This window comes from Reyranella soli, from assembly GCF_007992495.1.
Classification (GTDB): Bacteria; Pseudomonadota; Alphaproteobacteria; order Reyranellales; family Reyranellaceae; genus Reyranella; species Reyranella soli.
The window spans coordinates 1-56,937 of record NZ_BKAJ01000037.1 but is presented as its reverse complement, the minus strand read 5'-3'; the positions used below and the strand labels follow the sequence as shown (position 1 = coordinate 56,937).

At 63.8% G+C, this 56,937-nt stretch carries 54 protein-coding genes and 1 pseudogene (1 of these 55 only partly in view); 15 read left to right on the top strand and 40 right to left on the bottom strand.

Translation table 11 applies throughout. The features are described 5' to 3' along the window. The 3 genes from RSO01_RS12515 to RSO01_RS12505 all read right to left on the bottom strand — a co-directional run. On the bottom strand, positions 1-2,306 hold the 5' portion of the coding sequence (locus tag RSO01_RS12515; protein WP_147149428.1) for an adenylate/guanylate cyclase domain-containing protein. 922 nt of this gene lie to the left of the window's left edge; only the first 2,306 of its 3,228 coding nucleotides appear in the window; the start codon lies at positions 2,304-2,306; its stop codon lies off the left edge, out of view. Between the two features lie 98 nt (positions 2,307-2,404). After that, on the bottom strand, positions 2,405-2,713 hold the full coding sequence (locus RSO01_RS12510) for a hypothetical protein (RefSeq protein WP_147149427.1): 309 nt from the start codon (positions 2,711-2,713) through the stop codon (positions 2,405-2,407). A 74-nt stretch (positions 2,714-2,787) separates the two neighbouring features. Next, entirely contained in the window at positions 2,788-3,570 is a 783-nt protein-coding gene (locus RSO01_RS12505; RefSeq protein ID WP_147149426.1) for a 3-hydroxybutyrate dehydrogenase, read from the bottom strand. 92 nt (positions 3,571-3,662) lie between these two features. Between RSO01_RS12505 and RSO01_RS48960 the strand changes: the two genes are divergently transcribed. Next, positions 3,663-3,875 carry a hypothetical protein gene (locus tag RSO01_RS48960; protein WP_246158348.1) on the top strand — a complete coding sequence of 71 codons (213 nt, stop codon included), beginning with the start codon at positions 3,663-3,665 and terminating at the stop codon, positions 3,873-3,875. A 185-nt stretch (positions 3,876-4,060) separates the two neighbouring features. Here the strand turns inward: RSO01_RS48960 and RSO01_RS12495 are convergent, their stop codons facing one another. Further along, positions 4,061-4,816 carry a haloacid dehalogenase type II gene (locus RSO01_RS12495; RefSeq protein WP_147149425.1) on the bottom strand — a complete coding sequence of 252 codons (756 nt, stop codon included), beginning with the start codon at positions 4,814-4,816 and terminating at the stop codon, positions 4,061-4,063. An 80-nt stretch (positions 4,817-4,896) separates the two neighbouring features. On the opposite strand from RSO01_RS12495, the gene RSO01_RS12490 reads away from it, so the two are divergent. Continuing rightward, positions 4,897-5,805, top strand: coding sequence for a LysR family transcriptional regulator (locus tag RSO01_RS12490; protein WP_147149424.1), 909 nt, complete (start codon positions 4,897-4,899; stop codon positions 5,803-5,805). A 242-nt stretch (positions 5,806-6,047) separates the two neighbouring features. Here RSO01_RS12490 and RSO01_RS12485 read toward each other — a convergent pair whose 3' ends face one another. Continuing rightward, the gene (locus RSO01_RS12485; RefSeq protein WP_170303014.1) at positions 6,048-6,677 is read right to left on the bottom strand and encodes a peroxiredoxin-like family protein; all 630 of its coding nucleotides are present in this window, start codon (positions 6,675-6,677) and stop codon (positions 6,048-6,050) included. Positions 6,678-6,844: 167 nt separating this feature from the next. On the opposite strand from RSO01_RS12485, the gene RSO01_RS12480 reads away from it, so the two are divergent. The 6 genes from RSO01_RS12480 (at position 6,845) to RSO01_RS12455 (ending at position 12,716) form a co-directional block, all read left to right on the top strand. After that, positions 6,845-7,723 carry a LysR family transcriptional regulator gene (locus RSO01_RS12480; protein ID WP_147149422.1) on the top strand — a complete coding sequence of 293 codons (879 nt, stop codon included), beginning with the start codon at positions 6,845-6,847 and terminating at the stop codon, positions 7,721-7,723. A 93-nt stretch (positions 7,724-7,816) separates the two neighbouring features. Then, positions 7,817-8,275, top strand: coding sequence for a cupin domain-containing protein (locus RSO01_RS12475; protein ID WP_147149421.1), 459 nt, complete (start codon positions 7,817-7,819; stop codon positions 8,273-8,275). 29 nt (positions 8,276-8,304) lie between these two features. Beyond that, positions 8,305-9,495 (top strand): MFS transporter, encoded by a 1,191-nt coding sequence (locus RSO01_RS12470; RefSeq protein WP_147149420.1) that lies wholly within the window; start codon positions 8,305-8,307, stop codon positions 9,493-9,495. Positions 9,496-9,525: 30 nt separating this feature from the next. Next, positions 9,526-10,026: a DUF302 domain-containing protein gene (locus RSO01_RS12465; RefSeq protein ID WP_147149419.1), complete on the top strand. Its 501-nt coding sequence runs from the start codon at positions 9,526-9,528 to the stop codon at positions 10,024-10,026. A 52-nt stretch (positions 10,027-10,078) separates the two neighbouring features. Next, entirely contained in the window at positions 10,079-11,236 is a 1,158-nt protein-coding gene (locus RSO01_RS12460; protein WP_246158346.1) for a patatin-like phospholipase family protein, read from the top strand. A 283-nt stretch (positions 11,237-11,519) separates the two neighbouring features. Beyond that, positions 11,520-12,716, top strand: coding sequence for a citrate transporter (locus RSO01_RS12455; protein ID WP_147149418.1), 1,197 nt, complete (start codon positions 11,520-11,522; stop codon positions 12,714-12,716). A 701-nt stretch (positions 12,717-13,417) separates the two neighbouring features. Here the strand turns inward: RSO01_RS12455 and RSO01_RS12450 are convergent. The 12 genes and pseudogenes from RSO01_RS12450 to RSO01_RS12395 form a co-directional block, all read right to left on the bottom strand. Beyond that, on the bottom strand, positions 13,418-14,668 hold the full coding sequence (locus RSO01_RS12450) for an NAD(P)/FAD-dependent oxidoreductase (RefSeq protein ID WP_147149417.1): 1,251 nt from the start codon (positions 14,666-14,668) through the stop codon (positions 13,418-13,420). A gap of 14 nt (positions 14,669-14,682) precedes the next feature. Next, positions 14,683-15,156: a DoxX family protein gene (locus RSO01_RS12445; protein ID WP_218037323.1), complete on the bottom strand. Its 474-nt coding sequence runs from the start codon at positions 15,154-15,156 to the stop codon at positions 14,683-14,685. Between the two features lie 133 nt (positions 15,157-15,289). After that, entirely contained in the window at positions 15,290-15,541 is a 252-nt protein-coding gene (locus RSO01_RS12440) for a BufA1 family periplasmic bufferin-type metallophore (RefSeq protein ID WP_147149416.1), read from the bottom strand. 599 nt (positions 15,542-16,140) lie between these two features. Continuing rightward, positions 16,141-17,583 (bottom strand): annotated as a pseudogene (locus RSO01_RS12435) (adenylate/guanylate cyclase domain-containing protein); the annotation flags it as partial. 140 nt (positions 17,584-17,723) lie between these two features. After that, positions 17,724-17,921 (bottom strand): hypothetical protein, encoded by a 198-nt coding sequence (locus RSO01_RS47210; RefSeq protein WP_170303013.1) that lies wholly within the window; start codon positions 17,919-17,921, stop codon positions 17,724-17,726. Between the two features lie 217 nt (positions 17,922-18,138). Further along, positions 18,139-19,230 carry a tyrosine-type recombinase/integrase gene (locus RSO01_RS12425; protein WP_147149413.1) on the bottom strand — a complete coding sequence of 364 codons (1,092 nt, stop codon included), beginning with the start codon at positions 19,228-19,230 and terminating at the stop codon, positions 18,139-18,141. A 166-nt stretch (positions 19,231-19,396) separates the two neighbouring features. After that, a complete protein-coding gene (locus tag RSO01_RS12420; RefSeq protein WP_170303012.1) occupies positions 19,397-19,540 on the bottom strand; it encodes a hypothetical protein in 144 nt (47 codons plus the stop codon). A 93-nt stretch (positions 19,541-19,633) separates the two neighbouring features. Continuing rightward, the gene (locus tag RSO01_RS12415) at positions 19,634-20,077 is read right to left on the bottom strand and encodes a hypothetical protein (RefSeq protein ID WP_170303011.1); all 444 of its coding nucleotides are present in this window, start codon (positions 20,075-20,077) and stop codon (positions 19,634-19,636) included. Between the two features lie 645 nt (positions 20,078-20,722). After that, positions 20,723-21,796, bottom strand: a complete 1,074-nt coding sequence (locus RSO01_RS12410) for an AraC family transcriptional regulator (protein WP_147149410.1) — start codon at positions 21,794-21,796, stop codon at positions 20,723-20,725. Further along, entirely contained in the window at positions 21,793-22,311 is a 519-nt protein-coding gene (gene msrA / locus RSO01_RS12405; RefSeq protein ID WP_147149409.1) for a peptide-methionine (S)-S-oxide reductase MsrA, read from the bottom strand. The genes RSO01_RS12410 and msrA overlap by 4 nt, the downstream gene beginning before the upstream one ends. Positions 22,312-22,833: 522 nt before the next feature. Continuing rightward, a complete protein-coding gene (locus tag RSO01_RS12400; protein WP_147149408.1) occupies positions 22,834-24,588 on the bottom strand; it encodes an ABC transporter transmembrane domain-containing protein in 1,755 nt (584 codons plus the stop codon). Positions 24,589-25,048: 460 nt separating this feature from the next. Next, positions 25,049-25,450 (bottom strand): c-type cytochrome, encoded by a 402-nt coding sequence (locus RSO01_RS12395; protein WP_147149407.1) that lies wholly within the window; start codon positions 25,448-25,450, stop codon positions 25,049-25,051. Positions 25,451-26,172: 722 nt separating this feature from the next. Between RSO01_RS12395 and RSO01_RS12390 the strand changes: the two genes are divergently transcribed. Next, complete coding sequence (locus RSO01_RS12390; protein ID WP_246158343.1) at positions 26,173-26,646, top strand: cytochrome b; 474 nt, start codon at positions 26,173-26,175, stop codon at positions 26,644-26,646. Between the two features lie 204 nt (positions 26,647-26,850). On the opposite strand, the gene RSO01_RS12385 is transcribed toward RSO01_RS12390, so the two are convergent. After that, entirely contained in the window at positions 26,851-27,252 is a 402-nt protein-coding gene (locus RSO01_RS12385; protein ID WP_147149406.1) for a hypothetical protein, read from the bottom strand. Positions 27,253-27,472: 220 nt separating this feature from the next. Then, on the bottom strand, positions 27,473-27,949 hold the full coding sequence (locus RSO01_RS12380; RefSeq protein WP_147149405.1) for a cupin domain-containing protein: 477 nt from the start codon (positions 27,947-27,949) through the stop codon (positions 27,473-27,475). Between the two features lie 287 nt (positions 27,950-28,236). On the opposite strand from RSO01_RS12380, the gene RSO01_RS12370 reads away from it, so the two are divergent. Beyond that, entirely contained in the window at positions 28,237-29,814 is a 1,578-nt protein-coding gene (locus RSO01_RS12370; protein WP_174825927.1) for a winged helix-turn-helix domain-containing tetratricopeptide repeat protein, read from the top strand. An 851-nt stretch (positions 29,815-30,665) separates the two neighbouring features. On the opposite strand, the gene RSO01_RS12360 is transcribed toward RSO01_RS12370, so the two are convergent. The 5 genes from RSO01_RS12360 to RSO01_RS12340 form a co-directional block, all read right to left on the bottom strand. Further along, a complete protein-coding gene (locus tag RSO01_RS12360; RefSeq protein ID WP_373867898.1) occupies positions 30,666-31,055 on the bottom strand; it encodes a cupin domain-containing protein in 390 nt (129 codons plus the stop codon). Between the two features lie 130 nt (positions 31,056-31,185). Next, the gene (locus RSO01_RS12355) at positions 31,186-31,458 is read right to left on the bottom strand and encodes a hypothetical protein (protein WP_147149404.1); all 273 of its coding nucleotides are present in this window, start codon (positions 31,456-31,458) and stop codon (positions 31,186-31,188) included. Further along, the gene (gene ccoS, locus RSO01_RS12350; RefSeq protein ID WP_147149403.1) at positions 31,455-31,631 is read right to left on the bottom strand and encodes a cbb3-type cytochrome oxidase assembly protein CcoS; all 177 of its coding nucleotides are present in this window, start codon (positions 31,629-31,631) and stop codon (positions 31,455-31,457) included. The genes RSO01_RS12355 and ccoS overlap by 4 nt, the downstream gene beginning before the upstream one ends. After that, positions 31,628-33,850, bottom strand: coding sequence for a cation-translocating P-type ATPase (locus tag RSO01_RS12345; RefSeq protein ID WP_147149402.1), 2,223 nt, complete (start codon positions 33,848-33,850; stop codon positions 31,628-31,630). Before RSO01_RS12345 ends, ccoS begins: the two co-directional genes overlap by 4 nt. Next, complete coding sequence (locus RSO01_RS12340) at positions 33,831-34,613, bottom strand: DUF2189 domain-containing protein (RefSeq protein WP_147149401.1); 783 nt, start codon at positions 34,611-34,613, stop codon at positions 33,831-33,833. The genes RSO01_RS12345 and RSO01_RS12340 overlap by 20 nt, the downstream gene beginning before the upstream one ends. 50 nt (positions 34,614-34,663) lie before the next feature. On the opposite strand from RSO01_RS12340, the gene RSO01_RS47205 reads away from it, so the two are divergent. After that, the gene (locus RSO01_RS47205) at positions 34,664-34,804 is read left to right on the top strand and encodes a hypothetical protein (protein WP_170303010.1); all 141 of its coding nucleotides are present in this window, start codon (positions 34,664-34,666) and stop codon (positions 34,802-34,804) included. Between the two features lie 8 nt (positions 34,805-34,812). Here RSO01_RS47205 and ccoP read toward each other — a convergent pair whose 3' ends face one another. From ccoP to RSO01_RS12310, 5 genes are read right to left on the bottom strand one after another with little or no spacing between them, the layout of a single operon-like run. Beyond that, positions 34,813-35,685, bottom strand: coding sequence for a cytochrome-c oxidase, cbb3-type subunit III (gene ccoP / locus RSO01_RS12330; protein WP_147149399.1), 873 nt, complete (start codon positions 35,683-35,685; stop codon positions 34,813-34,815). Next, the gene (locus RSO01_RS12325) at positions 35,676-35,840 is read right to left on the bottom strand and encodes a cbb3-type cytochrome c oxidase subunit 3 (RefSeq protein WP_147149398.1); all 165 of its coding nucleotides are present in this window, start codon (positions 35,838-35,840) and stop codon (positions 35,676-35,678) included. The genes ccoP and RSO01_RS12325 overlap by 10 nt, the downstream gene beginning before the upstream one ends. Before the next feature lies 1 nt (position 35,841). Further along, a complete protein-coding gene (gene ccoO, locus RSO01_RS12320) occupies positions 35,842-36,573 on the bottom strand; it encodes a cytochrome-c oxidase, cbb3-type subunit II (protein ID WP_147149397.1) in 732 nt (243 codons plus the stop codon). A gap of 3 nt (positions 36,574-36,576) precedes the next feature. Then, the gene (gene ccoN / locus RSO01_RS12315; RefSeq protein WP_174825929.1) at positions 36,577-38,235 is read right to left on the bottom strand and encodes a cytochrome-c oxidase, cbb3-type subunit I; all 1,659 of its coding nucleotides are present in this window, start codon (positions 38,233-38,235) and stop codon (positions 36,577-36,579) included. Between the two features lie 22 nt (positions 38,236-38,257). Then, positions 38,258-38,842, bottom strand: coding sequence for a hypothetical protein (locus RSO01_RS12310; RefSeq protein WP_147149395.1), 585 nt, complete (start codon positions 38,840-38,842; stop codon positions 38,258-38,260). 417 nt (positions 38,843-39,259) lie between these two features. Between RSO01_RS12310 and RSO01_RS49455 the strand changes: the two genes are divergently transcribed. After that, positions 39,260-39,391 carry a hypothetical protein gene (locus tag RSO01_RS49455; RefSeq protein WP_281291450.1) on the top strand — a complete coding sequence of 44 codons (132 nt, stop codon included), beginning with the start codon at positions 39,260-39,262 and terminating at the stop codon, positions 39,389-39,391. Between the two features lie 524 nt (positions 39,392-39,915). Beyond that, positions 39,916-40,695 carry an alpha/beta fold hydrolase gene (locus RSO01_RS12305; RefSeq protein WP_170303009.1) on the top strand — a complete coding sequence of 260 codons (780 nt, stop codon included), beginning with the start codon at positions 39,916-39,918 and terminating at the stop codon, positions 40,693-40,695. Between the two features lie 347 nt (positions 40,696-41,042). Here RSO01_RS12305 and hemC read toward each other — a convergent pair whose 3' ends face one another. From hemC to ccmC, 10 genes are all read right to left on the bottom strand, one after another. Further along, positions 41,043-42,035 (bottom strand): hydroxymethylbilane synthase, encoded by a 993-nt coding sequence (hemC, locus tag RSO01_RS12300; RefSeq protein ID WP_147149393.1) that lies wholly within the window; start codon positions 42,033-42,035, stop codon positions 41,043-41,045. A 955-nt stretch (positions 42,036-42,990) separates the two neighbouring features. Then, complete coding sequence (locus tag RSO01_RS12295) at positions 42,991-43,365, bottom strand: DUF488 domain-containing protein (RefSeq protein ID WP_147149392.1); 375 nt, start codon at positions 43,363-43,365, stop codon at positions 42,991-42,993. Between the two features lie 24 nt (positions 43,366-43,389). Continuing rightward, on the bottom strand, positions 43,390-43,545 hold the full coding sequence (locus tag RSO01_RS47200) for a hypothetical protein (protein WP_170303008.1): 156 nt from the start codon (positions 43,543-43,545) through the stop codon (positions 43,390-43,392). Between the two features lie 48 nt (positions 43,546-43,593). Next, on the bottom strand, positions 43,594-44,940 hold the full coding sequence (gene ccmI, locus RSO01_RS12290) for a c-type cytochrome biogenesis protein CcmI (RefSeq protein ID WP_147149391.1): 1,347 nt from the start codon (positions 44,938-44,940) through the stop codon (positions 43,594-43,596). A gap of 53 nt (positions 44,941-44,993) precedes the next feature. Beyond that, positions 44,994-45,485 (bottom strand): cytochrome c-type biogenesis protein, encoded by a 492-nt coding sequence (locus RSO01_RS12285; RefSeq protein WP_246158338.1) that lies wholly within the window; start codon positions 45,483-45,485, stop codon positions 44,994-44,996. A 110-nt stretch (positions 45,486-45,595) separates the two neighbouring features. Further along, entirely contained in the window at positions 45,596-46,102 is a 507-nt protein-coding gene (locus tag RSO01_RS12280) for a DsbE family thiol:disulfide interchange protein (protein WP_170303007.1), read from the bottom strand. Positions 46,103-46,149: 47 nt separating this feature from the next. Further along, the gene (locus tag RSO01_RS12275) at positions 46,150-48,126 is read right to left on the bottom strand and encodes a heme lyase CcmF/NrfE family subunit (RefSeq protein ID WP_147149388.1); all 1,977 of its coding nucleotides are present in this window, start codon (positions 48,124-48,126) and stop codon (positions 46,150-46,152) included. A gap of 154 nt (positions 48,127-48,280) precedes the next feature. Next, positions 48,281-48,727 (bottom strand): cytochrome c maturation protein CcmE, encoded by a 447-nt coding sequence (ccmE, locus tag RSO01_RS12270; protein WP_147149387.1) that lies wholly within the window; start codon positions 48,725-48,727, stop codon positions 48,281-48,283. After that, the gene (ccmD, locus tag RSO01_RS12265) at positions 48,724-48,864 is read right to left on the bottom strand and encodes a heme exporter protein CcmD (protein WP_147149386.1); all 141 of its coding nucleotides are present in this window, start codon (positions 48,862-48,864) and stop codon (positions 48,724-48,726) included. Before ccmD ends, ccmE begins: the two co-directional genes overlap by 4 nt. Next, on the bottom strand, positions 48,861-49,571 hold the full coding sequence (gene ccmC, locus RSO01_RS12260) for a heme ABC transporter permease CcmC (RefSeq protein WP_147149385.1): 711 nt from the start codon (positions 49,569-49,571) through the stop codon (positions 48,861-48,863). Before ccmC ends, ccmD begins: the two co-directional genes overlap by 4 nt. Positions 49,572-50,368: 797 nt before the next feature. Here ccmC and hemF point away from each other — a divergent pair. Further along, on the top strand, positions 50,369-51,292 hold the full coding sequence (gene hemF / locus RSO01_RS12255; protein ID WP_147149384.1) for an oxygen-dependent coproporphyrinogen oxidase: 924 nt from the start codon (positions 50,369-50,371) through the stop codon (positions 51,290-51,292). A 379-nt stretch (positions 51,293-51,671) separates the two neighbouring features. Here hemF and RSO01_RS49845 read toward each other — a convergent pair whose 3' ends face one another. Next, positions 51,672-51,983, bottom strand: a complete 312-nt coding sequence (locus RSO01_RS49845) for a helix-turn-helix domain-containing protein (RefSeq protein WP_373867896.1) — start codon at positions 51,981-51,983, stop codon at positions 51,672-51,674. A 165-nt stretch (positions 51,984-52,148) separates the two neighbouring features. Here RSO01_RS49845 and RSO01_RS12245 point away from each other — a divergent pair. Next, a partial coding sequence (locus RSO01_RS12245; RefSeq protein WP_147149382.1) for an AAA family ATPase occupies positions 52,149-56,937 on the top strand: 4,789 nt, incomplete at its 3' end.

Genomic DNA, 56,937 nt, shown 5'->3' with positions numbered 1-56,937 from the left:
TCCTCGACGCGGCCCAGCGGGAACAGGAGGTTTCCACGCAGATAATGGCAGCGCGATGCCAGCGCGGACAGATCGGCCGCTTCCGCCGTGGCCTGGGCCCGGTCGAGTGCGGCGCGCGCGCCGACGAGGTCGTCGGTGATGCGCAGGGACTCGGCGATGCCGAGCTCGGCCTCGCCGCGGCCGACATCGTCCGACGCGCGGGCAAGGGCGGTCTCGAAACGTGGCCGCGCCTGGCGCGCTGCGCCGAGATCGAGATGCAGCCGCCCGGCCAGCAGGGCCAGAGCGACGGTGTCGTCGTCGCTGCGGGCAAGTGCCAGGCCACGCTCGGCATTCTCGAGCGCGGCGGCGAGCCGGCTCGCCTCGCGCAGTCGTTCGGCTGCGACCCGGTAGGCCCCGGGGGCCTCGGGATCACCGCCACGGTCGAGATGCTGGGCGCGCAGCTCGGGCTCGCCATCGCCCAGCCAGTCGGCCGCACGACGATGCAGGCGGCGGGCCGTCTCCGACAGCAGCGAGGCGTAGGTCGCTTCCTGGATCAGCGCGTGGGCGAACATCAGGATGGCGCCTTCACGCACCAGCAGTCCGCCGTCGATCAGCGGCCGCGGATCGTACGCGGGCTCGTCGGTCAGGGCCTGCAGCGCCGGCAGCACGAAGCGCTGGCCCAGCACGGACGCCGCCTGCAAAGCGGCGCGGTCTGTTCGACCGAGCCGGTCGAGCCGCGCCTGGACCAGGCCACGAATCGACCCGGGCAGTGCCGGCGCCTCGGTCTGCGCGGCGCTCAGGGCCAGCTGCTCGAGGAACAGCGGATTGCCACCGGACCGTGCCACGAAGCGGTCGACCTGGGCCTCGTCGACCACGCTGGCCGCGGCCTGGGCCAGGCGCCGCATGGCGTCGCCACGAAGCGGCCCCAGCTCGACCACCACCAGCGACGCGCCGCCGAGCTCGCGGCGGAACGCAGCATTCAGCGGATCACCCTCTGGCCGCGACGTCGTCAGCATCACCAGCGGCCGTGAGATGGTCAGCCGCGCCGCCGCGCGCACGAAGGCACGCACGGCATCGTTGGCCCAATGAAGATCCTCGACCCCGATCGCGAGCGGGATGGTTTCGCTGACCTCGGCAGCCAAGGTGGCAACGGCTTCGATGCGCAGCGCAGAGCGTTTTCCGTCCTGCATCGCCGTATACGGCGTGGCCAGGTTCCGCGGCATGGCCAGTTCCAGAACATCGTGCAGGGCGGCGCGCAGGCTGCCCTCCACCGCGGCGTCCTCGATCCAGCCGGGCCGGGCCGCGAGCAGGGCCTCGGCCAGGACACGCAGCGGCGTCTGGCGGCGACCCGCCCCGAAGTCGAGCACCCGCACGAGGATGCTGACGAAGCCGCGGCGGACGGCCTCCGACAGTGCCTCAGCCAGCAGCCGGCTCTTGCCGATGCCGGCCTCGCCGCGAAGGTGCAACACCGATCCGTGGTGCGACGCTGCCAGCATGGCGGAGATCTGGGCGAGCTCGATCTCACGGCCGACGAAGGGCAGTCGGCCGCTCGTGCCCCCCTCGTGCACCTCGTCAAGGCGCCAGAGGAGCTGCGGCCTGCCGATGCCCTTCAGAACGCGCTCGCCGAGCGCCGTCCCGCGCACTCGGCCGGACACGGCACGCCACGTCGCATCATCCAGCACGATCTCTCCCGGCTTGGCCTCGCCGACCAGCCGGGAGGCGAGATTCACCGTATCACCCAGCACCGTGTAGTCCCGCCGCACGGCGCCGCCGATCTCGCCCGCCACGACCTCGCCCAGGGCGATGCCGATATGACCGAGCAGCGGCGCCGTCGCCGGCCGGCCGAGTTCGGCTGACAACATCGGCATGGCGCGCTGGATGGCTTCCGCCGCTGCGACGGCGCGCAACGGATCGTCCTCGTGCGCCACGGGCGCACCGAACACGGCCATGGTGGCGTCGCCGATATGCTTATCGACCGCGCCGCCGTGCTCGACGATCAGCTCGTCGGCACGGGTAAGGAACCGGTCGACGATGCGGCGCATCTCCTCCGCCCCGAGCGTGCTCGACAACTCGGTGAAGCTGCAGAGGTCGGCAAACAGGACGGCCACCTGCCGGCGCTCGGCCTCGGGCGCCCGCGCCGGCCCCTCGTCGCGCAAGCCGGCAATGGCATCGAGCAGACGCTTGCGATGGCCGAGTGAGGCAACCCCCAGCTCCCGCAAATCATCTCCGTTGAGGTCGCGCAGCAGCGGGGCGTCGATATGGTTCGCGTCGAACGCGTCGGCATATTGGCCCAACCCCAGGCCTTCGAGCCAGCCACGGACGTTCATGTGGTCGCTTCGACCTCCGACTTAGGGGGACGCTACGCCCTTCGGGCGATCGATGCATCATCCCCTCGGTGGTCAATTCGGGGCGAGCGCCCGATTCGTTACAGGAACATCTCCTTGACGTCGATCGTCGAGCGCCGGCCGATCGCGTCGAAATTGTGGCCGATCCAGCGATCCGCTACCTCGCGGCCGATCGCCTTCAGGTGCAGCAGGAAGTCCAAGCGGGCGTTGAGCTTGCTCGGGACGCCGAGCCCGCGCATCTGCTTCTCGTCTTCGATCCAGTGCACGTTGATGCGCTTGTACTGATTGGAATCGAGCTTTCCATCGTCGATCAGGTCGGTGACGCAAGCGATCACCCGCATCTCGCCTATCAGCGATGAATTGAAGCTGAGCTCGTTCAGGCGGTTCATGATGTCCGACGCCGTCGTCGGCGCGTGATCGCACCCGACCGAGTTTAACGCGCTTGATCTGTACGATGGCCGCCTCAGTGGGCCGTCCAGCCGCCGTCCATGGGCAGCGCCGCGCCTGTCACCGCGGCGCCGTTGTCCGAGCACAGGAACAGCGCGAGCGCGGCGAGCTCGGCGACCTCGACGAAGCGCTTGTTGGGTTGGTTCTTCAGCAAGACGTCATTGATCACCTGGTCGCGCGGGATGCCGTGCGCCTTGGCCTGATCGTCGATCTGCTTTTCGACCAGCGGCGTGCGCACATAGCCCGGGCAGATGGCGTTGCAGGTAATACCGTCCTCGGCGGTCTCCAGGGCGGTCACCTTGGTGAGGCCGAGCACGCCATGCTTGGCCGCGACATAGGCCGCCTTGTAGGGCGAGGCGACCAGGGCATGCGCCGAGGCGACGTTGATCACGCGGCCCCAGCCACGCTGGCGCATTCCGGGCAACACCAGCTTGGTGGCATGAAAGGCCGAGCTGAGGTTGATCGCCATGATGGCGTCCCACTTCTCGTCGGGGAATTCCTCGATCGGCGCGACGTGCTGGATGCCCGCGTTGTTCACCATGATGTCGACGGCGCCGAACGTGTCGGCGGTCTGGCGCACCATGTGCTCGATCGCCTTGGGCTTGCTCATGTCGGCGGGCGAATAGACGATCTTGGCGTTGGTGCGATGAGCAAGCTCCGAACGCGTCCTCTCGATCTGGGTGGCCTCGCCGAAGCCGTTCAGCACGACGTTGGCGCCCGAACGCGCGAAGGCTTCGGCGATCCCGAGCCCGATGCCGCTCGTAGAGCCCGTAACAATGGCAGTCTTGCCTTGAAGCATGTGCGATCTCCTGTGATCCGGTGATCGCACCTTGCGCGTCTCGTGCGCGTCACTGAAATGCCGGATGCCTACCGATTCGATAGCGCGTGCGCATGGCGCAGGTCTCGAGCGAGGCATTCGATTGCTCGGCGCCCGCCGGACCGCCGAAGCCCGGCTGCGAGGTCCTGGCCGAGATCATCGATCGCTCGATCAAAGATCCCGATCGCCGTGGCTGCCTGCTGGTGAACTCGGCCCTCGATGTCGCGCCGCACGATGCCCGGACCGGCCGCGTTCAGAGGGTCATGGTGACCCTACTGCCGGCATGAGTCTGCCCAGCGCAACGGCGATCCGTCGTAACAGCTGCCGGTCCCGGCGCGTTTCGTGATCGATGGCAAGGCATTGTGCACTCGGTCGAGGCCGACCCATTATCACTATCGGCCTGAGCCTGGGACCACGCGCGGCCTTGCGCAAAGTTGCAGCGCAGCGGCGCTTCTCGCTTATTGCCGCGACACTAGACCAGGACGAATTTCACCAGGTCGGCCATGCCGTCGCCTATGCCGTCGGGTTCGACGCCGAGGCTCTCGACCGGAAGCTTCTCGCGATTCACCCAGAACGAGGGATAGCCAAACGCCTTTGCGCCCGCGGCATCCCACGAGGCCGAAGCGGCGAATGCGATCTCATCTCGCTTGAGGCCGAATGCGTCAAGCCCCATCTGGTAGGCCCGTGGATCGGGCTTGTAGGCCTGCACGCGATCCACACTGAGGGGAGGTTCGAGCAAGCCGTCCAAACCGGAATTTCGCAGCGGCGCCTCCAGCATCCGTTCGGTCGGATTGGCGAGAAATGCCATGCGCACCCCGCGCGCCTTCAGTTCTCTCAGCGCCGCTTCGACATCGGGCCAGACCTTGAGCTCGAGGAAGGCCTGCATGAGATGGTCACGCCTGTCGGCGGTAAGTTCGAGGCCGGTCGCCTTGGCCGAGACCACCAGCGCCTCCCGTGTCACCTGCCAGAAATCGGCGTAACGGCGCGAGAGCGTGCGCAGCCACGTATACTCGAACTGCCGGGTCCGCCAGGCGTGCATGAGCGCAGCGCCTCGTCCGGGAAAGATCTCCTCTGCCCTGGCAGCCACCGGTCGTGGATCGATGATCGGAAAACCGTCGAAGGCGATGGCCTTGAACGAAAGTCCGGTTTGGGCACGGCCGGGTGCGATCGACCGGACGGAGCCGAGTGCAGCAGCACCCAGGAGGAGATTGCGGCGAAGCGTCTTCATGGCGGCCATTTACACGTCGCGAAGTCCCTCAATAATGGCGCCGATCTGCAATTGATTGTTCCAGGATATGGAATGCCCGGATGGATCGCCTCGACGACCTCGCCCTTTATGTCTCGATCATCGATGCCGGCAGCCTGATTGGAGCGGCGCGCCGCACGCGTCTGTCGGCTGCCTCGGTCACCCGGCGGCTGGGCGCGCTCGAGCAACGACTGGGCGTGCGCCTGCTGGAGCGCAACACGCGGCGTATTGCGCCAACCGAAGCGGGGCGTCGTCTGGCAAACCATGCCCGCGCCCTTTTGGCCGATTTCGAGCACGCGATGCGTGATGCGTCGGGAGAGTCGACGGCGCCGCGCGGGCTGCTGCGCCTGTCGGCGCCGTTGCTCTTCGGACGTCGTCACCTGGCGCCGGTGACAATGGCCTATCTCAAGGCCTTTCCCGACGTATCGGTCGAGCTCACCCTGTCCGATCGCCCGGTCGACCTAATCGAGGAAGGTATCGACGTCGCCCTGCGCATCGCCCATCTCAGCGATTCTAGCCTTGTCGCGCGCCGCGTCGGCATGGTTCGCCGGATTCGCGTCGCCAGCCCGCAATACCTGGCGACGGCAGGGACGCCAAGGCGTCCCGAAGATCTCGCCGCGCACGACATCGTGCTGTTCTTCAATCACGCCAACAGCGCCGACTGGCGCTTCGTCGACAGCGCAAAGCAGGACCAGGTCGTGCGGGTGGATGCGCGCTTCCGGGTTAACCGGGCGGAAGCAGCGATCGCGGCGGCCCGTGACGGGCACGGCGTGTTATCCGTCCTGTCCTATCAGGTGGCGGCGGAGCTGGCGGAGGGGTCCTTGGTGCGGATCCTGCGTCGCTTTGAGCGTCCTCCGATGCCGGTGCAGCTCGTGGTGCCGACGGCACGGCTCATGCCGCCGCGCGTCCGCTTCTTCCTCGACTTCGCAGTCCCGCGGCTATCGGCATCGGGCGTTCTGGAGCGCGCGTGACCGAGCGCCTTTAGCCGAGCGCGTGCGCCAGATGATCGGTGAAGATGCGTGCGGCGGGTTTCGCGGCCCGGCCGGCCGGAAAGACGGCGTGGAGCTCGATCCAGGTTGGCCGAAGCTCGCCGAGGAGGCCTGCAGAGGATCGCCGGCGATCCGACGTCGCGCGATGCGAAGGAAGATACTGTGTTGAAGCAGTAGAGTGTCGTCAGCTCGAACCCGCGGCTCGCGCTGAAATGCCGAGTGCCCTATCGTTTCAATAGCACGTGCCCCTGACGCAAGTCCTCGAGCGAGGCGAGCAGCGCGTCGGGATCGGGCCAGCGTGCGGGGTCGACGTCGCTGAAGGCGAAGGCGACGCGCGCGCTCGGCTCGACCACGAACACGGCCGGGACCGGCAGGCGCCAGATCGCATCGTTGTGCAGGACGGGAAAGTTCCGGCCGCGCGCCTGATGGATGCGGGCGTGTCCGGGAGATAGCTCGTAGGCGAGCCCGCACATGCGGACAAAACCATTGGCCGGATCGGCGAGCAGCGGATAGCGGACGCCCCGCTTGGCCGCCGCCTTCGCGACCTGGTCACGGCCGCCTGGCATGACGCCGACCGCCGTGGCGCCCAGCGCCTCGATGGCGGGCCGCGCATCCTCGAGCGCCAGCATGGTGAGCTCGCAGTACGGGCACCAGCCGCCGCGGAACAGGGCGAGTACCAGCGGGCCACGATCCAGCAGATCGGCCGACGTCCAGGTGCGGCCGGCGCCGTCCTCCAGGGCAAAGTCAGGCAGGGAATCGCCGACACCGAGGCCTTCCTCTGCCACCCGCATCATGCGCAGGCGGTCGAGTTCGTCCTCGATCTCGGCCCGCTCGTGCGTCGGGAGCTCCGCCATGTGCCGACGGCTGAGCTCAAGCAGCGTTTGGGAGAGCGACATATGGGCTGAAGTCTGAGGCACGGCCCGAGCCACAGGAAATACCTTCCGGTATGGCTGTCCATAGCCGCAGGCTATGATGGCTTGGGGCACAATGGGCGGGCCTGCGGGGGACCCTTGCCGTGGAAATGCATCAGATCCGATACTTCCTGGCTGTCTGCGAGACGCTGAACTTCACGCGCGCGGCCGAGGCATGCAACGTGTCGCAACCGTCGCTGACCCGCGCTATCAAGGGGCTTGAGGACGAGCTCGGCGGCCCCTTGTTCCGCCGCGAACGCAATAACACGCACCTGACGGGGCTGGGCGAGATGATGCGCCCGCATCTGTCGCAGGTCCTGATCGAGACCGACGCCGCCAAGGAGCGGGCTAAAAGCTTCGCCAGGCTCGACGATGTCGAGCTGAAGCTCGGCATGATGTGCACCATCGGCCCGCGCCGGTTCGTGCCCTTCCTCCAGGCCTTCCGCGAGCGTCATCCCAAGGTCAGGCTGGTGGTGCAGGACGGCTCGCATGTGCAGCTCCAGGATCGGCTGGCGCAGGGCGAGCTGGACGTTGCCGTCTACGGCCAGCCCGAGGCGATTGACGAGCGTTTCCACGCGCGTAGGCTCTACGACGAGCGCTTCGTGATCGGCGTCGGACCCGGCCATCCCTTCGACGGCCAGAACGCCGTGCGTGTCGCCGATCTCAACGGCCACGCCTACGTCAATCGCCTGCAGTGCGAGTTCTTTGATCACGCTGGGCACGTCTGGCGCGAGCATGGCTCGAAAGTGAAGATGGTGTTCCGCTCCGATCGCGACGACTGGGTGCAGGCGATGGCGATGGCAGGGCTGGGGTTCAGCTTCATTCCCGAGCACGCGGTGACGATGCCCGGCCTGCGCGTGCGGCCGCTCATCGACCCGGAGATCGTGCGCACGATCCAGGTCGTAACGGTGCGCGGCCGGCCACACCTGTCTGCGGTCGGTGCCTTCGTGCGCGAGATCCTGGCATTCCCCTGGGCCAACGCGGCGTAGCGCGCCAGCTATCGAATCAATTCCCAGTCGGCATTTCAAACGACTCGTACGGGCGTCGATGCTGCGTGCGCTTTCAACCGCACGGAGATTCCGATGTTCCTTCGCAGTGTTCTGCTTTCAACGGTGATCGGCGCCAACCTGATCGCTCCTGCCATAGCCGGCGAATGCCCGGCCGACAAGATGCGCACCGATGCCACCAAACCGGTCACCACGGCCGCCAAGGGCGTGACCGACAAGGTCCTGTCGCAGATCGACCTCGCCGGTGAGAAGATCGCGCTCAAGGGTCACCTGATGCGCGTGCGCAGGCTCGAGGTCCAGCCGGGCGGCATTGTGCCCTGGCACAGCCATGAGGACCGGCCGGCGCTGATCTACGTCGTCACCGGCGAGATTTATGAGCACGCCAGCAACTGCGCCGTGCCGATCCTGCACAAGGCGGGCGAGGTGGCGCGTGAGACCCACGCCACGGCGCACTGGTGGAAGAATGACGGCAAGGCACCGGTGGTGCTGCTGTCGTTCGACATCCAGCACGATCCCAACGACCACAACATGTGATCGGCCGACATCTCACCGGAGATCGAACCATGTCAGGTCCCCTGCGCGCGTTCACGATCGGCGTCACTGCCTTTCTCACGGTCGTCGATCTGTTCGCGACGCAGGCCATCCTGCCACCGCTCGCCACTGCCTACGGGGTGACGCCGGCGGCCATGGGCTTCGCTGTCAACGCCTGCACCATCGGCATGGCGATCGGCGGGTTGGCCGTTGCCCTGTTCGGCCGCCGGCTCGATCGCCGGCGCGGAATCCTGTTCAGTCTGGCGCTGCTGGCGATTCCGACGGCGCTGCTTGCGACCATGCCGGACCTCCCGCTGTTCACCCTGCTGCGCATCCTGCAGGGGCTTTGCATGTCGACGGCCTTCGCGCTGACGCTGGCCTATCTCGGCGAGCACACCAGCGCCACTGACACCGCCAGCGCCTTTGCCGCCTACATCACCGGCAATGTTGCCTCCAATCTGTTCGGCCGCTTGGCGGCCTCGGGCCTGGTCAATCATTTCGGCCTCGCCGCCAACTTCTGGGTGTTCGCCGTCCTCAATCTGGTGGGCGCGATGCTGGTGTGGTTCAGCGTCGAACGCGCGCCGGCGATGCGGCGGATGGACAGGCAGCCTGAGCAGCTGTTCAGGGCGTGGCTCGGCCATCTCGCGAATCCCCCGCTGCGCGCCTCCTTCGCCATTGGCTTCCTGATCCTGTTCGCCTTCATCGGCACATTCACCTACGTGAATTTCGTTCTGGTCCGCCCGCCCTTCAGCGTCGGCATGATGATGCTGGGCGTGGTCTACTTCGTGTTTCTGCCCTCGATCGTCACGACGCCGCTCGCCGGCCGGGTCGTCGCCCGCTTCGGCACACGGTCCACCCTGTGGGCATCGTTCGCCGTCGCGGCGGCCGGACTGCCGCTGCTGCTGAGCCAGAGCTTCGCGGCCCTGCTGGCCGGGCTTGCACTGCTTGCCGTCGGCACCTTCTTTGCCCAGGCGACGGCGACCGGCTTCGTCGGCCGCGCCGCCACGACCGATCGCGGCTCGGCGAGCGGGCTCTATCTCGCGAGCTACTTCCTCGGTGGTCTCGCCGGCAGTGCCGTGTTGGGCCAGGTCTTCGACCGGCTCGGCTGGTCGGCCTCGGTCGCCGGCATCGGCCTCTCGCTTGCGCTCGGCGCCGTACTCACCGCACGGCTCACCCTGCGCACCCAAGCGGTCCCAGCGCCCGCGCTCGCCCCATCGAGCTGAAGACACACAGTCCCACCCAAGGAGAATCTCATGTCCAACTGCTTCACCCAGGTATGTGCGGCCACGCTTCTGGCCTTCGCCTTGCTCACGTCGTCGAGCGCTCCCGGCGCCGCCGAAGGCGTCAAGCTCGCGGTGTCTGCCTCCGGCGTCATCGCCACGAAGAGCGCTTACAGCCTTCAGGAGACCGTCGACCGCCTGAAAAAGGACATCGCCGCCAAGGGCATCACCTTCTTCCAGGAGATCGACCAGTCGGCGCTGGCCGCCAAGGCGGGCATTGAACTCCGTCCGTCGATCCTGTTGATCTTCGGCAATCCGCCTCTCGGCACGCAGTTCATCACCGCCAATCCGCAGGCTGGGTTGGACTGGCCGGTCCGGCTCCTGGTCTATCGCGACGCGTCGGGCGCGGTCTGGACGGCCTATACGGACTTCGCGTGGATCGCCAAGCGCCACGGCGTGCACAGCCGCGACGCGCAATTCCACATGGCCTCGGAAGTTGCGGCCTCGATCGTATCGAGCGTCGCGGCGCACTGACGGCCAGGCACTTGTACCGTCCAACGCCGCGCCCCTTGCAAGGAACGTCACCATGAACGCCATGTCATCATCCGGTCCAACGCTTCTCACGCAGACGACGACAGCTCGGGCCAAGGAGCGTGTGGTCAAGGAGCAGGTGGTTCTGGTCCTCCAGGGTGGCGGCGCCCTGGGGGCCTACCAGGCCGGGGTCTACCAGGCGCTCATGGAGGGTGGCATCGAGCCGGATTGGGTCATTGGCACCTCGATTGGCGCGATCAATGGCGCCCTCATCGCCGGCAATGAGCCAGCCAATCGCATTCCTCGCCTGCGTGAATTCTGGGACGGCGTGGCCAGGAGGAGCCTGCTCGACCAGCTCTGGCCAACGCCGATCTTCGGTAATTCGCTCGCCAACCTGTCGACCGTCATGTCAGGCATCCCAGGCTTCTTCGCGCCCAATCCGCAGGCGATTTGGGGGCCTTCCTTTCCCCTCGGTATCGAGAAGGCGTCGTACTACACGACCGAGCCGCTGAAGGAGACGCTCGGCCGTCTGGTCGATTTCGATTGCCTCAACCGGAAGCCGGTCAGGCTTTCGGTCGGTGCCGTGAACGTCCGCACGAGCGAGATGCGCTATTTCGACTCCCAGGCCATGTCGCTTGGCCCGGCTCACATTATGGCCTCCGGCGCGCTACCGCCGGCCTTTCCGGCCGTCACCATCGATGGCGAATCGTACTGGGACGGCGGCATCTATTCGAACACGCCCATCGAAGTCGTCCTCGACGACGTGCCGCGGCTCAATTCGCTTATCTTCTCGGTCAACGTGTGGCAGCCCACCGGCGTGCATCCGACGACGCTCCAGCAGGTGATGGCACGCCACAAGGACATCCAGTTCGCCAGTCGCGGCAAGAGCCACGTCGCTCGGCAGGCGCAGATCCATCGGCTGCGTCACGTCGTGCGGGAATTGACCAATCGCCTGCCCATGGAACTCCGCGCCGATCCCGTCGTGCAGGACCTCGCGGAATATGGCTGCGGTACGCTCATGCATCTGGTGCGGCTGCTGTCGCCCCGACTAGACGGCGAGGACCACACCAAGGATATCGACTTCACGCGCTCCGGCATCGAGAGGCGCTGGAAAGCCGGTCACGATCATGCACGGAAAATCCTGGCCGAGAAGCCGTGGGAAGGCGCCGTCGACACGCTGGCAGGCGTGATGATCCACGAGGCCGGCGAGTGAGCCGGCGAGCGTGCCTCGAGGCAGGACGAGGCTTGATAGCCAGCTCGATCGACTCCGGACTGACGTACCAACTATTCCCATTGGCTCGACTCCTGTCGACGAACCATGCCATCGTCCTGCCGCTGTCCGGAGAGGCAGGCAGGGAGGCTACGGGTCACGCGCGATACCGGGCCAACATGAGGGGCCCGCTGCTCCAAAGGGTGGCGGGCCTTTCTTCATTTCGATGGGGTGCCACATTGGCGAGGACGGCTGTGTACGGCTTCTCGTTGTCGAACGTGCTTACATGAATGTGTTTGGAATCCCTCTCGAATTTTTCATCTTCGGGCTTACGCTCATCGGCATCGCCACGCTGCATGGACGAGCGCTTCCTGTGGCGATCACCGGTCTGCTCCTCACGGTGGTCTACAAGGTTTCAATAATGGGCTTGGCAGGAGGAGGGACGTGGTTGGTGGCCTTTCTCGGCCACGAGTGGCCCGCTTTCACCAACCTTCTGCTGCTCCTCGTGGGCTTTGCCGTATTGGCCAACCAGTTCGAGCGAAGTGCCATTCCGGACGCGATGCCGCGCCTGCTGCCGGACAACTGGACTGGCGGTCTCGTACTGCTGGCGATGGTGTTCGTGCTGTCGATCTTTCTCGACAATATCGCAGCCGCAATTATCGGCGGCGTCGTCGCCAAGCACGTTTACCGCGGGAGGGTCAGCACAGGCTACCTGGCGGGGATTGTAGCCGCCTCGAACGCAGGTGGTGCGGGCAGCGTCATTGGCGACACCACGACGACGATGATGTGGATACACGGCGTCTCGCCGCTGGCGGTACTGGATGCATTTGTCGCCAGCGGCGTCGCATTTGCGGTGTTCGGCCCCCTGGTATCGCAGCAGCAGCATCGGCATTGCCCGATCTCAAAAGACATCTCGGCGTCTGCGCCCAACATCAACTGGTCGCGGGGCATCATTGTTCTGATCCTGCTTGCAGCCATCTTCTCGGTAAATCTCGCCGGGAACGCGTTCTTTCCTGGTGTGCTCGATGCCGTGCCGTTGCTTGGCGCCGGATTGTGGATCGCGATACTGCTGACCGCGCTGTGGCGGCAGCCCGACTGGAGCGTCGTACCGGGTTCGGTCAAAGGCGCGATATTTCTGGTTTCTCTGGTGGCGACGGCCTCCATGATGCCGGTCGAACGTTTACCGGCGGCATCCTGGCAGACCGCATTGGGTCTCGGGTTTCTGTCAGCGGTCTTTGACAACATCCCGCTGACGGCGCTTGCCTTGAGGCAAGGTGGTTATGACTGGGGCATCGTGGCGTTTGCCGTGGGCTTCGGCGGCTCGATGGTGTGGTTCGGCTCGTCGGCGGGTGTGGCACTTTCAAACCTCTATCCTGAAGCCAGATCGGTCGCCGCTTGGCTGCGACTCGGTTGGTCGATCGCGCTGGCCTACGTTGGGGGCTTCTTTGCGCTACTTTTAAGCCGCGGTTGGCATCCGACGTAGGCATCCACACCCTTTTGTCGCCTTACGCGAAAGACCGACGAGCTCACGCGTGTACGGTGGAGGGACTGCGACGTCTTCACTCCTGGGGCGAGACACATGAGCCCATGCTGCAGGCTGGGTCCAAGACGATATCAGTGCGTCGGCTCGAAAATTTGCTCGTCGAATCAATGCCCCGAGGGCAACGTCCGCTGAAACCAGCGGAACGTGCCGATCGTCTTGAGCACCCCGAGCGTGACGAGGCCCACCCCCCAACCGGCAGTGCGCTCGGGATCTCGCCGACGATCAGTATGCCGAGCAGCGCCGATTGCCGGCACGATGGCGGAAACTGCGCGGCGCGGCTGACGTCAGAATCATTACTGCCTGGCTGGGGAGGTGGCGCCGTCTTCGGCGTCAGAGACTGATCACGCTGCCTCTGCTGCTGCGCTATGGCGTGCGCTACTTCGCCGGCCTCGGCTGGCGGCGGGCTCTGATCTCAAGCCTGTTAGGCGGTGCCCCGTTCGCGCTGCTGCAGACCGGCGGCTACGGTTTCGTACCCCTCGCGCACGGCGCGGTCATAACACCCTCGACGGTGACGGCACCGCCCTGTTCCTGCACGAACGGATTAGCCGCAACCACTTGGTCGGCGCCGCTGTCAGCCCAGCGGTGAACGCGCCTGGTTGGGCGACCCGATGATCTTTGCCTCCAGCGGGGGGAGGGAGAGATCAGTGCGACCCCGGTCCAGTGATGAGGCGCGCGCCGGACTGGAAGGTGAAGTAGGACCACAGCCAGTCGAGCATGACGACCAGCCGGTTCCGGAAGCCGATCAGGAACGAGACATGGACCGCGCTCCACAACAGCCATGCCAAGGTGCCGTCGAGCTTCACCCATCCCAGATCGGCGACGGCGGCGCGGCGACCGATGGTCGCCATGGTTCCCCAGCTGCTGTAACGGAACGGCCGAGGAGGAGCCTTGCCCGAGAGCGCAGCCCGCAGGCGACGCGCAACGTAGGCTCCCTGTTGCTTGGCGACGGGTGCAAGGCCGGGCAGCGGCTTGCCGGCCGCGTCCATGACCGAGGCCGTGTCGCCGATGCAGGAAATCTTGGGATGGTCCGGCACCGTGAGATCGGGCCCGACCACGACGCGGCCGGCGCGATCCTTGTCCACGCCCAGCCAGGCCGCCGCCGCGGAGGCCATCACGCCCGCGCCCCATACGATCGTGGCGGCGCTGAGCCGCTCCTCGCCGATCGCCACGCCTTCGCTGTCGCACTGCGTGACAGCGGTGCCGAGCCTGACCTCGACGCCGAGCTCTTGGAGGGCTTCGCGCGCAGCGTGCCCCAGCATCGCGGGAAATGTCGGAAGCAGGCGCTGGCCTGCCTCGACGAGCACGACGCGCGCATCGGCCGGGTCGATGTTGCGGAAGTCCCGGCGCAGCGCCACGCGCCCCAGCTCGGCAATGGCGCCGGCCATCTCCACGCCGGTCGGCCCGCCACCGATCACGACGAAAGTGAGCAGGCGGCGGCGCACTTCCGGAGAGCTTGCCGCCTCGGCCTCCTCGAACGCCGTCAGCAGGCGGCGACGGATGCCGATGGCATCGTCGATCTTCTTCAGGCCCGGGGCAGCATTCTCCCAGTCTTCGCGACCGAAATAGGAGTGCCGGGCGCCCGTCGCCAGAACCAGATGGTCGTAGGCGATCGTGCCCTGATCGACTGTGACCAGGCAACGCTCCTTGTCGATGCCGCTGACCTTGCCGATTACGACCCGCACGTTGGCGGCACGTCGCAGGATGGCGCGGATGGGCGACGCGATCTGTGCCGGCGACAACCCGGCCGTCGCCACCTGGTAGAGCAGCGGCTGGAAGAGGTGATAGTTGCGCCGGTCGATGACGGTGACGTCGACGGCGGCGCCGGCTAGGCCGTGAGCGGCGGCAAGACCACCAAAGCCCGCGCCGACGATGACGATGTGCGGCCGGGCCATGGCGACCTCCAAAACTACTTGCGACCGAACATGTTGAAGGCGATCAGGCGGTCAATCGACAGCTTGCCGGCACCGCGGCTCAGGACATAGGCCAGGATCGACGCCCACATCAGATGCTCCGGCCAGTTTTCCGGATAGACGAGGAACTGGATCACCAGCGTCATGGTGAGCAGCGCCGCCGCGCCCAGGCGGGCGAAAAGGCCCAGCCCCAGCAGCACCGGCGCGCCGAGCTCCACCGTGGTGCCCATGTAGGCGGCAAGCTCCGGCGGCAGCAGCGGCAAGCGGTATTCGTCGCGGAACAGAATGATCGCCGTGTCGAAGCTCTCGAGCTTGTTCATGCCGGAGCGGAAGAAGGTGGCGCCGACGGCCAGCCGCATACCGAGCTCGATCAGCGACAGCGGAAAGCGGCCGGCGGTGGTGCGCAGCATGTCGAGCCGGGCAATCAGGCTGCTGTCGTGCCGCAGGGGATCGAATGTGGTGCTGGTCATGATGGCCTCTCGGAAGATGGTTCGGCCGCCGGCCTGGCCACTCGTATCGGAGCCAGCCCGGAGGTGGGGCGGGATTGGTGCGCCGGTGCCTGTTCCGAACGGGTCCAGGCGCGGCGGCCGATGGGGTGGTGAGCTAGCCCTTGGCGGCCGTGAGCGAGCCGCCCGCAATCTTCTCGCAGGTGCCCTTGGGAACGGCGAGCCAGGCGCTGGCTTCGTGGTCCTTCTTCGAGGTGCCGGCGCACGACGAGGTCGCGGTCTGGCAGTCGTTCTTGCCGGCCTTGGCGACGCCGTAGCACTTCTCGGTCGTCGGCCCTTGGGCCTGGGCTTGCGAGGCCAGGAGCAGGGCGGCGCTGAGCGCGGCAGCGATGGTCAGTGTGGATTTCATGATGTTGGTCTCCTCAAGTGTGTCCCTTTCGGGTGAGTACACATTGAGAGGATCATGACGAACTCGGAAATATTGAGTCGCTATGAGATCGATGCAGCCACACTATGGTCCACCGCAGAGCGCTCGGGCATAGCAAATGGGTTGCGTGCAACGCCGCTCGGTCACAAACGCGCTCCCCTCAGCTCGCCGATAGGCTTGCCTGCTGAAGGTGCCTGCCGTCTGTGAAGCCGGCGCGTAACGGGGCTAGTCGTCTTTCCCCTGCGTGGCTTCCGCGTCAAGTCTGCGCGCTTGCTCCTCTAAGTCCTGCGCTCATTGATTGAGGCGGTCTCGGTCCACAGAGTCGGAGAGGGTCTAGTAACTGATAGTGGGCTGGTCGAGACCACGGCACTGTCGCCTGTGCTGTTGCTAGTGGGTAATGTTGATCTGCCGTCGAACCGGCCGCGCAAGCTTAAAACCCCCATAACCTTGCACCTCTGCTTTTGGGCCGACTCCAGGCATCCGACACGGTCAGCAGTCGTCAGAGATTGCCCAAACCGGACGTTCATGCCTCCTATTGCAATATCGGCGGAAAGCTTCACCCGTTACGGTCGGCCAATCCCCTATAGCTTCAGAAGCCAAGCTTCGACACTGCCTTTACCCTTGACCTCGATCTCGCCGCGCGGCTCGAAGACGAACTTGTCCTTGAGCTTGTCGTAGACCGACCGTGTCACCTGGATCATGTCGGGCAGGCCTCCGGACTCCATGCGGCTCGCCAGATTCACGGTGTCGCCCCACAGGTCGTAGATGTACTTGCTCTTGCCGATAACGCCTGCCACCACCGGCCCGCTGTTGATGCCGACCCGCAGCTTCATGGCGGCGTGATGCTCCAGCGCGTGCTCGCGCGTGATATGGACCATGCGGATGGCCATGCGCACCATACGCTCGGCGTGGTCGGGTACGTGCACCGGCATGCCACACACCGCCATGTAGGCGTCGCCCACCGTCTTGATCTTCTCGATGCCCAGCTCGTGGGCGGCCTCGTCAAAGCGGCTGAACAGGCCGTTTAGCAGGGTGACCACCTTAGCCGGCGGCATCTCCGACGACATCTCGGTGAAGCCCACTAGATCGGCGAAGACCACCGTGACCTCGGCGAAGCCGTCGGCGATGCCCTGCTCGCCGCCGCGCAGGCGGTTGGCGATCGGCGCCGGCAGGACATTCAGCAGAAGCTCCTCGTTCTCCCGGTTCTTGTTCTCGATGACGACGTTCTTGCCGCGCAGCTCGTCGACCATGCCGTTGAAGGCCGAGCACAACCGGCCGATCTCGTCGCGCGTGCGCACCGCCACCTTGGAGCTGTAGTCGCCGGCCGCAAAGCTCGTCACGCCGGCGGTGAGCTCGCGCAACGGCCCGAGCAACGAGCGTGACAGCCAGGCGCCGGTAACGATCACGGTCAGTAGAGCCAGGCCGCCCACGATCATCAGATTCTGTCGCAGCTTGTAAACGGGCGCGAACGCCTCGGACGTGTCGATCTTGGCGATCAACGCCCATTTGGTGTCCTGGATTGCCAGCGGTCCCCACGAGGCGAGCGTTGGGATGCCGCGATAACCCGAAATCTCGCCTGTGCCCTCGACACCAGCCAGGGCCGCCCGGGCGGCCTCGGTGAGGACGCGCTGATGCAGCACCGGCGTGCCGTAGCGGCGGATGGCGTCGATGTTCTCGGCGAGCTCGCCGCCGCCCTTCAGCTCGGCAAAATACTGGTCGGGATTCTCGTAGAACGCCCGCGGGCCGGAGCGCACTAAGCGATCGGCGCCCACGACATAGGCCTCGCCCGTGGCGCCGAAGCCATCCTGGCGCCAGTGCCGGTCGCCGGTCACGACATTGTCAATTTCCTCGACCGACAGCTGCGCGACCAGCACGGCGACAACGATGCCCTGGTCGATCACCGGCGCCGCCATGAAGGCGGTGGGTGCGCCGCGCGAGGGGGCATAGGGTGCGAAATCCTCGAAGCACACGGCCGACCTGTCCGGCGTGGCGCTGCAGCGGGCGACGGCCGCAGCGACCTTCGAGGAGCGGTGGGACGGTACACGGGCGGCCGGGGAGTGAGAGATCTCTCTACGCGACTTGGTGTCCCCCTAAATTCTTGCTGGTCGGCGGCCGAGGACCGCTGGGCAGGGGCTGGATGGTGCAGACACGCCCGCGGCGAGCACTAGGTCTTAAGCTGGCGCTCTATCTGGTCTGCTCGGGCTTCAAGATCCGCCGCCTGCGCGAGCAATGCGTCGCGATCTGTTTTGAGCGTGATCAGCTGGGCCAGCCGGCGGGCTTCAGCGGCCTGCTCCCGCTTTCTACGCACGTCCAACAACGCCCACTCTCGATGGCTTGCCACGCGATTACCCTCGATCAGCAAGTATCGAAATGACGGATTGCCGTGGGAGTTGCATGTTATCTGCGTTCAGCCAGCGGGGCACTTCGGCGTTTGGCATCAGGCTCCGGCCCACGCGGGGCACTATGCGGCCGCAACTACCGCGGCGAGTCGCTCGATCAAATGATCGATCGGTTCGTCGACGACGTAGCCGGCCGGCTCATAGATTGGCAGTGATGTCCTCCAACCAATCCCCCCGTTTTCAGCTTGCCTTGCGCTTGTCTGGTGCGGGGAGGGCGAGCAATGTCGCGGCCGAGCGGCCGGGGATCGCCTCAGGTCGAACATGCTGATAGCGGTGCAGGCTGCGGGGGTCCTTCCAGACTCCGAGCTCGGCGGCCTTTTTGTCGGGCAGGACTTGGGCATCGGTGGCCAGCTTGTGCCGGCTCATATGCGGCGTGTATTTGATGCCAAGCCGATCCGTCAGCGGCTTCAGCCAGGCGTGAACGCCCCGATTGGTAGTCCACGGGAAGAGCCTGCCGCGACGGTCGACCCCGCGGCCAAGGGCCGGTCGGTTCACGCCGGTCGCCGACGTCAGGTTCGCCAGTTCGCTCACGATGACCGGGGAGAGCTCGAGACTGGCGATTTCGTCGCTCTTGGGGATGCGGACCTTGAGCCGGGCGGCCCGTAGGTCGACGTCGTCCCAGCGCACCGTCAGGAGATGGCCGATGCGCAACCCGAGCTCGTAGAGCATGAGCAGCAGGAGCCGCTTGAAAGCGACGTTATAGTCCGCCTTACGGCCGAACTTCTTGCGGCGCGGCGGGGCCTCGACGTTGGCGATCAGCACCGCCAGATCTTCATCACGCGCTGGCTCGCGATTGGATTTGCGGCTGACCCAGAACTTTTCGATGCGTTGGTACGTGCACCATTGATTGTTGGCAGCGTAGTGCAGCACGGCCGCGGCGGGCCCGATGACCTTGCGGTTCTTCGTCGATGCCGCTCGCCCCGGCTTCAGTTCATCCGCTGCGGCCACCAGATCGGCGTGAACGACCTCGTGGCAGGCCTTCCCCTTGTTGCGGAAGTATTTCGCCACAGCGCCGACAAGCCTGATGTCGCTCTTCGACAGATGTGGGTGCGCTGCCTTGTAAAGCTCTGCTGCGCGCTCAAAAGCGACTACCTCTCCGATACCGGGAACGCGCTGACCTTCGAGCCGGGCAACGTAATCGGCCGCCCATGCCTGAGCTGCTTGGCGAGTCTCGCAGCCCGTCGAGACCTCAACGCGCTCTCCGGCGATCGTCCCGCGAAGCCAGTAATGCCGGTTCCGCCGCTTTCCGGGCGGGATGAGCTTGTACGACATCTCTCCCGTTCCTTCACCTCCAGCCGCTGGAGGTCTTCCTCAGTGAGCCGTGCCCGACGGCCGGTTCCGATCGTGTCGATTCGATGGAGTGCAAGCAAGCGTTTCAGCGTCTTGACTGACCATTGCTGGCGGTCGGCGGCCTGCTGAAGAGTGAGGCGGCGATCGCTCATCGGTTGGCCACCTTGAGATAGACGTCGACATGGCAAGGCTGGTCGAGCGCACGCCGGCAGGCGAGAGTGAGCAAGCCGCGCAGGGTACGAATCGACCACAGCTCTGCAACTTCGGCGAGTGTGAATTGATTCCGAGCCATGATGTTTGACTGTAACGGGATAATCGTAGTCACAAAACGACCCGTCTCTACCCAGAGCTGCGCCATAGCCCTCCGAGAGCTGCGCCTTCCCGATCACAAGCCGAAAAGGCGACGATGTGCCAAGTGCCCAACGCGATCTCTAGGACGCGAAGGCAACGACGTCGGCACGCATGCCGAATTTTGCCAAGGTCGAGGGGGTGAAGTCCGTCTCCCGGCAGCGGCGCGGTGGCGGCAATCGGGAACAGATATGATCGCGTCTGAACGACGGACGCCGAGGCAGAAGACAACGAGCACTATCAGGGCGCCCGGAATGACGGGTTTGGCGCCGAAGCGATCGCCGAGCCTACCGCCGACGAGCGCGTCGATCATGCCCGCCACCAGCGCCAGGACTCCGAACACACCGAGTTCCGCGGAGCCCCAGCCAAAGAGCTCGGCGCCATAAACACCGCCCAGGGAGAACAGCACTACGAGTCCATCCTGATAGAGCATATGGGCGAGGACGAAGCGCGCCACCGTGCTGTCGCGGCGCGTCTCCACGGCTGTTTCAGCTAGATTGAGCGTCGCGAGTGCCGAGGCGATTTGCGCCGGCGGCCGAGCTGTCTCGATGGCGACCGGGTGTTCTAGGCGCCAACTGAACCCTTACGGGCAGAACGGTGAGTGGTTGCACGGGTCACCGCAGACGGAGCTAGCGGGAACGAGAACGCCAATGCGAGCAGGTCGGCCCACCGCCGACCAGCAAAAGCAGCATCACGCATTCGACCACCCGTACCGCGCGCCGCCGAGTGGCCCTTCAACATGGTGCTCGAAACCCGACCATAAGGATCGGGCTCAGGTCGGACGCGAGCGCGTGTCCCGCACTGGCCCGACCATCGCCCTGACGGAACCGAAATCACGGCCTTAGTTAGCACAAGGGGGCTGACAGACATGATCGATGATCGCCTGGGGCCCAATTGACTACGAAGAGAGCGGCGCCGGTCCGTCGTGTTCGTTGCCGGCTCCTGCAGCACGGAGCGGTGTGGTGGTCCGTCTCGATCAGACCAAATGTTCGCCGCCAACTTCCTTGCAAGATGTCAGCTTGGATTTGATTAGTACAGGCTCGAAGCGGGGAAACTCCCCTTCCAAGGGCAACGCGACAACACCCCTGGGTATTGCGCCATCTCAGTTCCCAACGGCGACTCGATCCTATGTGTGCTCGGCCCCGGAAGGGCGCTTGGTTGCGCGATGCACACTTGGCTCGCGTCCGTGTGCTTGTCGAAAAGCGCGCGAGAAGCTGCTGCGGCTATTGTACCCCACCGCCAGCGCTACCTGATCAATGTTGAGAGCTTGTGCCTGCAAAAGTTTGGCGGCGTGGCGCATCCGCAGTTCACGCAAGGCGAGCATCGGAGGTTGGCCGAACGCACGCTGGAACCGCTCCATGAACGCCGAGCGGCTTAGGCCGGCGGCTTGCGACAGGCTCTGTACTGAATGTGGCGCGCCAGGCATTTCCACCATGTCAGCAAAGGCACGTGCGATCTGAGGATCACTGAGCATAGCGAAACGCTCCGTCCATGTTTTGGCGGACATCAGCGAGCGCCGGAGAAGTGTTACCAAAACCTGCTTCAACACCGCGGCGGTCATGGCTCTCATTCCTACCCGGCGGGCGCTCAGCTCCGCCAGGACGCTTTTGAGATTGTAGGAGAGATGATCGAAGTCTTCGAATTGCTCAATGATGGGGCCGCGAAACGTGGCGAAGAGATCAATTGAGAGCCCGTACGATGCGCGGAAATACCCACAGATGACGGAGACCTGAGGGTCACCATGGCCTGCGCGGAAGGTCTCGACCTTATCGCTAAGGTCGAGCGACAGCATACTCACCTCCCTCGACCTGAAGGGAGCGTTTGCGTCGTCCGCAGCGCGGCTCTCGATGTGAAACGCTCGATCCGGCGGCATGATGACAAGGGTGTGTGGGCGTAATGCAAAAGGAGAATCTCCGCCGGCTTTCATTCGGCCACACCCGCTCAATGTGTAGTGAATCGCAGGGAGCTTGGCGGCGGGGAAGCACAACCGCCAGCCCGGGCTTACGAAGCACTCCGTGAGGGCCGCGACCTCGACCTCCATCGAAGCGACGAGGCAATCAAGATCGGCCTTTCGTGGAACAGAGCGCTTAGTCACCTCTCTTAACTCCCTTTTTGCGGTGTTAGACCCTTGTCTAATCCAGTTTCGATGGGTTGCACGGTTTCCTCGCAGTCTTTCCACTGCCGTCGAAGACGTTCTCATTCACGGTGCCTGGCCGAGAGGATCCAGTTCGGCCGAATGAAGTGGCGCCTGAACGCACCAGGATGGCGATCGAAGTAATCTTGATGCTCGGGCTCAGCCTCCCAAAAGGTGCCAGCGGGAATTATCTGTGTCACAACGGGGCCGGGCCAGAGACCGCAAGCGTCCATCGCAGCGACCGTGTCCGTAGAGACACGCATTTGGAGACTAGTGGAAAAAAATACCGCAGATCTATAACGCGAACCGATGTCGTCGCCCTGGCGGTGCCACGTGGTTGGATCATGGATTTGGAAAAAGAACTCTAGGAGACGTCGGTAGCCCGGCTTTTCTGCACCGAACACCACCTCTACGGCCTCCGCGTGGGATCCAATGTTTTGATGTGTCGGGCAGGGTTTCTTCCCGCCGACATATCCGACGCGCGTTCTGGCGACGTTTGGGTAACGACGCAGTAGACGCTGCAGACCCCAGAAGCGCCCTCCCGCAAATATTGCGCGTTCGAGAAGCGCCGGTGCTGCCATCTTTAGCGGCCTCTTAGATCTAGCAGGTGAGCTCGCCGCTCCCGTCGCGAAGGGGACCCACGATGGCGTTCCACGACCACCTTTTGAGGACAAACTGGTCTATCCTTTCGCGCATAGGCACCAGGGAAAACCCGACTTCCAGATGATCGACAAATAGGACCATGTGGCTGGTGCCATTTGCGGAATGTCATCGTGCGCGCCGGCATGCGGCCCAATTGCAGTGCCTGCCGCACACGGCGCATCTGCTTCTCCCTCTGGGCTTGCTGCGCGAAGCCCCGTAGTCACCGTCCGATGTTCCTCTGGTCAATTGACCGGCGCCTCCGCAACGATGCCCGGACCCTAAAGCTTGGAGGTGAGCCCATGAGTCCTAAATACGTATCCCATCGTCCAAATCGATGGAGGAGGACGGCGGTGCGTTCGGACCGGCGTCGCACTTGCTCACGTTCCCTCAACTGATGCGAGGGGAGCAGGAACGTGCGGCGGCCGATCTCCAAAATATCCGACTGAGACCAAACCAAAATCCTAGGCTGCGGCGGCTGACAGATTGAACTGCAGTTCCGCCAGCCGGGCGTAAAGCCCACCGCGGCGCGCGAGTTCAGCGTGGGTTCCGACATCGACCAACTGCCCGCCTTCAACCACCACGATCCGGTCAGCCTTTTGCACGGTAGCCAGCCGGTGGGCGATCACTAGGGTGGTCCGCCTCTGCGTCAGCCCGTCGAGTGCCTGCTGAACGGCGAGTTCACTCTCGGCATCCAGCGCGCTCGTGGCCTCGTCGAGCAGGAGAATAGCCGGATCGCAGAGCAGTGCGCGGGCAATGGCGATGCGCTGCCGCTGGCCGCCTGACAGCCTCACACCGCGGGCCCCGAGATGTGTCGTGAAGCCGTGGGGCAGCGCCTCAATGAAACCGAGTGCCGAGGCCGCCTCCGCCGCCGCCTTGACCTCAGCTTCAGACGCCTCTGGCCGGCCATAGCGGATATTGTCGGCGACGGTTGCGGTGAACAGCACCGGCTCCTGCGGCACGATCGCCAGGCAGCGGCGCAGTTCGTGGAGCCGCAGCTCACGAATGTCGACACCATCGACCCGCACTGTGCCTTTCTCAGGATCATAAAAGCGCAGCAACAAGCTGAAGACCGTCGTTTTGCCCGCTCCCGATGGGCCGACGATCGCCACGGTCTCGCCAGGCGCAACCGTAAGATCGAAGCGATCGAGCGCCAGCGTGTCGGGTCGCGCGGGGTAGCGGAGGGAGATCTTGTCGAAAGCAATCCGGCCCCGAACCGGCTGCGGCAGCAACTTTGGCTGTGCAGCCTCGAGGATAACTGGTGGCTCGGCCTTGAGTTCCGACAGACGTTCAGCAGCGCCCGACGCCCGCTGCAGATCGCCAATCGTCTCGCTAATGGCCCCGCCCGAGCTCGCCACCAGCACGGCATAGAACACAAAGGCCGAAAGATCGCCTGCCGTGATGCGGCCTGCGATCACATCCTGTCCGCCGGTCCACAGCAGGAAGCCTACTGCGGCGAACACGATGAAGATCACCAGCGTGGTCATGATGGCACGGCGCGTGATGCGCTGGACTGCTGCCGCGAAGGCCCGTTCGGTAGCCTCCCCGAAACGCTTGGCCACCCACTGTTCCTGCCCAAATGCCTGAACCGTGCGCACCCCGTCGAGCGTCTCCGCACCGTCCGACACGAGATCGGCGATCCGCGCCTGCGCCTCGCGCGAGAGAGCCCTTACCTTGCGGCCGAAGATGATGATGGGTGCCACCACGAGCGGCACGAGCGCCAGCACCAACGCGGCCAGCTTCGGATTGGTGATCACCAGCATGGCGATGCCACCCACGCACATCAGCGTGTTGCGCAGCGCCACCGAGGTCGAGGAGCCGATCATCTGTTCGATGAGTTGGGCATCGGAGGAGATGCGGCTCATCACGTCGCCCGACCGCTTGATCTCGAACCAGGCCGGGCCAAGCCGCACCACGTGGGCGAAGAGGTCGCGCCGCAGATCGCCTACCACGCGCTCGCCGAGCCACGACACCAGATAAAAGCGCGAGCCCGACGCGACCGCGAGGACGGTGGCAACGATCAGTATCCACGCGACCGCATAGTGGAGTACGTCGGGTTGCCCTTGGCTGAAGCCGCGATCGATCAAAGCGCGCAAGCATGCTCCGAAGGCGAGAACGGTGCCTGCCGCCACGATCACGGAAAGCAGCGCCAGCGCGACTCGTCCGCGATGGGGATGCAGGTAGGGCCCGAGAAGCCTGAGCCCTGCAAAGCGGTTCATTCCGGCTGCCTTTCTACCGTAGATCCTACGACTCGCCGCTGCGATCGAGAGCGTCCGGACGTGAGCCGAGCTCGGTCCCGCACCTCGTCGCCGCGGAAACGGTGCACATCAACACAACCGTTTCCAATTGCGCGCGAGCGACTCCGTGCAAACGTAGCGTAACGCTGTGCGCCGCACGATCACGACGTCAGCGCCGAAGTTTCGGCTCGCTCGTGTTGCTGCAAACATTCCGTTGGCGCCGATCAGTCACACAACGTCCGAGACCACTCTGCCGGCTCGTTGTAGAGCCCGAGAGAGAGGATCGTGGTGTAGATGGTTAAGTCGAGAGGGGATCGTCCCGCATCGGTCCATTTACTCCCCACGTTGGAGATCCGATCTCAAGAAGTTGCGGAGGTCGCTGGAAAGCGGGGCATGTCTTTGTACCCAAGTACAGGGGTCAATGGCGGAATTGTTGTCGTAGCTACGGCTTGTTCTTCTCGCCGTTCTCTTCGAACTGCTTCAGATAGGCGATGACGTCGTCTCGCTGCTGCTGGTCGTGGAGGCCACCAAAAAACATCTTCGTCTTGGGAACCAGTTTTTGCGGCGCCGTCAGCCACTCGTTCAACGTAGCCTCATCCCAGGTCCGGCCGGCCTTTTGACCGGCGACGAGCCCTGCGGAATAGGCGTAGTGCGGCCGCGTCGCCCAGGCGCCCCCGACAACACCATTCAGCGGCGGTCCCAACTTGACGGGTGCCTTGGGACCAACCGCATGGCAGGCCGAACATTGGCGGAAGATAACCTCGCCTCGAGTCGGATCGCCTCCTGCACGCGCGGTAGCGGACCACGCGACCACGATCGCCAGCACGGCAAGACTGAGGCGCATCACCGAGACTCCTTTGAACAACAGCAGGTCATGAACTCGGAAGGGCGAGTTGTTAGTGTGATGGTGTAATTGAGGAACGCGCCCTGTGGGTCCGAATCGCGTGTCCGAGCGTCCGTGGAGACTGGCGTCCGGCCAGGAAATGCATGCAAGGCGCGGAATGCACTGTTCCTGGTGCCAAGCGACATCGGCCGTCTTATGACAAGCAAGGGCAGCACGGCGCCGCCTCGATGTGCGCTCAACACGACAGCTGCCCGGCAGCGCGCCCTTGCCGTCCCGATGCTCCCGCGCCGGTTGCCCGCGCGTCGGTCGGGCCGCGATTGAAGCAAGCCAAGTTCGATTTCCCGGTCTAGGATGTCGCCGGGCGAATGACCGCGCGGCACGGACTTCCGCCGCTTCTTCGGTCGCGCGCACGACGGAACGAAGCTAACCGGCAGTTGCTATTTGGCGAAAGCCCCCAATCGCCACAACCGCCGCGATGATCCTCTCCGGCTGATGGGTGCCGGAGGACCGGACGCCAATTGAGGACTTCTCGGCAATGGGTTCGTCATAGATTTGGATGCCGTGGGCAGCCGGCCAGCATGGCAAGCGGTCAAATTTCTGGCGACGCGTCGCCACCGTTCATCAACCGGAGCCGCGGGCTCAAGATGGAGCTAAATAATCGGTTGCGTAGCACTTCCTCTCGGTATGGCGGCGCTGTCCGGACCTTCCATTGGCTGACCGTCATGCTGGTTCTCGCCGCCTATGTGCTGAGCAAGGGCGACCGGTATTCGCTCTATTCCGCCGACGCGGACGGGCTCCGCAGGATACACGAGATGCTCGGGGTGTTCGTCTTTGTTGTCGTCGTTCTGCGGCTGCTATGGCGGCTGCTCGACAGCACACCCGCGAAGCGGCCGATGCCGCAATGGATGGCCGCGGCCGCGAAGCTCGTCCAGTTCGCTCTTTATGCGCTCCTCATCGCGATTCCGGCAACGGCGGTGCTCGGTACCTGGCTCGAGGGACTTCCCGTCACCCTTCCCGGATTCGACATCGCCCCCCAGATCGCGAAGGCCCATGGACTGGGGCAGCTGATCATGGAAATACACATCACCCTCGGCAACGCCATCCTGTGGGTTGCCGGCGTGCATGCAGCCGCGGCTCTTCTCCACCGCTTCTATCTGCGCGACGAAGTCTTTCAGTCGATGGCTCCGGGCGGATGAATGATTAGACTGGGGGTCAAAACCCGATAAGCGAGCGCGTCTACTTCTGCTTTCAGGCTGCTTCCAGACGTTGGAGACGTTGAGCAGTTCGGTAGAGAATGACCCGAAACGGACGTCACGGACGCGGTTTACTCGATCACTTCAAGCGGACGCAGCAGCAGCGCCGGCGGCTGGGTCACACTGCCCTTGTTCGTGCGCCTGTGGTTAGTCCTCGTAGGTCCGTTCCATCTGCAGTGGGAACACGATGCTGTAGGAACTCAAGAAATCGACCGTTCCATCGCCGTGGTCGAGCTTCAGGACCGTTTCCCAAATTTCGGCTTCATATCCGTCCCAGGAGCTAAAGGTGCCATTGTGCATTGGCTTCTTGAGAATTGTCGGAATATCGGCTTCGACGCAGTGGCCTTGCTCCAGGTGGAGTCGCATGACAAAGGTGTAGTTCTCGGCGTCCCCGACACGTTCGATGAGATCATGAATGAAGTTCGGATGGATGCAGGAGATCGATCCCCGCAACTGGGCCCCTTTGTAGCCCTTCAACAACTCGTCGCTCATCGCAGTGCAAGTCATCATGACCATGGCCACGCCAGCCATGAGGTAGGTGTGAACCATTGCAACCTCCGCACACCTACGTTTCGGCGGGGGGTGCCGGCAGCTGACGCAGTTCGTTTAAGGAGTACGTCAGCCTGACCTTGGCTTTTCCTTGGAAAGTCCTAACTGTCGACACTAAAGCCTCCTCGCGGTCCCGGCATCCGACACGGTGATAATTCGACGGTTTCCGATCGCTGGATCGACGCAATTGGCTGCGTTCATGTCAGAGGCGGACGACCTCCTAGTGATGCCTGACCGGAATCAGCGAAGGGCCATTCAGGCTAACCGGCAGTATCTCGAAGAGCACGTGCACCATGGGGGCGTCCGTCTTGTTGAAGACGGTGTGGTTTACGTCGCCAGATTCAAAGAAGAAATCGCCCGGGCCGTAGACCGCGGTCTTGTCCGGCAAGACGTAAGTCATGTAGCCGGAGGTGACCTGACGGATACCGGGGCCCTCGTGATTGTGCTCGCCCACATGTCCGCCGGGGGCAAGCGTCAACTCGGTGACCCTGAGCTTGTACTTTCCGTTGAGCTCCTTAAGGAACCCTTCGAGCGGCGCCTCGAACTTGATCTTGGCGACCAAGCCTTTGGTATCGACCTTAACCGGACTTACGCCCACCTGCGCGCGCGCATCGCCCATATGTGCGAGCCATGCCGCGAACGGTGCCGTTGCAAGAGTCAGAAGAACGTCGCGCCTGGCAGGTGCATCATTTGACATGTGACTTCTCCCGTTGCCGCTTGTCGATACCAATGGCAATCGACCCTTTGTAGCCCTTCAACTCGTCTCTCATCGCCGCGCAAGTCATCATGACCATGGCCACGCCAGCCATGAGGTGGTGTGAGGAACCATTGTAACCTCCGCACGCCCACGTTTCGGCGCAGGGTGCCGGCTGCTGACGAAGTTCGCTTTAGGAACACGTCAGCCTGACCTTAGCTTTTCCTTGGGAAGTCCTGACGCGGTCCAATACCGTTGTGCTACGCTGGCGCCGCCCCGGAGACTGCAGAGTGCACTACCTGTTTGCCGACTTTTCCCTGGATACGGACAGGCGTGAGCTTCGCCGCGACGACGGTTTGCTGCGTCTTGAGCCAAAAGCCTTCGACCTGCTGGTCTACCTGATCGCCAACCGCGAGCGCGTGGTCAGCAAGGACGATCTTCTGGCTGCAGTTTGGAACGGCCGCATCGTTTCGGAATCGGCGCTGACGACCTGCATCAACGCCGTCCGGAAGGTCATCGGCGACAACGGCAAGGAGCAACGGCGAATCAAGACGCTCCAACGCAAGGGCTTCCGCTTCGTCGCAGATGTACGGGAAGAGCGTAATTCCAGATATGCGGGCGTCGGCGAAATCTCCCTGGACACGTCGAAACCCGCCCTGACGCTGCCGGCCAAGCCGTCCATCGCCGTGTTGCCCTTCGCCAATCTCGGCGGCAACCCCGAACAGGAATATACTGCCGACGGCATTGTGCAAGACATCATCACGGAGCTGTCCCGACGCAACGAGCTGTTCGTGATCGCGCGCAATTCCAGCTTCCAGTACAAAGGCAAGTCTGTAGACGTACGACTGGTCGGGCGCCAGCTCGGGGTCCGCTACGTGCTGGAGGGGAGTGTGCGACGAGGTGGCGACCGGCTGCGAGTATCTGCCCAGCTCGTCGATGCGATTACCGGCGGGCACCGCTGGGCCGAGCACTACGATCGCAATCTCAAAGACGTCTTCGCGCTTCAAGACGAGGTCGTCAGCACAATCGCGACGATCCTGACTGCGCACGTCAAGAAGGCCGAAGTCGAATGGTCGCGCTCCAAGCCTCCCAATAGTTGGCTGGCGTACGACTATTACCTGCAGGCGGCTGAAACCTACAACGCTTTCCTTTCATCGTTCAGCGTTGAGGACCTGCACGAGACGCAGCGCCTGCTCCGCCAGTCACTAGCCATCGACGAAAACTATGCCCGGTCTTACGCCATCCTGGCGCGCACACTCTGCACGGCCTGGGCACTCCCGTTGGACGGTGATTTTCTCAATCGCGACGTCCTTGACCGAGCCCACGAGCTGGCACTCGCAGCGGTGCGGCTTGATGCCAATTTGCCCGAAGCGCATGGCTGTGTCGGCTGTGTCTTCACGCACAAGATGCAATCTGACGCCGCCATTGCGACGTTCGAGAGAGCCATTGCGCTCAATCCGAGCTTCGTCGATTGGGCGTTCGGCCTGGCCTTGGTGTCGGCCGGCCAGTCGAAGCGAGCGATCGATGTGCTCGCGACCTACAGGCGGCTCGATCCTTTCCATTCGCCGATAGCCTCCGGCTATGCCGGATTGGCCCATTACATGCTCAAACAGTACGAGCAGGCCCTGCCAATGCTGACCGATTGTGTCGCAAGGTCGCCAGAATTTCGGTCGCCCCACCTCTGGCTGGCGGCTACTTACGCGCGATTGGGCCGCAAGGCGGAGGCGCAGTCGGAGGTAGCCGAGGTTCTACGGCGCGAGCCCAACTATACACTCGCCGGCACGGCGAGACGGCTTATCAGGTTCAAATATGAGAAGGACGACAAACATCTCTTCGATGGGGTGCGGATGGCAGGGGCTCCCGAGTAGCCTCGGTGCAACGACCTCCGTGTCCGTGTCGAGTTCCACAGTCTCGCGTAACGCGCCGCAGGTCCAAGATCGGTAGTTTCCAAGATCGCAATGCCGCGCCACGTGCACTTTGCCAGACAATGTCTGATTCTGGCCCATCTCTGACGAATCGCAGAGGTTCACCGATGTCTGCGATCCTACCGGAAACGGACACGGCGAAGCAGACTTATCGGTTTTGACTCTAGCCTTGCTTCAGCCAGTCCTCGTGAGAGGCTGTTTACCGGTCGACCCGGGGATGATCGCGTTCGTGGGCTCGATTGCGGGCCGGACACAAGGGCTAGACGAACAACATCGCCGGCGGCTTCGCCTTCGGGGTTGATGCGGGCAAAGTGGCGGCCCATTGTGCTCCCCATGAGGAACCCTCGCAAACGCCGCCTGAAAGCAAAAGAACGTCGCCTAAGGGCTCGCACCGAGAAGGTCGAGAAAGCCAAGAAGGCCGAGAAGTCGAGAGCCGAGGCTGAGGCGGCGCGCAGATACTAACGCGACGTGCGCCCTTGGAGACGCGAAAGAGAGAATGGGTATCTGTGGTTTTCGGCAGTCAGAGGTCCCGAGGGAAGCCCGATAGTACCTCGCAGGCGCGGCGCGTTGGAAGGTGCGAGCTATTCTTAGCGTTCAAGCTGACGCACCCGCGGAAAGCGCGCGTAGAACCTTGGAGCGGCAGGTTCAGCGACGGCGCTTTCGTTCCGATCAATGCGGAGGGGATTTCGGGCTCCTGCCACGGAAATCCCGGTCATAGAGCTTTTTCGCCGCGGTCGCGGCAATGCCACAGAAGGCGACAAGCCGCGCATCGTCTGCTTCGGGCCTCCGTCGCCTTAAGGCTCGATAAGGGTCGTCAGTTGTGCGCCTTCGTCAGCGACAAAAACAGCAATCAGTTCGGCCCACTCGGTGTTACTCACGTTGGCGGACACTCGATGTATCGTGCCCAGCGGTTCAAAGAACGACTGACCGACATCGAATATCTCCACCGGTCCATCGTTGAGTTGTGACCTGATCTGGCCTTTGGTGATGTAGGCCGTGACCGTGCCGCCATGACGGTGTGGCGGCGTAAAGCCACCCGGTCCGTAAGTCACTCGGACGACCGTCATTCTCTTTCCGGGCATATCCGGTATCGCGTACGAATTGACCACCTCCACCTTGTTGCCGGACGAGGCATCAGCGGCGCATAGCGGGAGCGGAAATTCCGATATCGCGTCCATGTTCATGTGCAAGGCTCTCGCGCTTGCGACTGCGAAAACGACAGCCGTGATGACAACGAGTGACAGCCGAAGCGCTCGATCGGCGAGTGGCGAAGTCATGTCCATTGCGATGCTCATCGATTTCTCCTGGTGGACCCTACCCCTGCACAGGATTGGCGGTCGAGCTAGTGCGTCGTGCAGGTCCGCTCCTCTGGCCCGATTGAACATTTTCACCCCGATTGCCGTCGACTTGTGCTGCGAGGTCGATGAGGGTTGCGTCAGCCTCGCCTTGGACAAGGAGCGGCAGCGGCTGGGCGAGATACCACAGCGAGAGCACGAGGATGCCGACGATCGAAAGCACGACGATGATCCCGGCCGCCCGTGGCGTCCTTCTCGAGGGGGCGATGCTGGCGCGCAGCTTCAGCATCATCGGTCGCGTCTCGGTGGGTTGGCCTTCATTGGCACGTCATCATCGAACAGGATGCGCTCGGCGGCTCCGTCGAGATCGTCGTATTGCCCGCTGCGAAGCGACCACAGGAAAGCCGAGAGGCCTGCGGCGCCGAGGGCCAGCGCAACTGGAATGAGATACAAGAAATCCTTCATCGCGCCGCCCCTACGGCTGGCCGCACCGCGGTAAGTACATCACCCTTTGATGCCGCCCCTTCGGATCGCCGCTTGCCGAGACGCAGAGCATTGCCGACTACTGCAATGGACGAAAGCGACATGGCAATGGCTGCAATCAAAGGCGTCACCAAGCCAAGAATGGCAATTGGCATGGCGAGCGCATTGTAGCCGACAGCGAGAATGAGGTTTTGCCGGATGAGGTCCCTTGCCTTGCAGGCGGTGTCGATGGCTTCGGGTACGGCGTGCAGGCTGTCGTTCAGGAAGACGATATCGGCCGCGTTGCGTCCGACGTCGGTTGCGCCCGCAGGCGCCATGGAGACATGGGCCGTCGCCAGCGCCGGACCGTCATTGAGACCATCGCCGACCATCAGGACCTTTCGCCCGGTCCGCGCCAGCGAGGAGATATAGGCCACTTTGTCTGCCGGCGAGACGCCGGCGCGATAGGCAAGGCCCAGCAGCGAAGCGAGCCGACGCACCGTTCCCTCTTGGTCGCCGGACAGTATCTCGGCACGGATGCCCCTTGCCGCCAGGGCTGCCACTGCCTCGGGCCCGTCGGCACGCAGTTCCTCCTCGAAGCAAAAGCGCCCAAGCAGGGAACCGCCTTCGGACAAAACGACACCGTCGCGGGGGCTGGCGTCGGGCAGCGCCCAGTCGGTCCGGCCTAGGCGATAGGTCTTGCCGTCGATGCGCGCCTCGAGGCCAAACCCGGGGTACTCATGGAGCTCGCCCAATGTAGCGATCGGAACGTCGCGCGCCCGCGCGGTGGCTACGATGGCCTGCGAATAGGGATGACGCGAGCACGTTGCCATGGCGGCCGCGATCGCAAGCAAGTCGGGTGCCGTGGCCTCGGACTCCGCCAATCTCGGCGCACTCTTGGTGAGTGTGCCGGTCTTGTCGAAGACGACGTGATCGACCTCGGCGAGACGCTCCAGCCCGCCGCCGTCTTTGACCATGATGCCGTTTTGGAAGAGGTGCCGGGCCGCGACCACCTGGACCATGGGAACAGCGAGCCCCAGCGCGCACGGACAGGTGATGATGAGAACGGCGATGGCGACGGTCACGGCCTGATGTAAATCGCCCGTCGCCAACAGCCAGCCGCCGAACGTCAGCAGCGCCGTGAGATGGACTGCAGGCGCATACAGCCTTGCGGCACGATCGGCGATGCGGCGATAGGCCGTGCGCCCGGCTTCGGCCATCTCCATCATGCGCGTCATTTCAGCCAGGAAAGATTCGTGCGCGGCCGCCGTCGCTCGCAGAGTCAAGGCGCCGGTGAGGTTGAGCGCGCCCGCCTGCAGCCGATGCCCTGCACCCACGGGTTGGGGAAGGCTCTCCCCCGATGCCAGCGAGACGTCGAGCTCCGAGCAGCCCGCCAGAACCTGCGCATCGACCGGCACGCGGTCGCCGGGAGCCAGCAGAACGGTCATGCCGGGCCGGACGTCGGCCACAGGCAAAAAGCGCTGCGATCCGTCAGGCAGCAGCACTGTGGCGCCACGCGCAGCCAGACGGGCCAGACCCTTAACGGCAGTGCGCGCTCGTTCGCGCATCAGGTGATCGAGGGTGCGGCCGACCAGGAGGAAGAACAGCAGCGAGATCGCGGCATCGAAATAGGCGTGGGCCCCGTGATGGAGCGTGTCGTAGAAGCTGAGGCCGAAGGCCAGCAGAACGCCGATCGAGATCGGAACATCCATGTTGGTCCGACCATGTCTCAGGGCCTGCCAAGCCGAGCGGAAGAAGATGCGACCACAATAGGCCAGACTTGGCAGGGCAATTGCAGCCGACAGCCAGTGGAACGTGTCGCGCGACGCAGGATCAGCACCGGACCATACCGCGACCGATAGCATCATGATGTTGCCGGAGGCGAAGCCGGCCACAGCCAGCGCGCGCACAAGCTGGCGCAGGCCGCCGTCTTTCTCCTCGATGGCGAAATCGTGGATGTGGGCCGCGAACCCTGCGTCGTTCAGGGTCGAGATCAGTGGCGGGGGACCCTCGCCACGCCATGTGACGCTGACGCGCTTGGTCGACAGGTTGACACGTGCGCGCTCGACCTGCGGCAGATCGGACAGCACGCGCTCGATCCGTTGCACGCAGCCGCCGCAGTGGATCGTTGGGACACTTAGCTCGCTCTGTCGCAGACCCGACCCGAGGATGCGGCTTGCCAGCAGCAGTTCGTCGGTGGGGCTAGATGGCGCGGTGAGCATGCCAGGTTCCGTGTCCCAGCAAAGGAAACACAACGATCAGGCCCAACAGGCCGGTGGCCAAGCTCAGCAGGAAGAGAGAAAGAACAATCGCACCCCACGTCAGCATGACCGGCAGATTGTTCCAGACCAGCGCCATGCTGGTCCCCATCGCCGTCAGGGCGTCCATCCGCTTCTCGAGCAGCATGGGTATGGAGAATGCGCTGATAGCGAAGGAAAAGGCGGCGAACAGCGCACCGACCGCGGTGCCGACAATCAGCAGCGCCCAGCCGGTCGGCGTGGTGAAAAGGACATGCGCGATCTGCGCCAGACCCGGAAACGGCAACAGGCCAAAGAACAGAGCACAGAGGATCACCGCCGCGCGCATCCACAGCAGCATGACCAGGCACAACAGGACTCCTATGAACAGGATCTGTCCCATCGATACCGCGTGCGGCCTCAGCATACTGCCGAGGGTGACCGGTGTACCTGCCGCCAGGCGCCGGCTCTTCTCATAGAGCCCGATGGCAAGCACCGGTCCCACGACCATGAAGCCGGCAAAGGCGGGTAAAAGGATGTAGTCCAGATCGAAGGTGAACAGGCCGACGACGATGATCGCGGACACGGCGAACACTACAAGGCCGTAGATCAGGCTGGGCACGGGCTTGGTAAGCAGGTCGCGCCATCCGGCCGCCAGCCACTGAAACGACACTGTGGCCGCGTATCGCCGCTTGAAAGGGTTTTCGTGTGGCAGAGGCGGAACCACCGCAGGAATCGTCGGCGTCATGATGTGCCTCCGGGCGAACAGGCGGACTTCGCCGCGCGGTACGATCCGCTATGGCCGACGTCGGCCCGTTTGAGATGAGCGACGCAGTCGGGTTGCGTGATCACGGCCACGTAGACGAGGTGACCATTTGCCGCCAGGACGAGAGCGACAAGGCCAGCCACGACCATGACGACAACGGCTTTCGTCGATAGGTTAATGCTCATGGCCGCAGTTTCCCGAGATCGACGAGATAGAGGGCGAGGATTTTGCGGTCGACAGGCGACAGCCGGCTTTCCCAGGTCGGCATGTGCCCCTGCCGGCCACCCCAGACCGTGTTGTAGATCGAGGTCCCGTCACCGCCATACATCCAGAAACTGTCGGTGAGGTTCGGCGCGCCGACGTCCGCCGTGCCCTTGGCCTCGGACCCGTGACAGACGACGCAGTTCGCCGTGAACACGGCCTTGCCAGCTTCGGCATTGCCGACCACAGGCTTCTCCTTGGGGTCGCTGAGGCTGAGCACGTAGGCAACCACGTTCTCGATGTCGGTGCGTTGCAGGATCTGGTCGCGCCCAAACGCCGGCATCTGCGAGTTCCGGCTCTCGGGATGCGCCGAGTTGATGCCGACCCGAATGGTTTCCGCGATCGCCTCGGGCGAGCCGCCCCATAGCCACGACGTTGTCCGCAGATCGGGGAAGCCCTTGCCGCCCTTGGCGTCGCGTCCATGGCAAGCGGCGCAATTGTCGCCGAACAGCACGGGGCCGGTCTGGCGCACCGCTGTCATCACGCGCGGCTCAGCCTCGATCTCGGCGAAGCTTCTCGTGGCGATCTGGTCGGTCCACGTCGTGCGATCTGTCGTCGCCTGCTTCACCGACTCCGTCAGCTCGGTGCGATCGTCCAACCCCAGCAGGCCCTTGGTATAGGTCGTGCCCACCGGCCAGGCCGGCATCAGCACCCAGCAGCCGACCGAGAAGAGCACGGCCAGCGCCAGGAACAGGGACACCAGACGCGGAAGGGGTGTATTGAGCTCGGTGAGACCGTTCCACTCGTGTCCGGTGGTGAGCCAGCCTGTCTTCGGATCGCGTTCTAGCGACATGGCCTGTCCTCAGCCTCGAGGATTGCCGCCGCGGCCCGCTCGAAGCGCTTCTTGTTCGACGGCCAGTAGACGTGCACCAGCACGATCACCGACAGGCCGATCAGGTAGAACAGGCCGAACGATTGCGCCAACCAGACGAGGTCTTCGTGTGCCATGTCATTCGCCCGCTTGCGCCGTGGATTTGTGGGCCGCGTCGGTCAGCCGACCGAGGATCTGCAGGTAGGCGACCAGCGCGTCCATTTCCGTGAGCTGGTCCGGATTACGGTCGAACACGCGCACCGTCGTCGCGTCGCCGTAGCGCTTGCTGACCCCTTCCGCGAGCGGGCTGTCCGGCGACACCTGGCCGTAGGCGTCGGCGCGCGCGTTGGCGATCATGTCGTCGGTGTAGGGCACGCCCACGGCGCGAAGGGCCTTGAGATGGCTGGCGAGATCGTCGGTGCGCAGCTCGTTGCGCAGCAGGCGGGCGTATGCAGGCATCACTGATTCCGGGACGACATCGCGCGGATTGACCAGATGCGCGACGTGCCATTCGTCGGAGTATTTGCCGCCCACGCGCGCGAGGTCGGGCCCGGTGCGCTTGGAGCCCCACAGCATGGGATGGTCGTACTTGGATTCGACCGCGAGCGAATAAGGACCATATCGCTCGACCTCGTCGCGCAAGGTCCGGATCATCTGCGAGTGGCAGGCGTAGCAGCCTTCGCGGACATAGATGTTGCGGCCGGCTTGCTCGAGCGGCGTGTAGACCCGCATTTCGGGCGAGTCCTCGACCGTCTGGTGAATGGTGAAGAGCGGCGCGATCTCGACCACGCCGCCGATGCTGGCGACGATGATGATGCAGAGCGCGAAGCCGACCGTCTTGCTTTCCAACCAGTAATGAAGTCCGAACATGGCTCACTCCGCCGGCTGCTGGCCGGACTGGCCCGTGGCCGTCGGCTCGGGCACGTCGCCGACAAGCCCCTCTTCGGCCGGCCGCGGCGCGCGCACGGTCATCCACACGTTGTAGCAACCGACCAGCGCGCCGATCAGGAACAGCAATCCGCCGGAGGCCCGGGCGATGTAGTAGGGATGCATCGCTACCAGCGACTCGACGAAGGAATAGGCGAGCGTGCCGCTGGCATTGTAGGTCCGCCACATCAGCCCCTGAATGATGCCGGAGTTCCACATCGCCAGCACGTAGACGACGGCGCCGGCCAGCGCTAACCAGAAATGCACCTCGACCAGCCGCGGCGAGTACATGGTCTCGCGCTTCCACAGCCAGGGTATGCAAGCGTAGATCGAGCCGAAGGTGATCATCGCCACCCAGCCCAGCGCGCCGGCATGCACGTGCCCGATCGTCCAGTCGGTATAGTGCGACAGCGAGTTCACCGAACGGATCGCCATGAACGAGCCCTCGAAGGTGGTGAGCCCGTAGAATACGGCGGCAACCATCATGAAGCGCAGCGTCGCGTCCTCGCGTACCTTATGCCAGGCGCCGTTCAACGTGAGCAGCGCGTTGGCGGCCGCGGTCCAAGATGGCACGAGCAGTATAATCGAGAAGGTCATGCCCAGCGTCTGCACCCACTGCGGCAGCGCGGTCCAGTGCAGGTGGTGCGAGCCCACCCACATGTAGAGGAATGTGATTCCCCAGAAGCTGATGATCGACATGCGGTAGGAATAGAGCGGCCGACCGGCGCGCTTGGGCATGAAATAGTACATCATGCCGAGGAAGCCCGCCGTCAGGAAGAAGGCGACGGCGTTGTGGCCGTACCACCATTGTGTCATCGCATCCTGCACGCCCGAGAATAGCGAGTAGCTCTTGGCGCTGCCGAAGCTTATGGGGACCGCGAGGTTGTTGACGATGTGCAGCATCGCCATGACCAGGATGAATGCCATGTAGTACCAGTTGGCGACGTAGATGTGCGGTTCCTTGCGCCGCGCCAGCGTGCGCAAATAGACGACGAAGTAGGTCACCCACACGATGACCAACCAGATGTCGGCGTACCACTCAGGCTCGGCGTATTCCTTCGACTGGGTCACCCCCATCATGTAACCGGTGACGGCGAGCAGGCAGAAGAGGTTGTAGCCGAACAGAACAAACAACGGGCTGAGCTGATCGGGCAGCCGCGCACGAGAGGTGCGCTGCATGACATAGAAGGAGGTCGCGATCAGCGCATTGCCGCCGAAGCCGAATAGGACGCTGGTAGTATGGACAGGACGCAGCCGGCCGAAGCTCGTCCAGCCGGCATCGAAGTTGAGGCTGGGATAGGCGAGCTGCCAGGCCACCCAATCACCGATGAAGAAGCCGAACGCGGCCCATCCCATGGCGATGAGGAGGCCGACTTTGCTCGGCGTGTCGTAGTAGCTGCCGAAGCGATCCTCGCCAGGTTCGGGCGCAAAGTAGCCGGAGATCACGGCAAAGATGCCGAGAATGGCCGACGCCACGATCAGGAAGCCGTGCACGGCCAGTGGATCGTCCTTGCCGGCACCCGCGAAGGCGAGACCAATGCAGGCGATGAGGAGAAGGACACCGATTGCGAGCTGGCGTTCACTCTTGGTGAGCTGTGTGATCATCGCCATCCGGCTTTTCCCCACATCACCGCGTCAGGCCCACGGTCCGATTCTTAATTGGCGAAACGCACTGCTGCATTGCCCCGATGGCCGCGCGGCCGCCATTGGCCCGCAGCTCGATCACCGCCGCACCATCGAATGAGGCTTTTGTTCCCGGAGGCTCGGCAAGGAGATCAAGACGCAAGGTCATGGTCTTGCCCTTCGCCATGGCATCGACAAGCGGCTCCGACAGGCCAGCAAAACCTCCCACCTCGCCGTCGGCGAGGACCGCATGGTCGTCCCCGAAAAGCAGGCTGGCCGGAAAGATCTTGCCGTCGATCTCCACTTCTGCCCGAGGGGCCGTCTTCAGCTGTGGAGGATTGGCGCCCTTGGGCAGGAGTGGCCCCTCATTCGTCGGATAGAGCTGAAGCTGCAGGACATTCCGGTCGGAGGCGTTCTCGCAGGCCAGCACGACACTGGCGACGTCGAGGTTGGTCCGCGTCGGCTCGACCACGGCGTAGCGTGCCGGCGTGGAATTCTGTTCTAGCTTCCAGGCTACCCGTTCTGTACCGGCCGTCTCGGCCCGCACCTCGGTCCCCGAGAGGCAGGTTGCCACGGCGAGCGTGCACACGACTCCTGTGATGACGCGTCTGCTCTCTTGCCTGACGCTTTCCGTGGATAGCCCTCGGTCGCCCCGCGGCCATAAAGATTGGGCCAGGACGGCGACCATCGATCTCGACGCAGAATGGCGCCCTAATTGAAGATTCCAATCTAGGCGCCCGGGGGGAGCGTGGTCATTTTTTGCTCGAGACGTCGGCGAGGGATGGCGGCAAGCATGCCCCCGGCGATGTAATGCGCAGCGCAGCCGAGCCGTCGGATTCGCGCCTTTCCCCTGGTGGGATTCGAGGGCAGCGGGAAGCATCCTGCACCCCAATCGTCGCGCATCTCGCGGGAAGCGAAGCCAATGACGTTCCTGGTCGCTCTCATTGTCGTAGCGCTCGTCCTTGTCGTTCTCGGCTGGATTCTCAGGTGGCCCCAGGCATAGGCCATGGCCTTCACCAATCTGGCGGCCATTGTCGGCGCCCTGGCGTTGCTCGAGGTCTATTCTGGTCATTGGCAACCGGAGGCGCAGCCACACCTCCTGCAACGCGTGCGCCAGTTGTTCGCGAAGGTGCGATGATACGTTAGACCGTAGGTGAGATAAGCCGTAATGACGCCGCAATGTGCGGTCGCATGCCTTTGCAGCTTGCCGGTCGCTTGCGATCATCGGAACCCTGTTCTACCTAGCTCGTGCGAAGCTTGTGATAGGGGAGTGGCTTATCTCGATGGTCCGGGACAGGTGTCCAGCAATCCGCTTTCACCCGCTGATCGACTAGGGTCAAAACCCATTAAGTCGTACCGATCCATGTCCGCTTCCGCCCGATTGCAGACTTCGGCGACATCGCGTGGTTAGTCGGAGATGGGCCACAGACGGACGTCCATCCCATTACCCTTGCCAGCGCGGGAACTGGGCAGAAGGTCTAACCGAAGTGTCTGACCTCGCGCATCGCGCTGACGTGACAGATCGGGCGGATAATCGTAGTTGCGGTCCGGGGTCCGAGTGGTATGCAGGAACAGTGAACAAGTGGCTTGGGAAAGACTGACAGGCGAGTGGTTCTAGATCGATGGCGCTCCGGTGAGGCCGCAGGGGGGTAGATCATGCCAATGGAACGTTCCGTTGGTTCCGTAGACGGTACGCGGATCGGCTATCTGGAACTTGGTTCCGGACCCGGCATCGTCTTCGTGCACGGAAGCCTGGGTGTGGGTGACGCATGGCTTCAAGTTGCAAACTTGTTGGCGGATCGCTTTACCTGCTACCTGATGGATCGACGCGGACGGGGACGAAGCGGCAACGCCGAAAGATACTCGCTCGATACGGAATGCGCAGATATCGCTGCCGTCCTCGAGGCGGCTGGCCCGACCTCAGCTTTGCTGGGGCATTCATATGGCGGCATATGCGCGCTGGAGGCTGCTCGGCGCATCCGGGTGAGCAAACTGATACTTTATGAGCCTCCGTTCCCGATCGATGGGCCTACCGTCGGAGACGCGTTCGAGCGCTATCGCGCGGCAGTCGCGAACAATCAACTGGACGAAGCTCTGCTGATTGGGGCAAGGGATCTCGTGAAATTAACCGATGTGCAAATAAAAGAGTGGCGTGCATCTCCAGCTTGGCAACTGGCGGCAGCTCTTACCCCCACATGGGTACGAGAGTTGGAAGTGATTAGGAGTCTGCCATTAGGCGTCGAGCGGTTTAGTCAGATGTCTTCGCCGACTTTGCTGCTGCTCGGCACTGCCACAGCCCGTCATCATGAAGTGGCGAGTGCGGCGCTGGCTGAAACCTTGCCGTCAGCGCACACCCGGCGCCTAGTCGATCAAGGACATCAGGCGCAGGTGTTTGCGCCCACTCTCGTCGCCCGCGAGATCGCGGGCTTCGTAGAGAGCTAGCCTCCACAACCGCGGTAGACCTGAGACAGGGCCTGTAAGGACAACACTCGCAACGCGAAGGCGAGGTCGAATGTCCGCTTCGGGTCAAACTGCGAAGTGGGCCCACGCCAATGGGATGTCCGCTTTGCCCTCCAAATGCGAAGAGCCGAGGCGGTAAGGCCACTTCACAGACGGGTCATTGTCTGACGAACTACTTCGACCGTCGCCCACGTCCGGACTCAGGCCGGAAGCCGACACCTGGCGCAGACTTTATGGGTTTTGACCCTAGATCTAACGGAGTCGCACACTTCACGGCTAAAGGACCCTGAGCTGGCAACCGACCGACGGGCGCCTCACGTCGATCCGGGCTAGCCGAAGATGTCCGCTGGGCTCTCTGCACGTAGTTCCCGGCCGAGCTCCGTACCCAAGAACGCGGCAGCCGACGCCTCTCCACGAATGCTTCTCTTCAGAAGAAACGCTCCGTCCGCACGGGCTACGAGTCCGGTTAGGTGTAGGTGACCCTTCGGGTGAAGTCGCGCATGACTACCGATCGGTGTCCTACAGGATCCATTCAGCTCGACCAGTAGTGCGCGTTCCGCCGTTGCGAGCACGCGGGACTCCGCGTCCTCGACCAGAGCCAGCAACTCGCGAAGCACGGTATCGTCCTCACGGACTGTGATCGCAATCATACCTTGCCCAGCGGCGGGAACCATCCGCTCAGGGGCAAGCGGAAGGATTAGTGCGCCCGGGACATCGAGCAGGCCTGATCGCCGAAGGCCAGCCATTGCAAGCAAGGTGGCCGACACCTCACCCTTCAGAAGCTTGCCAAGGCGAGTATGCACATTGCCTCGAAGCAACTTCATGCGGAGATCAGGCCTCTCGTGGAGAAGCTGAGCCTGGCGTCGAGCGGAGTTCGACCCGACCGCTGAGCCCGTGGGCAGGAGGCAATAGAGGTCTCCACAAGACTCACTCCCAGGTTCTCCCCGAACCACCAGCGCATCACGCGGATCCTCCCGTCGGAGGACACATCCGAGGGCGATGCCTGGCGGCAAAAACGTCTCCAGGTCCTTCAGGCTGTGCACACCGAAATCGGCTCGCCCTTCGATGAGCGCCTCGTGGATCTCCTTCGCAAAGAGCCCCTTACCGCCCATATCCGCCAGGCTGCGGGCTTGTGTCCGGTCGCCAGTCGTCTGCACAATGTGTCGCACCAACGAACCGGACAGATGCAAAACGGGGCAGATCTCGCGAAGCCTTTCGATGAACGCCTGCGTCTGGATCAACGCGAGTGGAGACCCCCGCGTAGCCACGCGCACCGGCGGCGCACACCTAATGCTCCGCTCCTCCCGGTCGCTTGCGATCATCGGGACCCTGTTCTACCTAGCTCGTGCGACGCTCGCGATAGAGGAGTGGCTTATCTCGATGGTCCTGGACAGGTGTCCGGCAATCCGCTTTCACCGGCTAGTCGATTAGACATAACGGAGTCGCACACTTCACGGGCTAATGGAATCCGACCCCTATCTTCGATGTTAGGCGACACAGTGTCTTGTGTACTTCCTGGCGATGGCGCCTCGGGGACGAGACCATTGTCGGCTTTCCTCGGGCGCAAGCTGTGGAACCCGAATTCCAACCCAACGCAGGGCGCGGTTATGGAGGACAGTGACATGGCTTGGCCAACCGCCAATCCGCACCACACGCAGTCGCGACGGCACGAGGCGATCCGAAGGTCCAGAATGAGGTGACCGAGCGCGCACGGTAGCGGACTGGAGCCACTCGAAAATGCCGATCGCCCGAGGGCCGCCGCGACGAGGAGGGGGTGGCGTTCCGCACGATCGTTAGCGAAGTAAGCCGAACCTTCGACGCCAATGGTGATCTCTCTCCTACACAGCAGAACCCCAGACCACCTTACTAAACCGGTCCGTGGTGAGTCTCCGGGAGATACACTGTGTGTGATGTCCTTGTGGACCCCGAAGCTCACTCGGAACTTCTGGTCATGGCGGAGACGCGGACGTCACCATCGCGGGGCGGCGACGGTCGGGCGGCCGACCGCCAAGCGGAGCGGCAGTCCGCGCCTTCCCGGTTAAGAGTGCACGCTCGTAGGCGGTGCCCCGCATGTCTAGCGGAACGTTCGGGTCCCCGTTGGCAACGCGCTCCTCGACGTACCCGTTGCCGTCGAGCGCCGCCGGGCTGGGCGGGCTGCCCTCGATGTTGTCGACCCCGACCTCGTGCTCGTAGGTCCGAGGGCCCAGGTCGACACACGCCGTGCATGCTCGGACCTGATGCAGCAGACGACTGGGCGACATTCGCGAGTCCAGCCTCTCAGCGGCCGAGAAGCACGTTTCGCAGCACCACCGCATCATTGTGGCGCTCGTCCCGGGCGGCGAAGACCAAGGTCAGGGTCTTGCGCCGGGCCTCGGCGCGCAGGGCAGCCAATTCCTTGCGATGTCTACGCAGCTCTGCTGCATAGCGCTGGCGGAACTTCGGCCAACGCACGGGATCGTGGGCGAACCACTGGCGCAACGCCGTGCTGGGCGCGATGCCTTTGGTCCACAGGTCGATGGCCGCGTCCGACTTCTTCACACCACGCGGCCACAGACGATCAACCAGCACTCGCAGGCCGTCCGTCGTCGCGGCCGGACGATAGGCACGTTTGAGTCTGATCCGGTGCGCCGGTATCGCCTTTCGTCCCGGCATCGCTCCTGCTCCTCACCCAGTTGATCAATCAGCGCGGATATTGCCAGCGCGGATGACTTCCTTCCAGGGACCGAGTTCGCTCTTGATGAGATCGGTATAGCTGACCGCTCCGTGTTTAACACCGATCTTGGCGAGTGCCTCGCGAACCTGGGCGCTTTGCAGCGCCATCGCGATCTCCATCTCCCAACGTTTGGCGATTTCGGGCGGAATATCGGCTTGTGCGGCTAGTTAGCGCGCCTCCGCCTCCTTGATCCTCTCCTTCAGCACCTTCCGGATCGGCGCGTCGGGAGGCAGTAGCGCGAGCAACTTCTTCCAGCGCCGCGCGGCGTCGGCCTTGTCGCTATGACCGAAGGAGACGGCGCCAAGATAGAAGAGCGCGAGCGCGTTGTCAGGCTCGGCTGCTTCCAAGCGCTTCAGCACGGCGACGGCGCCGGGCGAGGGCGACGATCCGGGCTGGACCTGGCGCACCTCTGATTCGGCCCAGTTGGCGAGTAGCGGCGGGTCGAGCGGCGCGAGCGCGTCGGCCCTGGCGTAAGCCTCGGCAGCCTGCGCGGGTTCGCCCAGCACGCGCCTCGCGTTGGCGAGCCGCAGCCAGCCGGCGCGATCCTCCACTCGGCCGGCGGGCGCTGCGCGCAGCTTGGCATCGAGCCGATCAACCATGCCGCGGATCGCGTGCTGGCTCTCGGCGGGCGCCATCTTCGCCATCGCCTCGCGCTCCTCCGGCGTGGGCTGCGGCATGCCCATCGGAGACGGAGCCGCAGCCGGCGGTCCGGCCGAGGCGACGGCCGGCGGCTTGCGGTCGGGCTTGATGCTAGGGGGATCGATGTTGGCTTGCTTGGCGACGCGATCGATCTCGGCGCGCAGCAAGGGCAGCCACGGCGCGTCCTCGGGCGAGCGCGTCTCGAGGTCCAGCCAGCGCCCGAGCGCCGCCCTGGCCTCGCCCGCCTGCGCCTCGTGCAGCCCGAGATAGAAGAGGGCGCGCGCGTCGTCCGGCTGCTTCGCGAGCGCGCGGCGGAAGAGGTCGACTGCGGGCTCGGGCACGACGCCGTTGGCCTGTTGCGTGAGGAGCTCGCCCAGCACCGACAGGGTCTCGGGATCGTCAGGCTCCTTGAGCCGCGCGCGCGCCGCGGCGATCTTCTGGTCGAGGCTGGGGCCGGTCTGCGGCGGCGCTGTTGCCGGCACATGTGGATGCGGGACGAAGGGCGCGGAGGGCACGCCCGGCTGGCCGATCCGCAGATAGAGGCCGAGCGCGAAGGCGGGGATCAGGAGACAGAGCGCGGGCGGCAGGAAGCGGTGCCACGCTGCGGCAGGCTGCGGCGCGGCGTTCGTGTCCTTGTTCCCGTACTTGTCGGCGGCAGCGAGAAGGCGGCGTTCGATCTCAGTGCGCGCGGCCGCGGCGTCCTCGGCGGAGAGGCTGCCAGCGGCGCGCTCGCGCTCCACTTCGGCGAGCTGGTCGCGATAGATCGCGAGGCCGCCGTGCGGCCGCTCGGTAGCGCCGAGCCGCGCGCGTAACGGCCGGACCAGCATCATACCCACGGTGCCCGCGGTCAGCAGCGCGAGGAGGAGTTGGAGCATGACAGCCTAGCTTTCATCCCGGGGCCAAAGGCCGAGGGACCTTTCGCAATGGTTCAAGTGTCCCTCGCTTCGCTGGGGATGACATCGCTCTTGCCATCCGGCAGCGCGTCGAGCCTCGCCCGTTCGGCGTCGCTGAGCGGCGCTGACCCGACCGCCGTGCTGCGCCGCCCGGCGGCGAACCATAGGCCGATCATGCCCAGCAGCAGCACCGCCGGCGTGCCGAGCCAGAGTACCAGGGTGCGCGCCTTGAAGGGCGGCTTCAGCAGGACATAGTCGCCGTAACGCGCGACCATGTAGTCCAGCACCTGCCGGTCGGTGTCGCCCGCCACCAGCCGTTGCCGCACGGCACGGCGGATGTCGTGGGCCACCTCGGCCGGCGAATCGTCGACCGATTCGTTCTGGCAGACGACGCAGCGCAGCTCGCGGCTTAGCGCCCGCGCCCTGGCTTCGAGCGCCGGATCGGACAGTATCTCCGAAGGCTCGATGGCGAGGGCGGGCAGCGAGATCAGCAGGCTCAGGATCAGAACGCACAGCGTGTGCCACAAACCGTTCGTGTCATCCTGAGCGCAGTGAGGGATCTTTCCTGCAGCCCTGCAGATTCCTCGGCCTTCGGCCTCGGTATGGCACGGTGGTGCATGGAGCGCATCGCCGCCCATCACGACCCCGCCCTGAGAAGCGGCAGGATGCGGCTCTCGACATCCTTTTCGAGGATCGGCGCGCGGATGTGCAGGCGCACGATACCATGCGCGTCGATCAGGAAAGTCTCGGGCACGCCCGACAGGCCCCAGTTGACCGCCATCGAGCCGTCGAGATCGTAGCCCGCGGTGGCGAAGGGATCGCCCTGCCGCTTGAGCCAGCCGCGTGCCTCCTCGGGCTTGTTCTTCCAGGCTATGCCGATGATGGTGATGCCCTCCTTCTTCGCCAGCCGCTCGAGCAGCGGATGCTCGGCGAGGCAGGGCGTGCACCAGCTGGCGAAGAAGTTCACCAGTGCCGGCTTGCCGGTGTGCAGCAGCGCGTCGGAGAGGGCCGCCTCGTCCGGCCGCAGCGAGGGCGCTTTGAGGGACGGCGCAGGCTTTCCCACCAGCGCCGAGCCGATCGACGCCGGATCGCGCCCCGACACCAGCGACCAGCCGAAAAAGCCCGCCAGGATCGCAAGCGTCATCAGTGGCAGGAGGTAGAGGAGGTGGTTCGATCTCACGGGCACGACGGTCATTCGGCGGGCTGGGCCACGATGCGGGAGCGCTTGGGCGCGCCGATGCGCAGACGGCGGTCGGAAAGGGAGACGAAGCCGCCCAGAGCGCAAAGCGCGGCGCCGAGCCAGATCCAGGGTGCGAGCGGGTTGTCGTAGAGGCGGATGGTCCAGCCTTTCAGCGCATCCCCCTCGCCGAGGGTCGCATAGACGTCGCGCAGGAAGTTGGTGCGGATCGAGGTCTCAGTCGTCTCGCGCTGCTGCACGCGGAACATCCGCCGCTCCGGCGTCAGCACGACATAGGGGTTGCCGTCCCGCGTCAACGTGATGGTGGCGCGCTCGGCGTCGTAGTTGGGGCCGCGCACTTGCTCGACGTTGGTGAGCGTCGCCTGCCAGCCGGCGAACGGCGCACTGTCGCCGATCCTGAAGGTGCGGATCAGCTCGACGTTCCACGTCGAGGTCGCCACCGCGCCCAGCACGACGAAGCCCACCGCGGTATGGGAGATCGTCATGCCGATCGAAGCGCGCGGCAGGGTGGCGAGCCGGCGCCGCGTCTCGGCCCACGGCGCGCGGCCGAGCTTGGTGCGGTCGGCGAATTCGAGAATGCTGGCCAGAATAAGCCAGACGCCGAAGCCGAAGGCGATGGCAGCCAGTGTCGCATGCCGGTCGATCATGGTCGCGGCAAGGATCATGCCGATCACCGCCACGGCGAAGGCCGCGCGCAGACGCACCAGCGCGGGCCAGAGCTCGGCGCGCTTCCAGCCTAGAAACGGGCCCACGCACATCGCGGCGAAGAGCGCGAACGAGATCGGCACGAAGGTCGTGTTGAAGAAGGGCGGGCCGACCGAGACCTTGGCGCCGTTCACGAGATCGAGGAACAGCGGATAGAGTGTTCCCAGTAGCACCGTGGCGCAGAGGGTGCAGAGCAGCAGGTTGTTCACGATCAGCGCGCCCTCACGGCTCACCGGCTGGAACCGGCCGCCGGGCTGCAAAGTCGGCGCGCGCCAGGCGTAGAGGCCGAGCGCGCCGCCGATCACGATCACCAGGAAGGCGAGGATGAACATGCCGCGGGCCGGGTCCTGAGCGAAGGCATGCACCGAGGTGAGCACGCCCGAACGCACCAGGAAGGTGCCGAGGAGCGACAGAGAGAAGGCGAGGATGGAGAGCAGCACTGTCCAGCTCTTCAGTGCATCGCGCTTCTCGACGACGATCGCAGAGTGCAGCAGCGCGGCGCCGACGAGCCAAGGCATCAGCGAGGCATTCTCGACCGGGTCCCAGAACCAGAAGCCGCCCCAGCCCAGGATGTAATAGGACCACCAGCTCCCGAGAGTTATGCCGAGGGTGAGAAAGCACCAGGCGGCGAGCGTCCACGGCCGTACCCAGCGCGCCCAAGCGGCATCGACCCGGCCCTCGATCAGCGCGGCGATGGCGAAGGCGAAGGTCACCGAGAAGCCGACATAGCCGAGATAGAGGAGTGGCGGATGGAAGGCGAGGCCGGGATCCTGCAGAAGCGGATTCATGCCGTTGCCGTCCGGCGGCGCGGGCGAAAGGCGCAGGAATGGGTTGGAGGTAAAGAGGATGAAGGCGAGAAAGCCCACCCCGACCCAGGCCTGCACGGCGAGCGCGCGCGCGCGCAGGGAGTCGGGCAGATTCTCGCCGAACAGCGCAACCGCGGCCCCGAACACCGACAGGATCAGCACCCAGAGCATCATGGAGCCTTCGTGATTGCCCCACACGCCGCTTATTTTGTAGAGGAGTGGCTTCGCCGAATGCGAGTTGGCGACGACGGTCGCGACCGAGAAGTCGGACGTCACATAGGCTTCGGTGAGTGCCGCAAAGGAAAGGACGATCAAGGCGGCTTGCGTGAGCGCGGCCGTGCGGCCGAGCGTCATCAGCCGGACATCGCCGCGCGCAGCGCCCACGAGCGGCAAGCTCGCCTGCACCAGCGCCACGGCCAGCGCCAGGATCAGCGCGTAATGGCCGAGCTCGGGGATCATGCTTCCCCCTCTCTACCGCAAGCCGTGTCATCCCGAACGAAGTGAGGGATCTTTTGCGTTACCGACCAAAGATCCTTCCCGTTGGCCCCGCTCAGAGCGGGCGCTACGCTAGGGATGACGCGAACAGGCATTTGCCAAGGTGAGCGACAGATCATCATCTCACTGTTCCCTCGCCTTCCTGCCAGCGTCCCGATTCCTTCAATGCCTTGGCCACCTCGGGCGGCATGTACTTCTCGTCGTGCTTGGCCAGCACCTCCTGCGCGCTGAAGATGCCGTCGGGGCCGAGCGACCCTTCGGCGACCACACCCTGGCCTTCGCGGAACAGGTCGGGCAGGATGCCGCGATAGACGACTTCGACGCTGCGATTGAGATCGGTGACGCGAAAGCGCGCCTCGCTGCCGTCCTTGTGGACGCTGCCGGTCTCGACCAGGCCGCCGATGCGAAAGCGGCGATCGGCGGGAACGTGCTTCTCAGCCAACCGGCTCGGCGAATAGAAGAAGACTATGTTGTCGGACAGCGCCGACAGCACGAGCGCCACCGAAACGCCCAGAACGCCGAGCGACCCCACCAGCAGCCAAAGCCGCTTGCGCTTGGGTGTCACCGGCGGCGCTCCAGCCCGCGCTCGGCGAGCGCGTGGCGCATCTTGCTGCGGGCGCGGAGCGAGGCCAAGGTGAGGCCGCCCAGGATCATGAAGACCGCGAGATAGGCTGAAATGATGAAAACGGCATAGCTGCTCATGCGATTTGGTCCGCAATCTCGAGCCGGCGGCGGTCCATCTCGGTCTCAGTCCGAACCAGCACCAGCAGGATAAACAGCAGCAAGAAGCCCCCCGCCATCCAGAGCAGCGGCAGCAGGATGGCGGCATCGACTGCGGGTCCGTCCAGCCGCGTGACGGAGGCAGGCTGGTGCAAGGTGTTCCACCAATCGACCGAGAACTTGATGATCGGCAAGTTGATGACCCCGATCAGCGCCAGGATGGCCGCCGCGCGATCGCCGCGCTCGGCGTTGTCGTAGGCGCGGCTCAAGGCGATGTGGCCGAGGTAGAGGAAGCACAGCAGCAGCATCGAGGTGAGCCGCGCATCCCACACCCAGTAGGTGCCCCACATCGGCCGACCCCATAGCGAGCCGGTGAGCAGGCAGATCAGCGCATAACAAGCGCCAACCGGCGCTGCGGCGCGCGCCATCAGGGCCGCGAGCGGATGGCGCCATACCAGCAGCGCAGCGCTGAGCGCCGCCAGCAGCGCATAGCCTGCCATGGCGAGCCAGGCCATGGGCACGTGCACGTACATGATGCGCACCGTCTCGCCCTGCTGGTAGTCGGGCGGCGACTGTAGCAGCGCCAGCCAAAGCCCGATTCCCAGCGACAGCAGGGTGGCCAGCGACAGGCCCGGCTGCACGCGCTGACTGAGGCGGCGGAAACGTGCCGGATTGGCGAAGCGGTGCATAGTTTCTCGCGTTCAGCGGTTACTAATCGTCCCTGAGCAGGCGGCAGCGTGTCGTCGCTCTTAGGCCGAACTTCAAAAGGCAACTCCACACACCCAGTTCGTCGACGTCGTCTTGAGAAGGGTATCTCTAGGATTGTTGAACGAAGACCCGTCGAACCGTTGGGCGATTCAGTTGCTGTTCTGAGATCAAGTCGGGAAATTAGGCCAACTCGACGATCCACGAGTCCGTATCGCGTCGTCGATCGTCCGACCGAAGGAATATCGCATTCGATCGAGTCAGTTTGGCTTTCTCTCGACCGTGCTTGTCGAACAAGTGGAGACCGGGACCCGCGGCTGGACCGTCTTGATGGATCTCACGGAAGGAAGAACTGCCCGGGGGCGCGCAAGTGAGCATTCGGAGTTGTGATTACGTTGCAGGGTGGATGACTGGATACGTCTTCAGGACCCAGAGATCGCAGAGAGTCCTTAGAGTGAAGGCTGGAGCATATCCACTGAGGTGCCGCCGTGGACAGATGAAGGATAACCAACCACTTCAGATCGCACCCCCCACGCTGAAACTCACCGAAACCTGCTTCCCCAGGCCCTGTCCCTCCCCAGGACCGGTGGTGGCGAGACCCACAGCTCTCCCGTGGCCTTGCAGGCGGCGTGGGCACTTCGGCCGGTGGCGGCTCGCCATCACCGGCTTCTTTTTGACTTTAGGCTCCAGTTTCAATCACTAGGAAGCGAGTCGTCGAGTTCTAGTCGCAATGGTATTGGGCGAATGTTCTTCGCCAGAACTCTGGATTCCAGGACGTCGTATGACCCGGCTAAACCGCCACGCGACCAGCCCAAGAGGTCCGTCGCCGCTGCCCGACGACGTGACTATTGCGCGGCGGAAGAATGCGGTGCGGGTCTGGTTCGAGGGCCTGCGCGATCGCATCTGCTCTGAGTTCGAACGGATCGAGGATGAACTTCAGGGCACACACCGCGACAAGGCACCCGGCCGTTTCGAGCGCCAGACCTGGAAGCGCGAGCGTGACCCTAGTGGAGGGGATCGCGGCGGCGGTACCATGGCGCTGATGCGCGGTCGTGTGTTCGAGAAGGTCGGCGTCAACGTCTCGACGGTGTCCGGTGAGTTCAGCCCGGAGTTTCGTGCTAATATTCCGGGTACCGCCGAGGACCCACGTTACTTCGCTTCGGGCATATCCCTGGTGGCACACATGCGATCTCCCAAAGTGCCGGCCGTGCACATGAACACGCGCTACATCGTGACCACGCGTGCCTGGTTCGGCGGTGGCTCCGACCTCACGCCGATGGTGCCACACGAGCCCGACAGGAAGGACTTCCACGCGGCCCTTCGCGCCGCCTGTGACGCCCATGATCCCGGCTACTACTCGCGCTTCAAGGAATGGTGCGACGAATATTTCTTCCTGCCGCATCGTGGCGAGGTGCGCGGGGCGGGCGGCATCTTCTATGACTATCTCGACGGCGGCGAGTTCGACCGCGACTTCGCCTTCACCCGCGCCGTCGGCGAGGCCTTTGTCGACGTGTACCCGAAGCTGGTGCGCCGGCACATGAACGAGCCGTGGACCGTGGCCGAGCGCAACCACCAGCTCGCGCGCCGCGGCCGCTACGTCGAGTTCAACCTGCTGCACGACCGCGGCACCAAGTTCGGCCTGATGACCGGCGGCAATGTTGAGGCGATCCTGATGTCCCTCCCGCCGGAGGCGTGCTGGCCCTAGCTTATTGTCTCTTCCCTTGGCGAACTCCGCCAAGGGCAGGTGTCCCGAACGGTCGGGGTCATGTAGGTGCCAACGATGATGCTCGTGACCCCTCCGCCCGCGGAGGCGTTCGCCTTGTAGAAACGGGTGATTGCCGCCCTGTTGCGTCGGTCTCTGCAATCGTTCGATTCATGGCTCGAAGACAACTAACCACTCTTTCGATCGGATTCGCGTACAGCACCGGATATGTCAGTCGCGGCAGTTTCGTGCGCGTCCTCCAGGAAAGCCTAAGGCGCGAATCCTACGAAAATCAGCCGGCATCCAGCCTCGAGTGAGTCTGCGCCACGACCGGCGCTCCGTTCCGACGAGGGAACGTACAGTTTTCGCTCGAAGTGACCCTTCATCCAATCGGACCTGAAAGGATCAATCGACTATCGCGCTGATCCACGTCTGGCTCCCGCGTTGTTGGGAGCCGCGAGCACCGTGAATCACTCCCAAAGGCACGCCGGAGGACACGGGAGAAACTGCTGCGGCTCGAATACCCGACGGCGTGTGCAATCTGTTCGATCGAGAGAACGTTTGCAGTCAACAGGTTGCTAGCCTGGCGTATGCGCAGCTGGCGCAGTGCTACCATCGGCGAGCATCCGACGGCATCGGTAAAACGAGCCATGGAGGCCGATCGACTAAGGCCAGCGGTCTTTGGGTCGCTCAAAGAAGCTATCGACCGGGTGCCACCATTTGTGGCTAAATATCGGCATTCCAAAATGAAATGTACTAAGTTGATGAACAAAGTCTTCTTTGGGCAGCTCCGGGTCGGACGAATGGCAGCCTAGCATCTCATTGCCCGGTGCAGCCTCCGACATGATGGAAGAGACAGATGATTCCTCCGTGGCGATTGGGTCTCTTCGCGGACACCGGCTATGAGGTGCTGTGGGAGGATGCAGAGCGGATCGTCTGCAAGACATGGCGCGTGGGTGTCGCCGGCGACCGCCAGGTTGTGCTGGCCGTCCTTTGCGCTGAAGAGCACCCAAGTCCCGAAAATGTCAACCGTCTCACACACGAATACAGGCTAAGGAATGAGCTCGACGGCGCATGGGCAGCGCGGCCGCTGGACCTGATTCGCGAACACGGTTGGCCGGTGCTGATCCTCGAGTTTCCTGGCGGTCAGCCACTCGGTCGCCTAATGGGCACGCCGATGTCGATGGAGCGATTCCTGCGACTCGCCGTCTCCCTGGCGGCTGCACTTGGCCGACTGCACGCACGTGGCCTAATCCACAAGGATATCAAGCCAGCCAATATACTCATCAATGCTGCGATGGACCACGTGTGGCTGACGGGCTTTGGCATCGCATCGCGCCTACCGCGCGAGCGTCAGTCGCCCGAAGCTCCCGAGTTCATCGCCGGAACGCTCGCCTACATGGCGCCTGAGCAGACAGGCCGAATGAACCGGTCTATCGATTCCCGGACAGACCTTTACGCACTCGGCGTCACACTTTACGAGACGTTGACCGGCAGTCTTCCGTTCACAGCTTCCGATCCGATGGAATGGGTGCACTGCCATATTGCAAGAAGACCGGCACCGCCCAGCGAGCGGTTAAATAATCTCCCTGGCTCCGTCTCTGCGATTATTATGAAGCTGCTCGCCAAGACTGCTGAGGAGCGTTACCAGACAGCTGCAGGCGCAGAGAGCGATCTACGGCGTTGCCTTGCTGAATGGGAAACCCGAGGCGATATCGACGAATTTCCGCTCGGGGAACATGACATTCCGGACCGGCTGCTGATCCCCGAAAAATTGTATGGCCGCACGGCCGAAGTCGATGCCCTGCTTGCCTCCTTCGACCGTATCGTTGCCGGCGGCAGGCCGGAGTTGGTGTTGGTTTCCGGATACTCCGGCATCGGCAAGTCCGCAGTCGTCAACGAGCTTCACAAGTCACTTGTTCCGCCCCGAGGCCTTTTTGCATCGGGCAAGTTTGACCAGTACAAGCGCGACATCCCCTACGCCACCCTTGCGCAGGCCTTTCAGAGCCTGATCCGCCCGCTTTTGAGCAAGTCCGAAGCGGAGCTGCGGCAATGGCGGGAGGCGCTGCTCGAGGCGCTCGAACCGAACGGTCGGCTCATCGTCGATCTCGTGCCGGAGTTGAAGCACATCATCGGCGAACAGCCACCGGTCCCCGAGCTGCCGTCGCAGGATGCGCAAGGCCGCTTTCAGCTGGTGTTCCGGCGATTTATCAGCGTATTCGCGCGGCCGGAGCATCCGCTCGCCTTGTTCCTGGACGATCTCCAATGGCTCGATGCGGCAACGCTCAATTTGCTCGAGGATCTGTTGACCCGACCGGATGCGCAGAACCTGTTGTTGATTGGCGCCTACCGCGACAACGAAGTCGATCCCGTCCACCCATTGATGCGCAAGCTCGAAGCCATGCGCCAAGCTGGAGCGATATTGCAAGACATCGTATTGGCCCCCCTAACCTGTGGGGACCTGGGTCAACTAATCTCGGATTCCGTTCACAGCGAACCAGAGAGAGTGACGCCGCTGGCACAGCTGATCCACGAGAAGACAACCGGCAATCCGCTTTTCGCCATACAGTTCATATCTGCGCTCGCCGACGAAGCATTACTCACTTTCGATTACGGCAAGGCGAGATGGAGCTGGGACCTGAATCGCATTCACGCCAAAGGTTACACCGATAATGTGGTGGACCTCATGGTGGGGAAGCTAAACCGCCTGTCCGCCGACACTCGGAACGCATTGCAGAAACTCGCCTGCCTTGGCAACGAGGCAGGGTTCACCATGTTGCGGATCGTTTACCAGGACTCCGAGGAGGAGATGCATGACCAGCTTTGGGGAGCGGTGCGAGTAGGTCTGATCCTTCGTTCGGAAGATTCCTACAAGTTTCTCCACGACCGTGTCCAGGAAGCCGCTTACTCCTTGATCCCGGAGGAATCGCGTGCGGAAGCGCATCTCCGAATAGGGATGCTGCTCGCAGCGCAGACCCCTCCAGAGGAGCTGGAGGAGACGATCTTCGAAATCGTCAATCAACTCAACCGCGGCTCGCATCTCATCACGTCAACTGAGGAGCTTGAGCGGGTCGCAGAGTTGAATTTCATTGCAGGGAGACGAGCCAAGACCTCGACAGCGTATGCCTCGGCGCTGAACTATCTGGTCTCCGGCGCGGCACTGCTGCCAGGGGACTTGTCGGAGCGCCGGCACGACCTGATCTTTGAGCTGGAGCTGCACCGGGCCGAATGTGAGTTCCTCACTGGTGCACTGGCGGAAGCCGAGCAGCGCCTGACGGCGCTGTCGGCTCATGCCGCAACGACGATCGAACGAGCCCGCGTTGCGTGCCTGCAGGTGGAACTTTACACGGCCCTGGATCAGCCCAGCCGCGCGATCGCAGTCGGTCTCGACTATCTCCGCCACCTGGGCATCGACTGGTCGCCGCACCCGACGGAAGACGAGGCTCGGCGCGAGTATGAGCGGATCTGGTCCCAACTCGGCTCACGCACGATAGAAAGCCTCATCGATCTGCCTTTGATGAGCAATGCCGCGTCGCTCGCGACCCTCGATGTCCTGACGAAGCTCGGGCCGCCCGCCTGGCATACGGATGCGAACCTAGCTTCCCTGGTCATCTGTCGCGCAGTCAATCTCAGCCTCGAGGGTGGCAATTGTGACGGCTCGTGCTACGTCTATGCGGTGCTTGGCAGGCTTGCTGGACCGAAATTCGGCGACTACCAAGCGGGACTTCTATTCTGCCGTCTCGGCTATGAGCTGGTCGAACAGCGCGGGCTGAAGCGATTCCAGGCCAGAATCTACCTGAACTTTGGAAGTTTAGTCACGCCCTGGACGAGACATGTCCGGGAAGGTCGTGATCTGCTGCGGCGTGCGTTTGAGACGGCAAACCAGATCGGTGACCTCACTTTTGCGGCGTACTGCTGCAGCCACCTGAACACGGACCTTCTTGCGGCGGGCGATCCACTCGATGAGGTGCAGGGCGAAGCCGAGCGTGGTCTCGCGTTTGCGCAGAGGATGCGGATCGGTCTCGCGATTGACTGCATCGTTGGCCAACTTGGGCTGATTCGGACTCTCCGCGGCTTGACACCGATTTTTGGTTGCTTTGACGATGGGCAGTTTGGCGAACTCCTACTGGAGTCCCGTTTCTGCAGGAACCCGGCTCTGGCGCTAGCCGAGGGCTGGTACTGGGTCCGCAAGCTGCAGGCGCGCTTCTTTGCCGGCGACTATGCGTCGGCCATTGAGGCCTCGTCGCGGGCGCAGCGGCTGCTGTGGACATCGCCGTCAATGTTCGAAACGGCAGAGTATCACTTCTACAGCGCACTCTCTCGAGCGGCATCCTGCGAGTCCGCAGCGGCCGGCCAGCAGCATGTCGACGCATTGGCCGCGCACCACCGACAGCTCGAGGACTGGGCGACGGCTTGTCCGGACAACTTCGAGAACCGCGCAGCACTGGTCGGGGCGGAGATCGCTCGGATCGAAGGTCGCGCGCTCGATGCCGAACATCTCTACGAGCACGCTATCCAGTCGGCACGCACGTATGGCTTTGTCCACAACGAGGCGCTCGCCAACGAGGTCGCCGCACGCTTTTATGCCGCACGCGGGTTCAAGAAGATCGCGCATGCCTATCTGCAGGACGCGCGGTACGCATACACTCGTTGGGGAGCCTTCGGCAAGGTACGCCAACTCGACGAGTTGTATCCGCACCTCAGGGAGGAAAGGCCGATTGCCGGCCCTACACGCACGATTGGGGCACCTGTCGAACAACTGGATCTAGCCACTGTCATCAAAGTCTCGCAAGCTGTGTCGGGCGAGATCGTTCCAGAAAAACTGATCGACACGCTGATGCGCACGGCGATTGAGTACGCAGGTGCCGGGCGAGGTCTGTTGATCCTTGCGGTAGGTGATGGTTATCGGATTGAGGCGGAAGTCACGACCACAAATGACACGGTGACTGTCGATCAGCAGCAAGCGAGTGCAACCTCTGGAGATCTGCCAGAGTCCATCCTACACTACGTGACCCGGACCAAAGAGAGCGTTCTTCTCCACGATGCCGCAGCCGCGAACCCGTTTTCTGCCGATAAGTACATTCATCGGCATCACGCCCGTTCAATTCTCTGCCTGCCGTTGCTCAAACAGGGCAGGCTGGCTGGTGTGCTTTACCTCGAAAACAACTTGACGGCCCACGTTTTCACACCTGACCGTGTCACAGTGTTGAAAGTGCTTGCGTCACAGGCGGCAACATCGCTCGAAAATTCGCGGCTTTATGACGACCTCGCGGATCGGGAAGGGAAGATTAGGCGTTTGGTCGACGCCAACATCATTGGGATCTTCATTGCCGATCGCGAAGGGAGGATTCTCGAAGCTAATGACGCGTTTCTACGCATCGTGGGGTATGTCCGTGAGGACTTGGTCCGGGGTCGCCTGAACCGGAACGAGTTGACCCCGCCGGAGCGGCGCGAGCGCGACAAACGTGCATGGGGAGAACTGTACTCGACTGGAAGGCTTCAGCCCTTCGAGAAAGAATATTTTCGGAAAGACGGCAGCCGCGTGCCTGTGCTTGTTGGCGCCGCGTTGTTCAAGGAAGGAGGTGACCAGGGCCTTGCGTTCGTCCTAGATCTGACCGAGCGCAAGCAGGCGGAGGAGGCATTGCGTG

Bases quoted from the DNA above. Each gene is read 5' to 3' on its own strand.
- RSO01_RS12345 (WP_147149402.1), bottom strand. From the start codon at position 33,850: ATGCTCACCGCGCCATCTAGCCCCACCGACGAACTGCTGCTGGCAAGC.
- RSO01_RS12425 (WP_147149413.1), bottom strand. From the start codon at position 19,230: ATGTCGTACAAGCTCATCCCGCCCGGAAAGCGGCGGAACCGGCATTAC.
- RSO01_RS12420 (WP_170303012.1), bottom strand. From the start codon at position 19,540: ATGGCTCGGAATCAATTCACACTCGCCGAAGTTGCAGAGCTGTGGTCG.
- RSO01_RS12445 (WP_218037323.1), bottom strand. From the start codon at position 15,156: ATGACCAGCACCACATTCGATCCCCTGCGGCACGACAGCAGCCTGATT.
- RSO01_RS48960 (WP_246158348.1), top strand. From the start codon at position 3,663: ATGGCGCAGGTCTCGAGCGAGGCATTCGATTGCTCGGCGCCCGCCGGA.
- RSO01_RS12295 (WP_147149392.1), bottom strand. From the start codon at position 43,365: ATGCCGGGACGAAAGGCGATACCGGCGCACCGGATCAGACTCAAACGT.
- RSO01_RS12325 (WP_147149398.1), bottom strand. From the start codon at position 35,840: ATGGCACACGAAGACCTCGTCTGGTTGGCGCAATCGTTCGGCCTGTTC.
- RSO01_RS12490 (WP_147149424.1), top strand. From the start codon at position 4,897: ATGGATCGCCTCGACGACCTCGCCCTTTATGTCTCGATCATCGATGCC.
- RSO01_RS12510 (WP_147149427.1), bottom strand. From the start codon at position 2,713: ATGAACCGCCTGAACGAGCTCAGCTTCAATTCATCGCTGATAGGCGAG.
- RSO01_RS12410 (WP_147149410.1), bottom strand. From the start codon at position 21,796: ATGAGAACGTCTTCGACGGCAGTGGAAAGACTGCGAGGAAACCGTGCA.
- RSO01_RS12280 (WP_170303007.1), bottom strand. From the start codon at position 46,102: ATGACGCTTGCGATCCTGGCGGGCTTTTTCGGCTGGTCGCTGGTGTCG.
- RSO01_RS47205 (WP_170303010.1), top strand. From the start codon at position 34,664: ATGGCCGACGTCGGCCCGTTTGAGATGAGCGACGCAGTCGGGTTGCGT.
- ccoP (WP_147149399.1), bottom strand. From the start codon at position 35,685: ATGTCGCTAGAACGCGATCCGAAGACAGGCTGGCTCACCACCGGACAC.
- RSO01_RS12470 (WP_147149420.1), top strand. From the start codon at position 8,305: ATGTCAGGTCCCCTGCGCGCGTTCACGATCGGCGTCACTGCCTTTCTC.
- RSO01_RS12440 (WP_147149416.1), bottom strand. From the start codon at position 15,541: ATGAAATCCACACTGACCATCGCTGCCGCGCTCAGCGCCGCCCTGCTC.
- RSO01_RS12475 (WP_147149421.1), top strand. From the start codon at position 7,817: ATGTTCCTTCGCAGTGTTCTGCTTTCAACGGTGATCGGCGCCAACCTG.
- RSO01_RS12485 (WP_170303014.1), bottom strand. From the start codon at position 6,677: ATGGCGGAGCTCCCGACGCACGAGCGGGCCGAGATCGAGGACGAACTC.
- ccoN (WP_174825929.1), bottom strand. From the start codon at position 38,235: ATGATCACACAGCTCACCAAGAGTGAACGCCAGCTCGCAATCGGTGTC.
- RSO01_RS12455 (WP_147149418.1), top strand. From the start codon at position 11,520: ATGAATGTGTTTGGAATCCCTCTCGAATTTTTCATCTTCGGGCTTACG.
- RSO01_RS12460 (WP_246158346.1), top strand. From the start codon at position 10,079: ATGAACGCCATGTCATCATCCGGTCCAACGCTTCTCACGCAGACGACG.
- RSO01_RS47200 (WP_170303008.1), bottom strand. From the start codon at position 43,545: ATGGAGATCGCGATGGCGCTGCAAAGCGCCCAGGTTCGCGAGGCACTC.
- RSO01_RS12465 (WP_147149419.1), top strand. From the start codon at position 9,526: ATGTCCAACTGCTTCACCCAGGTATGTGCGGCCACGCTTCTGGCCTTC.
- ccoS (WP_147149403.1), bottom strand. From the start codon at position 31,631: ATGAAGGATTTCTTGTATCTCATTCCAGTTGCGCTGGCCCTCGGCGCC.
- ccoO (WP_147149397.1), bottom strand. From the start codon at position 36,573: ATGTTCGGACTTCATTACTGGTTGGAAAGCAAGACGGTCGGCTTCGCG.
- RSO01_RS12355 (WP_147149404.1), bottom strand. From the start codon at position 31,458: ATGATGCTGAAGCTGCGCGCCAGCATCGCCCCCTCGAGAAGGACGCCA.
- RSO01_RS12385 (WP_147149406.1), bottom strand. From the start codon at position 27,252: ATGGTTCACACCTACCTCATGGCTGGCGTGGCCATGGTCATGATGACT.
- RSO01_RS12340 (WP_147149401.1), bottom strand. From the start codon at position 34,613: ATGACGCCGACGATTCCTGCGGTGGTTCCGCCTCTGCCACACGAAAAC.
- RSO01_RS12390 (WP_246158343.1), top strand. From the start codon at position 26,173: ATGCTGGTTCTCGCCGCCTATGTGCTGAGCAAGGGCGACCGGTATTCG.
- RSO01_RS12275 (WP_147149388.1), bottom strand. From the start codon at position 48,126: ATGATCCCCGAGCTCGGCCATTACGCGCTGATCCTGGCGCTGGCCGTG.
- RSO01_RS12380 (WP_147149405.1), bottom strand. From the start codon at position 27,949: ATGTCAAATGATGCACCTGCCAGGCGCGACGTTCTTCTGACTCTTGCA.
- RSO01_RS49455 (WP_281291450.1), top strand. From the start codon at position 39,260: ATGGCCTTCACCAATCTGGCGGCCATTGTCGGCGCCCTGGCGTTGCTC.
- hemC (WP_147149393.1), bottom strand. From the start codon at position 42,035: ATGATCGCAAGCGACCGGGAGGAGCGGAGCATTAGGTGTGCGCCGCCG.
- RSO01_RS12400 (WP_147149408.1), bottom strand. From the start codon at position 24,588: ATGAACCGCTTTGCAGGGCTCAGGCTTCTCGGGCCCTACCTGCATCCC.
- msrA (WP_147149409.1), bottom strand. From the start codon at position 22,311: ATGGCAGCACCGGCGCTTCTCGAACGCGCAATATTTGCGGGAGGGCGC.
- ccmD (WP_147149386.1), bottom strand. From the start codon at position 48,864: ATGAGCAGCTATGCCGTTTTCATCATTTCAGCCTATCTCGCGGTCTTC.
- ccmI (WP_147149391.1), bottom strand. From the start codon at position 44,940: ATGCTCCAACTCCTCCTCGCGCTGCTGACCGCGGGCACCGTGGGTATG.
- hemF (WP_147149384.1), top strand. From the start codon at position 50,369: ATGACCCGGCTAAACCGCCACGCGACCAGCCCAAGAGGTCCGTCGCCG.
- RSO01_RS12450 (WP_147149417.1), bottom strand. From the start codon at position 14,668: ATGGCCCGGCCGCACATCGTCATCGTCGGCGCGGGCTTTGGTGGTCTT.
- ccmC (WP_147149385.1), bottom strand. From the start codon at position 49,571: ATGCACCGCTTCGCCAATCCGGCACGTTTCCGCCGCCTCAGTCAGCGC.
- RSO01_RS12505 (WP_147149426.1), bottom strand. From the start codon at position 3,570: ATGCTTCAAGGCAAGACTGCCATTGTTACGGGCTCTACGAGCGGCATC.
- RSO01_RS12395 (WP_147149407.1), bottom strand. From the start codon at position 25,450: ATGCGCCTCAGTCTTGCCGTGCTGGCGATCGTGGTCGCGTGGTCCGCT.
- RSO01_RS12495 (WP_147149425.1), bottom strand. From the start codon at position 4,816: ATGAAGACGCTTCGCCGCAATCTCCTCCTGGGTGCTGCTGCACTCGGC.
- RSO01_RS12480 (WP_147149422.1), top strand. From the start codon at position 6,845: ATGCATCAGATCCGATACTTCCTGGCTGTCTGCGAGACGCTGAACTTC.
- RSO01_RS12360 (WP_373867898.1), bottom strand. From the start codon at position 31,055: ATGAACATGGACGCGATATCGGAATTTCCGCTCCCGCTATGCGCCGCT.
- RSO01_RS12305 (WP_170303009.1), top strand. From the start codon at position 39,916: ATGGAACGTTCCGTTGGTTCCGTAGACGGTACGCGGATCGGCTATCTG.